Consider the following 57,671-nt stretch of genomic DNA (forward strand, 5'->3'; position numbering starts at 1 on the left):
TATACTATGTCCTCTCTGGTCTCGTGGTCTCGGATATGTGTATAAGAGACAGCTTCTCCACCGCCCCCGCTTCGGTCGTCGCGGCTGTCCCCACCGGACCGCCCGGACAGCGTCCGCTCCAGCTCGGACCATGCCAGCGGCGGATTCCACCAGCTCACGTCGTGTCGCTCCGCATCTCCACCGGCTCCCGGCGGCCTGCCACGCCCTGACCACGTCTCGGATGCGGCGGCTCTCTGGTGCCGCCGCGCCCCGGCATCAACAACCCTGGTCAACGGCCATCAGTCATAGGTGGCCTCCAACCACCAGCGCCCGATCTCCACGAAGAGCAGGGAGGCCGTTCCATCCGCCGCCACCATCTGGAAGCGCGCCCGCCGCCGGCCGGACGGGTCCCACCAGCGCTCGTCCACTGGCCACGGCCCCGCCCATCCCGTGATCCGGGTGGGCGCGGCCCCACCGACCGACAGCCAGGCCGGGACGGCGGTCACCGCACAGCGCCCGCTGACTCCCACCGGCTCCCCGCTCTCGTCGAGGACGAGTACGGGCAGCGGCTCGTCATGCATCGTGGCCGGCGCGGGCGCGGGAACCGCTCCCGGCCAGGGCAGCGCCTCCTCCGGGCCGGCCCCGCGGCGGCCCCGCGCGTCCGGGGCTCCCCCGGCCACCCGGGGCGAGGCCGGCCCGGTGACCTCGACCGGTTCCCGAGGCTCCCCCCAGGGCACCAGTCGCACCCGACGGCCCGGGTCGCGCCCGCCCTCGACCACAGGGGTGGTGACCGCGTCCGGACCGAGCAGCCCCTGGATGCGGGTCAGGGCACGATCCACCCGGCCGGACGCGGCCCCGGGCTCACCCCAGAGCTCGAGCTGACGGCCATCCCCGGGTAGGAGACCCTCCGGGGTGAGCCGCACGAGCACCAGCCCGGAGGTCGGCCGATCGCCCCGGGTGGTGGCCGTCGCGGGCGGGCCCGGATCCCGTGCGGTGCCGTTCAACCAGCCGTCGAGCTGCCAGCGAATCCTGTCGGTGATGCCGGTGACGGACAGGGGCCCGTCGTGCCGCCAGACCCGCCGCCGCCGCTCCCCGTGCTCCGTCTCCGCCTCGATCACGATCCGGGTGCAGGCAAGACCCCGCTCGCGCAGCTGCTCGTGGGTCTGCTCGGCCAATTGGCGGGCGGCGAAGGCTGCCTGCTCCACCTGCTCCGCCGGCGGATCAAACTCCAGGGCCGTGCTCAGGTCGACGGGGTCGGCCACCACGGCGAGCCGGCCCGGCACGACACCGGCCTCGACGGCGGCCAGCATCCCCAGCGACCGCACACCCACCAGACCGCACCAGGAACCCGCCTGGGACGGCGCGGCCAACAGCGTCAGCAGCAGCGAGGAGGAACCGCTGACGCCGACTGTCGTACCCCGGCGCAGACCGCCTGACGGCAGGACCCGCGCCAGCGCCGGCAGCGCGGGAAGAATCCGCTCACCGCCTCTTCCCGCCCGCTCCGCCGGAAGAGCCGCGATCTGCTGGAGGGCGCTCAGCGCCACGTCCACACCTCGGCAGGGGCGGCCTGGGACAGCGAGGGCTGGGAGGGGACGCCGAGCGCCGCCTCGACGATCCCGAGGAAGAGCTCCACCTCACGAACAAGATCATCGGCGTCTCTGGTCGTCACGACGGGAAGCCCTGCCTCGGCAGCCGCCCGCCGGCCGGCACCCGCGGCGAAGAAGGCCGCCCACTCCTGCAGCTCCGGAGCCACCACCGCAAGCAGCTGCCAGGCGCTCGCCGGGCGGCCCCGGTGGCCGGGGCGGGGCTGGGCACGGTCGGCGAGGACAGCGGCAGCGGCACGCAACGCGGCAAGGTGCGCCAGCGCGTAGCGCTCACCCGCCGGGCGGGTGAGCGCAGCTTCGGCCAGCCCTCGCCGGGCTGAGGACAACAGCTCGTCCCGCGAGCGCCGCGGCAGCCCGGCGGCGGGAAGCATGGTCCGGCCCGCGGGCCGGCCCGGCACCTGCCCACGAGTGGCGGGCGTGCTCGGCCGGGGAGCCTGCGCGGGGCCGGCCGGGGCCGGTCGACCGGCCCCGTCATGCCGACCCGCGACGGTGCCGTGGCCGGACATGCCCCGATCTTCGTGCTGGCCGCCGACCGCCGCGTTCCTCTCGACGACGTTCCCCCCGACCACGCTCTTCCGAACCGCGCCCACTGGGATCACCTCTCCGGTGCCGACCTGCCCCGGAACCGGATCACCCGGCTCCGCCCTTCAACGAACTCGCCCTTCAACGAGCTGGACCTTTATCGAACGCATGTTCGAAGATAATGGTGGGCCAACGGACCGTCAACCACCGGCTGCCGCACCATCGGGCCGCCGGCTCACCGCCGGAAGGCGGCAGGATCACGCCGAGCGGCAGGATCGCTGGTGCAGCGCCGAAGACCGGCGCCAGCCCGGGTGAGAGGGGTCGTCCATGTTCGTCACCTTCGACCTCTGGCATGTCCCGCGGCGGCGGGCCGCGCAGGCCGCGGCCCGCATGGCGCTCGACCGCCCTGCGCTGCGCCGGACGTCCGGGCTCGCCTTCAGCAGGCTGCTCGGGACGGGCAGCGGCCAGCGCTTCACTCCCCTCGACGCCGACCCGTCGCGGTGGGCGCTGCTGGCGGTCTGGGACACCCCCGCCGCGGCGCGGGAGTTCGAGCGTTCGTCGGCGATCCGTGCCTGGGCCCGCATCGCCGACGAACGCTGGCAGGTCGATCTCCGCCCGCTGACCTCGCGCGGGCTGTGGGCGGGCCGTGCACCGTTCGACGTGCCACCCGGAACGTCCGGCACCGGCACGTACCGCCAGCCGGCGAAGGAGCGCGCGGACCACGACGAGGCGGCAGTGGTGGTTGTCACCCGGGCGCGGCTGACAGCGCGGCGGGCCGTGGCCTTCTGGCGCGCGGTCCCGCCGGTGGCGGCGGAGCTGCACGGCGCCGGCGGGCTGCTGTTCGCCGCCGGCATCGGCGAGGCCCCGATCGGCTTCCAGGGCACCTTCAGCGTGTGGCGGGACGCCGCCGCCCTGCGTGCGTTCGCCTACCAGGGGCAGGCTCATGCGGCAGTGGTCCGGCGCACCCCCCGCGCGGGCTGGTACGCCGAGGAGCTGTTCGCCCGCTTCGCCGTGCTCGACTCACGGGGGACGGTCCGCGGCGCGGACCCCTGTGGGCCATGCCCGGCGGAGCGCCGGGGCCGGTACCGGTGACACCCGCCAGACCCGGGTACAGACCTCGTGGCCAGGCCGACAGCGGCGGTGCCAGGCCTGATGCCAGGCCGCAATAGCACTGTTCGCCAGACCGGTCCCAGCCAACAGGCAGCGGGCGTCCGCAGCGCGTTATCGTCGGATGGCCCGGGTGCGACAGGAGGCGAGAACTCGTGAACGACGTCCGGATCGTGCGGTGGTCGCCGGCCCGGATGCGGGCCCGGCTGGATGACGTCATCGCCGTCTACAAAGCCGCGTTCCTCGACCTGCACGAGGAGGACCCGGTGCGGGCGGCACGGGACCGCGCCCTCCACGCACAGCGCCACTTCGACCGCCGTGACCTGCACGCCGTGGTCGCGGTGACGGCGGAGGAGGAGGAGGAGGAGGAGGTCGTCGGCATGACCTACGGCCTGCCCGGCAAGGTGGGCCAGTGGTGGCACGACGTCGTCGCCGGCGCGCTGCCACCCCAGGACGCGGTCCACTGGCTCACCGACTGCATGGAAGTGGTCGAGCTGCACGTGCTGCCCGGATACCAGGGCCGTGGGATCGGCCGCGAGCTGCTGCGCGAGCTGCTGCGGGACGTCCCGCAGCGGACGGCGGCGCTGTCGGCGCTGGAGCTGCCCGGCAGTCGCGCCCGCCGGCTGTACACCAGCGAGGGCTTCGTGCCACTGCTGTCGCACTTCCGGTTCCCCGGGAGCTTCACCGAGTACGCGGTGCTCGCCAAGGAGCTGCCCGGACCTGCACCGTCCGACCCGTGCCGGAGCACGGAGACCGGGCAGCAGCCTGCCCAGGTTCCTTGACCTCCTCCCCCGCTCCCGGCTCCTCCGTTCCCGACTCCCCCGTTCCCGACCCGTCCCACGCGGCCTCGTCGGGCCCAGCCTCCTTCCGTCCCGGCCTCCTCCGCGTCGGGCGCGGGCCCTTTCCGTCGCGGATGCGGATCGGCGTCGTGCCGTGGGTCGCGGCCGCGGTGACCATCGGGCTCCAGATCGGCTACCCGCTGACGTCCGGAGACCAGCGGGCTGCCGTCACGGTGTTCTCGGTCGTGGCCTTCTTCACCGCGTCGGTCAGCGCGACGGCCCTCAGCCACGGCCCGGCCCGAGCCGCCGCCGCGGCGGCCGCGGCGGGCGGCATCGGGCTGCTCGCCGAATCGGTGGGAGTCCACAGCGGCTGGCCGTTCGGTGACTACTCGTACGGGACCGCGCTGGGCCCGAAGCTCGCCGGTGTGCCGGTGGTGGTCCCCCTCGCCTGGACGATGATGGGCCTGCCCGCGCTGATGCTCGGCCGCCGCTGCGCAGCCCGCCTCGACGGCACCGGGCGTCCGGCAGCAGCACGTCCGACAGCACGGCAGGCGACAACACGGCGGGCGGTGACGGCGCGGCAGGCGGCGGTGACGGCGCTGGCCGGCGGCGCCACGCTGACCGCCTGGGACCTCTTCCTCGACCCCCAGATGGTCGCGGAGGACTACTGGTCGTGGCAGTCGGGCGGCGGTCCCGCCCTCAACGGCATTCCGGTGAGCAACGCGGCGGGGTGGCTGCTCGTGGGCATCGTGGTCACCGGAGCCCTCGCCGCACTGCTACCGGAGAGGAACGCCACAGCGTCGTCGGCAGCGGAGGGGCCGGGCGGTCCGGCCGCCCGTGCGCGCGGGCGCGGGCGCACGGGCGGTGCCGGCGTTCCCGCGGACCCGGGCAGCCGGGTGCTGATGGTGCTGCTCGTCTGGACCTACCTGTCCTCGGTACTGGCCAATCTGGCCTTCTTCGGCCGCCCGGGTGTGGCCCTCGCCGGCGGGGTGGCGATGGGAATGCTGCTCGGTCTCGGCGTCCTGCCGGACCGCCGCGGCGCCGCCCGGCGAGGGAACCTGGCACGCTCTGGGACCTGACGCCCTCCCCCGGATGATCGCGGGAGAGGATTCGAGGTCCTACACCCGCAGGGGAGAGGGGTGCGGCTCGTTGAGGCCACGGACGGGGCAAGCGGCGGCAGGGAGCCCGGCCACGCGGGTCCCGGTGCGGGTCGCTGCGCAGGTGGCGGTGCGCTCGGGTGTCGCCGGCGCGGTGGCCGTCGCCGCGCACACCGCGGTGAACGCCCTGCTGCTGCGGACCCCGGGGCCCTCCGCCCCGGTCCGGGAACGGGTCAGTGTGATCCTGCCGGTGCGTGACGAGGCGGCGCGGGTCCGCACCTGCGTGACAGCCCTTCTCGGCTCCCGACACGTCCCGGATCTCGAGGTCCTCGTCTACGACGACCACTCGTCGGACGGGACGGGTGCGGTCCTGCGCGAGCTGGCCGCCCGGGACGGCCGCCTGCGGCTGCTGACCGGGCCTGAGCCAGGGCCTGGCTGGCTGGGCAAGCCGCACGCCTGCGCCCGGGCCGCCCGTCATGCCACCGGCTCGGTGCTGGTCTTCGTCGACGCCGATGTGACGGTCGCGCCGCACGGGCTCGCCCGCGCGGCGGGCCTCCTGCGGAGCACCGGTCTGGATCTCGTCTCGCCCTACCCGCGGCAGGTCGCCGTCACCGCGGCGGAGCGCCTCGTCCAGCCGCTGCTGCAGTGGTCGTGGCTGGCGCTGCTGCCGCTGCGGGCCGCGGAGCGTTCCGCCCGCCCGTCACTGACCGCGGCCAACGGCCAGTTCCTGTGCGTGGACGCGGCGGCCTACGCCCGGGCCGGCGGGCACGCAGCCGTCCGCGGCGCGGTGCTGGACGATCTCGCGCTGCTGCGCGCGGTGAAGCGCTCGGGCGGTCGAGGGGTGGTGACCGACGGCACCGAGCTGGCGGTCACCTGGATGTACGACGGCTGGCCGGCACTGCGGGACGGATACGCCAAGTCGCTGTGGGCCGCGGGCGGCAGCCCGGCGGCGAGCGCGGGGCAGCTGGCGCTGCTGGGATGGATCTTCGTGGGTCCTGCCGTCGCCGCCGTGCGGGGTTCCCGGGCCGGTCTGGTCGGCTGCCTGGCCGGTCTGGTGAGCCGGGCCATCGCCGCCCGCCGCACCGGCGGGCGCTGCTGGCCCGACGCGGCGGCCCATCCCCTGTCCGTCTGCCTGCTGGGCCACCTGACGGTGCTGTCATGGTGGCGACGCGGGCGGGGCACCGCGCAGTGGAAGGGACGTCCGCTGCGGCCCGAGCCGGCGCAACCGGAACCAGCAGGACAGCTGGAGCTGGCCGGACAGCCGGAACCGGGAGAGCCGCCGGAACAGCCGTACGTAGGGTCGGGAGCATGGCGGCGGTCGTGGTGGTCGGAGCGGGTGTCGGCGGGCTCGCAGCCGCGGCCCGGCTCGCCGCCGCCGGGCACCGGGTCACCGTCTGCGAGGCCACCGGCAGTGTCGGCGGGAAGCTCGGCTGGTACGAGCGTGACGGCTACGGGTTCGACACCGGGCCGTCCCTGCTGACCATGCCCGAGGTCTTCGAGGACCTGTTCACCGCGACCGGCGGTCCGCTCGCGGCCGCTGTCACGCTGCGCCGCCTGGACCCGATCGCCCGCTACCGCTTCGCGGACGGCACCACCCTGGATGCCCACTCCGACGAAGCCGCCTTCTTGGCGGAGCTGGACGCGCGGCTCGGGCCCGGCACCGGCGAGCAGTGGCGCCGCCTCGACGCCCGCGCGCGCCGCGCCTGGGCCGCGTCCGAACAGCCGTTCCTGCACAACCCGGTCTCGCTGCCGGCACTGGCTGGTCTGGCGGTGCGGCGCCCGGCGGCACTGGCGGCCGTCGCCCCCGGCGCCACCCTGCGCGGCCTCGGCCGCCGGCACCTCACCGACCCCCGGCTGCGGATGATGCTGGACCGGTACGCGACCTACACCGGCTCCGACCCGCGGCGGGCACCGGCGGTCCTGGTCACGGTGCCGCACGCCGAGCGCCGGTTCGGCGGCTGGTACATCCCGGGCGGGCTGCGCCTGCTGGGGCGGGCGATCGCCGGGCGGGCCGCCGAGCGCGGCGCGGTGATCCGCACCGGTACGCCGGTCGCCCAGATCACCCGGACGCCCGGCGGGCGGGTGGACGGTGTCCGCCTCGCCGACGGCATCCTGCTGCCCGCCGACATCGTCGTCTCCGGGGTCGACGCGGCGAGGCTCTACGCCGGGGCGCCGGCCGAGCGCCCCGGCCGGCGGGGCGCCCGCCCACTCGTCGATCATCCGGCCAGCCGGCGGCGTTTGCGGCGGCTCGCCCCCTCACTGTCCGGTTTCGTCCTGCTGCTGGCGCTCCGCGGCCGGACGCCCGGTCTGGCTCATCACACGGTGCTCTTCCCCGCTGACTACGACGCCGAGTTCGACGCGGTGTTCGGCGGCAGGCTGCCCCGGGACCCGACGGTCTACGTCGCGGCGCCGGACGACCCCGTGACCGCCCCACCGGGCGACGAGGCCTGGTTCGTGTTGGTGAACGCCAGCCCGCACGCCCGCCCGCGGAGCGGCGACAGCGACGGCGACGGTGGCAGCAGTGGCAGTGGCAGTGGCGACGGCCTGGACTGGGACCGTCCGGGGCTCGTCGACGCCTACGCACGCCGGATCCTCGACCTGCTGGCGGAGCGCGGGCTTGATGTCCGGGAGCGGCTGCGCTGGTACCAGGCGATCTCTCCCGCCGACCTGGCCCGCGCGACGGGCGCGCCGGGCGGGGCGATCTACGGTGTGTCGTCCAACGGACCACGCTCGGCGTTCCTGCGGCCCCGCAACCGTTCCCCGGTGCCCGGGCTGTTTCTGGTGGGTGGATCGGCCCATCCGGGTGGCGGGCTGCCGCTGGTCACCCTGTCAGCGAAGATCGTCGCGGAGATGATCGGGCCGGCCTGAGGCGGTCAGCGCCGCCCGCACCGACACCAGGTACTGGACGAGCCCGACAGCACACACCGCCGCGGTGGCGGCGGCGCCCGCCGTGGTCACGGTGGCCGCGTGGTCCGGCACGAGACCGGCCGCCGCCAGCGCCGTCGCCGCGAGGATGACACGGGTGGGGCGTTCCCCGACCGTCACGGTGCCGATCTCGCCGTGACCGGCCCCGGACGCCCGCGCCCGCACGTACTCCAGCATCATCAGCCCGGCGCCGGCCGCGGTAGCCAGCTCGCCCGGTGCGCCGACCAGCCACAGCGCGACCAGACAGGCGGCGTCGCACACCCGGTCGGTGGCCGAGTCGAGCACGTAGCCCCAGCTGGTCACCCTGCGGCGCAGGATGGCCACCGCGCCGTCCAGGTTGTCCAGCAGCCCGCTGAGGATCACGACCAGCGGGCAGACCAGCACCCAACGGCCCCCCGCCCATGCGGCGGGTATCACCGGCATCGCGGCGGCGGCCGCGGCCGCCGTCACCGCCCCCGGCGCCACGCCGGCCGCCGCGAGCGGCCTGGCCAGGCGATATGTGAGCGTCAACCAGATACGGATCATGGCCGGCCCGGTTCGCGGATCGTAACCACCGTGCAGAGCGGCCCATTCGACCAGGTAGGTCTCCCTATCGGGGACTGGGGTACGCACGCCGTCCATCGTGCCCGCGCCGTAAGGTTCCGTCGTGGTATCCGACCAGCCGACCGGTGTCGTCGAGTCCATTGAGGATCTGGACCCCGATCGTGTATTCAGCGCCCACCGCGACCAGGTGATCCTCGCCGTGCGTATCACCCCTGTCTTCAACGCTCTCGATCTCGGTCTGGTCACCGCCGTGGTCGACGCGGCGAACCACGCGGGATTTGCTCTCGTGCGGGAACAGACGTTCCGTGACGAATGGCTACTCTGTGTTTTCGACGCTTACGAGGAGCAGGACTGATCCGACCTGTACAGACACGGAAAGGAATCGATTCCTGACACCTGGTGGCCGCGCGGGACCGGACCGAACCGGTCCCGCGACGGGGCGCCAGGGCAGGCGGATCGCGGCGTTCTGTACCGCCGTGCCCGTTCCGCCCGGGGCCACGCGAACCGCGACCACCAGGCCGCGGGCACGGGAAAGGCAAGCCCGCGGGTGAAAGACGTACGCGCCGGAGGATGCCGGAGGAGGAACGTGCCGGAGGTCAGGGGCGGATCGCCTGGTAGATCTCGCGCGTCGCACTGGATCGGTTGAGCGTGATGAAGTGGAGCCCGGGCGCCCCGCCGGCGATCAGCCGCTCGGAAAGCTCGGTCGCGACCTCGATTCCCAGGGCACGCACCGCGGCGGGGTCGTCAGCGACCGCGTGCAGCCGCGCCGCCAGCGCCGCCGGGAAATCCGCGCCGGACAACTGCGCCATCCGCTTGATCTGCGCGACGTTGGTGACCGGCATGACACCCGGAATGATCGGCACCTCACACCCCAGCCGGCGAACCCGCTCCACCAGCCGGAAATAGTCGTCGGCGCCGAAGAAGAACTGGGTGATCGCGAAATCGGCCCCGGCGTCGAGCTTTTTCACCAGGTAACGCGCGTCGGTGTCCAGGTCTGGAGACCGGGGGTGTTTGTCGGGGAACGCCGCGACCCCGACGCAGAAGTCGCCCAGGGAACGGACCAGCCGGACCAGGTCCTCGGCGTAGGCGAGGCCCTCGGGGTGGCGCACCCAGTCCGCCTGCGGGTCGCCCGGGGGGTCGCCTCGCAGCGCCAGCACGTTGCGCACACCGGCGCCCGCGTAGCTCCCGATGACCCGGCGCAGTTCGGCCACCGAATGGTTCACGGCGGTGAGGTGCCCGATCGGAGTGAGGGTCGTCTCGGTGGCGATCCGCTCGGTGACCCGGATCGTCCCGTCCCTGGTCGATCCGCCGGCGCCGTAGGTGACGGAGACGAACGTGGGGTGCAGGGCCTCGATCTCACGCAGCGCCGTCCACAGCTGCCGCTCGCCCTCCGCCGTCTTCGGCGGGAAGAACTCGAAGGAGAAGGACGTACGACCCGACGCCAGGCACTCGGCCACCGTCCTGGTCGTCGCCCGCGCAATGTTCCCGACCGCCGTCATGAGAGGGAGCCCTTCATGCAGAAGAGAGTAATCCGGCGGCGCTGATGTCCGGACACGGCCCGCCGGCTCCGGGCGCGGTTCCCGCGGCGGAGCCACCGCGACATGCCGACACCCGAAACTCCCGTGAGGGCAGGCGGATCCAGACAGAGCCCGGCGCTGAACCGACGTGGAGCCCGGTGCTGAGAGCAGCGCTGAACCCGAGATGGAAGCGGGACACTGATCCGCCCGGCCCCGGCTCCGGCAACGAGGCGGGGGTCAGATCCGGACGGGGCCCTGGGGCGAGGCGGCCCTGATCCGGACCCTGCCGGCGAGGCTGCGCGCGAGCACCTGGCGGCCGGACCCGGGCACGCTCGGCAGCTCGACGCCTGCCAGCTGCGGGTTGCCGGTCTCGACCTCGATCCCGTACTCGGCCTCGGGCAGGACGAGGGTCACCATGCCGTCGTCACTCACCGCGGAGAGGTTGTCCGGTGGCCCGTCGAAGTGCAGGTTGATGTCGCCGGACCGGCTGCGGGCGCTGATCCGGGAGCCGGTGAGCTCACGCCCGGTGATACCGCCGCTCTCGGTGACCAGCAGCAGATCACCGTCGGCACCCCAGAGGGTGATCTCCCCCGTCCGGACCTCGGCCCGGACCTTCGTCCCCCGCGGCAGCTTCAGCTTGACCACCGCATCGCTGGCCTTGCCGTCCAGCCGCAGCACCTCACCCGAACGGGTCATGGTGGGCCGGGCCCGGCCGGGCCGTCGCTTCGCGGTGAGCTCGATCCGGACGTTCCGGCGGTCGTACTCGCCGATCTCGACCCGGCCTACGGCGAGCCGCACCTCGACGGCCCGCACCTCGTCCACCGTGGTCTCTAGCCGCTCGGGCGGCATGCGGAGCAGGGCGAAGGCGCTCGCGGCCACCACCAGCAGCACGATGCCGAGTACGACGACAACGAGATCGGACACGACACCTCCGGACGCCGGAACCCTCGGCGGGCCCGCCTGTTCGCCGACGGTCGAACGCTACTCTTTCCCCCGGCCGGCGGACCGTGCCGGCCGGCCCGCCGACGGGTGAGAGGTTCGGCTCCCCCGCCCGCTCCCATCTCCCGTCCGGGGAAGGCCAGCCCACGCGGCCGGCCCGCCCGCCGGAAGGGCGCGGCGGGTTCCCTCGCAGGTGGCAACCCGGCCGGGGCGACCCCCGCGCCCAGGTGGCCACGGAGGTGGCGGAGACTCCGTTGACCCGCGCAGGCGGGAGGCGCTCCGGTGCCCAGAACGGCGGGAAGGACGTCCATGCGAACGGTGGCCGGGCCGACGGACCATGTGGTGATCGTCGGGGCGGGGCTCGGTGGGCTGTCGGCCGCGCTGCGGCTGACCGGCGCGGGCCGCCGGGTGACCGTGCTCGAACGGGGCGACTCACCGGGTGGGCGGGCAGGTGAGCTCCGGCTGGGCGGCTACCGCTTCGACACCGGGCCCACCGTCCTCACCATGCCGGAGCTGATCGCGGACGCCTTCGACTGCGTGGGCGAGGATCTCGACCGGTGGCTGGACCTGCGCCGCCTCGACCCGATGTACCGGGCGCGGTTCGCCGACGGCTCGGTGCTGGACGTCCGCGCCGACCCGGCGGACACCGAGCAGGAGATCCGCGACCTGTGCGGGCCGGCGGAGGCCGCGGGCTTCCGCCGGTTCACCCACTTCGCGACCCGCATGTTCCGCGCCCAGCTGCGGGACTTCATCGACGCCCAGGTCGACTCGCCACTCGCGCTGCTGCGCCCCTCGCTCGCCCGGGTGGCGGCGCTCGGCGGGTTCCGGCGACTGGACACCGTGGTCGGGCGCCACCTGCGCGATCCGCGGACCCGCCGGCTGTTCTCCTTCCAGGCGATGTACGCGGGCCTGGACCCGCACGACGCCCTCGCTCTGTACGCCGTGATCGCCTACATGGACTCGGTCGCCGGCGTCTACCACGTCGACGGCGGGCCGCACGCGGTGGCGGTGGCCATGGCGGCCGCCGCGACCCGGCACGGGGCGACCTTCCGCTACGGCACCGAGGTCAGCCGGGTCGAGGTCCGCGGCGGGCGCGCGGTGGCCGTCCACACCGCCGACGGCGACCGCGTGGCGGCGGACGTCGTGGTCCTCAACCCGGACCTCCCGGTGGCCTATCGGGATCTGCTGCCCCCGTCAGCCGCGCCGGCGCGACTCGGGCGGCTGCGGTACTCGCCGTCCTGTTTCCTGCTGCTGGCCGGGGCACGGGTGGCCCATCCGGAGGCCACCCACCACACGATCCACTTCGGCAGCGCGTGGCGGCGCACCTTCGAGGAGATCATCCGGCGCGGCGAGCTGATGAGCGACCCGTCCTTCCTGGTGAGCACCCCCTCGGTGACGGAGCCGTCCGCCGCGCCGGCCGGGGCGCACAGCTACTACGTGCTGTTCCCCACTCCGAACCTCACGGCGCCGTTGGACTGGTCGGTCCTCGGCCCGCGCTACCGCGACGAGGTCGTCGCCACCCTGGAGCGGTCGGGCTATCCCGGCTTCGGCGCGGCGATCGAGGTGGAGCAGGTCACCAGCCCGGCGGACTGGCGCGAGCGCGGCATGGCCGCGGGCGCCCCGTTCGCGGCCGCCCACACGTTCACCCAGACCGGCCCGTTCCGGCCGGGCAACCTGGCGCCGGGCCTGGAGAACGTGGTCTTCACCGGGAGCGGCACCCGCCCCGGGGTGGGGGTGCCGATGGTGCTGATATCGGGCCGGCTGGCGGCGGAACGGGTGCTGGGCCGCGACCGCGGCTACCGGTCGCGGGCACTGATCGACCTCAGCTGATTCCGTCAGGTGTCCAGCGCGTTTCCCTCCGGTATTAAGTGAGAACTTCCTGAAGGGCACCTTAGAAGAGCCTTCCCACCACACTATCCCGAGTCCTTGGGCACTCAATTCCGTCTGCTGTCTGGGAAGATGGCGCCATGAACGAGTGGACGACCGATCCCGGCGTGGCGGCATCCGGCGTCGAGGTGCGGGCGCCCGCCGCGACGGGCTCGGCGGGCACCCGCCGGCCCGATCCGCCCGCGAACGCCGCAGCCGACGACGCCGCGCTGCTGGAACGGGCCCTCTTCGAGGTCAAGAAGGTCATCGTAGGCCAGGACCACATGGTCGAGCGCATGCTCGTCGCCCTGATCGCCCGCGGGCACTGCCTGTTGGAAGGCGTGCCCGGGGTGGCGAAGACCCTGGCCGTGCAGACGCTCGCGACGGTGGTCGGCGGCTCCTTCGTGCGGATCCAGTTCACCAGCGATCTGGTTCCCTCCGACATCATCGGAACGCGGATCTTCCGCAGCAGCCGAGAGATGTTCGACATTGAGCTCGGCCCCGTATTCGCCAACTTCGTTCTCGCGGACGAGATCAACCGGGCTCCCGCGAAGGTGCAGTCGGCACTCCTCGAGGTGATGTCGGAACGGCAGGTCTCGCTGGGCGGGGTAACCCATCCGCTACCGCTTCCCTTTCTCGTCCTGGCCACCCAGAACCCGATCGAGTCCGAAGGCGTGTACCCGCTGCCGGAGGCCCAGCGCGACCGATTCCTGATGAAGGTGACGGTTCCCTACCCGACGTCCGGCGAGGAGCTGGAGATCGTCCGACGGATGGGGGTGCGGCCGCCGACCGCCGAGCCCGTCCTCGACCCGGAGGCGCTCCTGCGGCTGCAGCACCGCGCCGACGACGTGTTCGTGCACCACGCGATCACCGAGTACGCCGTGCGCCTCGTACTCGCCACCCGCGCACCCGCCGAGGTGAACCTGCCCGACCTCGCCGGGCACCTGGCCTACGGCGCCTCGCCGCGTGCCTCGCTCGGCCTCATCGCCGCCGCCCGGGCACTCGCCCTGCTCCGCGGCCGGGACTACGTCGTCCCCGACGACGTGGCCGCGGTCTGCCTCGACGTCCTCCCGCACCGCCTGGTGCTCTCCTACGAGGCGCTGGCCGAGGGGCTGACCGCCGAGGAGATCGCCGGCCGCATCCTCGAGGCGCTGCCCCACCCGCAGATCGCCCCCCGCCAGCAGAGCGCCGCTGACCGCGGCAGGCACTTCCCCCCGCCGCCGATGACCCACTCCGGCCGCTGGCGCACCGACCCCAGGACGGGCTTCCCCGAGTACTTCGACAACGGGCCGGCCCAGTGACCACCCCCGGCAGGCGACGCCGCGGGACCCGGCAGGAGGCGCCGTCCCCGGACGATGCGCCGGCTCCTGACCATGCACCGGCTCCCGGCCCTGCGTCGGCTCCAGGCGGCCCTGCGTCGGCCCCCAGGAACGCGCCGCCCCCGTCCCGGCCGGGCGTGCTCGTCCAGCCGTCGGTCACCTCGCCGTCGGTGGAGCGCACGCTGCGCCGGCTCGAGATCGCCGTGACCCGCCGTCTCGACGGGATGCTGCTCGGTGAGCACCTGGGCCTGCTCCCCGGGCAGGGCACCGAGAAGGCCGAGAGCCGCGAGTACCACGTCGGCGACGACGTCCGCCGGATGGACTGGGCGGTCACCGCCCGGACGACCGTTCCGCACGTGCACGACCTCGTCGCCGACCGGGAACTGGAGACCTGGGCGCTGGTCGATCTGACGGCCAGTCAGGAGTTCGGCACCACCTCCCTGCGCAAGCGGGACCTGGCGATCGCCGCCACCGCCGCGGTCGGCTTCCTGACCGCCCGGACCGGCAACCGGATGGGCGCCGTCGTGCTCACCCCCACCGGCCCGCAGCTGATTCCCGCCCGGCCGGGCCGCCAGGGGCTGCGGAGCCTGCTGCGGACCCTGCTCTCCGTCCCGGAAGGCGCTCACGACCGGCCGGCCCGGCAGCCCGACGCCGGCGCGGCCACCGACCTCGCGGCGGCGATCGCCGAGCTGGACCGCCCGCGCCGCCGCCGTGGTCTCGCCGTGGTCGTGAGCGACTTCCTCTCCACCGACCTGAGCTGGGAGCGGCCGATGCGGGTGCTCTCCACCCGTCACCAGCTGCTGGCCGTGGAGGTCCTCGACCCGGCTGAGCTGATCCTGCCGTCGGTGGGCCTGCTGCCCGTCGTGGATGCCGAGACCGGCACACTGGTGGAGATCCCGACCGGATCCCGGCGGGTGCGCGACCGGTACCGCGAGGCGGCGGCCGAGCACCGCGCCCAGGTGGAGCTCGCACTGCGCCGGGTCGGCGCGGCGCACCTGGTCCTGCGGACCGACTCGGACTGGCTGGTCGACATCGTGCGCTTCGTCTCCACCAGCCGGACGACCCGCGGCGCCGCGCGCCGGGCGCCGGTCGACCGCGGGAACCTGGGAGGCACCGGGAGGGCACCGGCCCGCTCCGGTGCCGCCGGCCGCCCCCGCGGCCTCGCCGGGCGGGTGGCCCTTCCTTGAGCTTCCTGGCTGGCCACTGGCTGTGGCTGTTCGTGCTGGTGGCCGCGCTCACCGCGGCCTACATCGTCCTGTCCCGGCGCCGCCGGGTGTACGCGGCCCGGATGTCCTCGACCGCGCTGCTGTCAAGCGTGCTGCCGCGGCGGCCCCAGTGGTGGCGTCGGCATGTTCCGGCGGCGCTGCTGCTGCTCGCCCTGGCCGGCCTGGTCATCTCGCTGGCCCGCCCGGCGCGGGCCGAACGGGTCCCCCGCGAGCGCGCGACGATCATCCTGGCGATCGACGTGTCGAACTCGATGGCGGCCACCGACATTCAACCGACCCGGCTCGAGGCCGCCAAGCAGGGCGCCGAGGCCTTCGTCGACCAGCTGCCGCCGCGCATCAACCTCGGGCTCGTCTCCTTCGCCGGCTCGGCGGCCGTCCTCGTCCCCGCGTCGACCGACCGCGAGGCCGTCCGCTCCGGCATCCGCGGGCTGCAGCTCGGCCCGGCGACCGCCGTCGGCGAGGGCATCTTCGCCTCCCTGCAGGCGATCACCACCGCCGGGCAGCGGATGTCGGACGAGGGCCAGCCGCCGCCCCCCGCGGCCATCATCCTGCTCTCGGACGGCGAGACCACGCGCGGCCGGCCGAACACCCAGGCGGCGACAGCGGCGAGGGACGCCGAGATCCCCGTGGACACCATCGCCTACGGCACCTCCGACGGGAGCCTCGACGTCGGCGGGCAGGAGATCCCCGTACCGGTGAACGAGGACGCACTGCGCGAGCTCGCCGAGCAGACCGGCGGTTCCTACCACCGGGCGACGTCCGGTGACGAGCTGGAGTCGGTCTACCGGGGCCTGGGCAGCTCGATCGGCTACCGCACCGAGTACCGCGAGATCACCGGCTGGTTCGTGGGACTCTCGTTCCTTCTCGGGATGGGCGCGGCGGCCCTCTCCCTGGCGTTCGCCTCCCGCCTGCCCTGACGGACGGGACGGCCGGCTACTCTTGGCTGCTGTGGGCGGTCTGCGCGGCGAGCTGGACGCCGCCGGCATCTCCGGGGAGCACCTGCGGGCGTCGTACCGCTGCGCCCGCGAGCTGAACGCCGCCCACGGCCGCACCTACTATCTGGCCACCCTGCTGCTACCCAGGTGGAAGCGCCCCCACGTGCACGCGCTGTACGGCTTCGCCCGGTACGCGGACGAGATCGTGGACGATCTCGACGCGGGCCTCTCCGACGAGGCCAGGGCGCAGCGGCTGCGGCAGTGGGGCGACACCTTCCTCGCCGCGCTGCGCTCCGGCACCGACAACGCCGGCGGTATCAACGGCGCCGATGACGCCGATGACGCCGACGGCACAGCAGGTACCGGCGGCGGGGCGGGGGCTGGCGGGTTGCCGGGCACGGCGGAGCCGACCGTGCTGCCGGCCGTCCTGCACACCACCCGCCGGTTCGGCCTGCCGGCGGACTACTTCGAGGCCTTCCTGACGTCGATGGCCATGGACCTGACAGTGTCCAGCTACGCCACCTGGGACGACCTGATGGTCTACATCCACGGCTCGGCGGTCGTGATCGGGCTCCAGATGCTGCCGATCCTCGAACCCGTCCACGGCGCGGCGGAGCCGTACGCTCGTGACCTTGGCGTGGCGTTTCAGCTTGCGAACTTCCTTCGGGACGTCGGTGAGGACCTGCGGCGCGGCCGGGTCTACCTGCCGCAGGCGTCGCTGGACCTGTTCGGTGTCACCCGTGAGCGCCTGGCCACCGGCGTCGTCGACGGGCCGGTGCGGCGCCTGCTGGCCCATGAGATCGCCCATGCCCGGGAGCTGTTCCGCTCCGCCCGGCCCGGCATCCGGCTGCTGCACCCGACGTCCCGGGACTGTGTCTGGACGGCGTTTCGCCTGTACGGCGGCATCCTCGACGAGATCGAGCGGGCCGACTACCAGATCCTGGACCGACGGGTCACCGTCGGGGCGGGGCGGCGTCTGGCCGTCGCCGGCCCTGGGCTCGTCCGGGCCGCCCGCTCCCGCCGGACCGGGTCCGGCTGAACCGGGCTGGGTCCGGCTGTGGCTCCGCCGGCCCCCGGCCCGTGCACCCACCTCCGCACCGCGCGGATCAGAGCAGGTCGCGCCCGCCCAGATAGGGCCGCAGCACCTCCGGGACACGCAGCTGCTGGTCCGCGGTCTGGAAGTTCTCCAGAATCGCCGCCAGCAGCCGCGGGGTCGCCACCGCCGTGTTGTTCAGCGTGTGCGCGAAACGGATGTTCCCCTCGGCGTCGCGGTACCGCAGGTTCGCCCGCCGGGCTTGCCAGTCGTGCAGCGTCGAGCAGCTGTGCGTCTCGCGGAAACGGTCCAGCGTCGGGAACCAGGTGTTGATGTCGTTCATCCGGTACTTGCCGAGGCCCATGTCCCCGGTGGCGCATTCGACGACCTCGTAATGCAGGCCGAGATCGGTCAGAATCCGCTCCGCGGTGGCGAGCAGTTCCGCGTGCCAGCGGGCGGATTCGGCCGGGTCGTTCACGCACAGGACGAACTGCTCGACCTTTTCGAACTGGTGCACCCGCAGCAGCCCGCGGACATCCCGGCTGGCGCTGCCGATCTCGCGGCGGAAGCACGGTGAGATACCGGCGTACCTGATCGGCAGCTGGCTGACCTCGAGAATCTCCCCGGCATGCAGACCGACCAGGGCGACCTCGGCGGTACCGGCGAGAAAGGCGTTGTCGGCGGGAATCTCGTAGATCTCGTCGCGGCCCTTCGGCAGCATGCCGGTGCCGACCAGCGGCGCCTCCTTCACCAGCGCGGGCACCGACACCGGGGTGAAGTCCTGGCCGCGCAGCAGGTCCAGCGCGTAGGAGTGCACCGCCCGCTCCAGCATGACCAGATCGCCGACCAGGGCGTAGGCCCGCTCGCCGGAGATCCGGCGGGCACGGGCGAACTCGGCCCAGCCACGCCGCTCGGCCAGCTCGGTGTGGTCCAGCGGGGTGAAGTCGAACTCCGGCCTGGTGCCCACCGCGCGGATGACCACGTTCGCGGACTCGTCCGGCCCGACCGGCGCGCCCTCCCAGGGAATGCCCGGCACCAGCAGCATCAGCTCGGCGAGCTGGGCACTGGTGCGGGCCAGCTGCTCGCGCAGCTCGCGGAGCTGGCGGTCGAACTCGGTGTGCTCGGCGCGCAGCTCCGCCCGGCGGGCCTCGTCGGCCTTGGCGAACTGCTTGGCGAAGGACTTGCGGCGCGCCTGCGCCTCGTCGACCTCGAACTGCAGCTTGCGGTTCTCCTGGTCGAGCTGGAGGAGCTCGTCGACGTCGAGGTCGACGCCCTTCAGACGGACGGCGTCCTTCACAACGTCGGGATTTTCCCGGATGAAGCGCTTGTCGAGCATCAGTTCGTGTCAGCCTTCGCGTCGGGTCCTGGGGCGACGCTATCAGCCACGTCACGACCGTCGCCGTACCCTGTGTGACGGAAGTGGGCTACGGACGGACGCCCTGGACGGACGCCTCGCACGGCCGCCACCGACGGACGCCTCGGACGGACGCCTCACACGAACACGGAGCGGGAGGCCTGCGAGGGTGTCGAGCACGAGGGAACGGCGGGCGCGTGAGCTGGCCGCCGCGCGGATGGCACGACAGGCGGAGCGCCGGCAACGGGCTGTGGCGCGGCGGCGGCGCCGGCTGAGCGTGGTCGCCGCAGTGGTCCTGGTGGCCATCGTGGCGTCGGTCACGGCACTGCTCCTTGTCACCGCCGGATCGGACGACGACGAGGTCACAGCCACCCCCGAGTCCGCCCCGAACGCGTCCGCCGCCCCGGCCCTACCGGCCGGCGAGACGAGCAAGGTGGGTGACTGCGTCTACACCGCCTCCGGTGAGGCGCCTTCCCGCGAGGTCGGGCTGCCCGCGGCCGCACCGGCGGTGAACCGCAGCCCGGCCACGATGGTCATCACCACCGACCAGGGCACCATGACGGCCGCGCTGGACGCGGACAAGGCCCCCTGCACCGTCAACGCGCTGCGCACGCTCGCCGAGGCGGGCTTCTACACCGACACCCCCTGCCACCGCCAGACCGGTGGCGCCGACGCCGGCATCAACGTCCTGCAGTGCGGTGACCCGACCGGGACCGGCACAGGAGGGCCCGGCTTCGGCTACGCCAACGAGAACACCGAGGGCGTGAACTACAACCGGGGCGTGCTGGCCATGGCCCACAGCAGCCAGCCGGACAGCAACGGCAGCCAGTTCTTCATCAACTACGCCGACCCCTCACCGCAGGGGGCGTCCGCCCTGGCCGGCAGCTACACCGTCTTCGGCCACATCACCGAGGGCCTCGACGTGCTGGACAAGCTGACCACCCCGGGCGTCAGCGGCGGCGGGTCCGACGGCGCGCCGACGAGCGGGGCGAAGATCCAGTCGATCCAGATCACCCAGGAGCCCTAGGCCCTCCGGCGCCCGCCCGCCCTCGGCAGCACAGCGCTGGATGGTCCCAGGCCGGCAGGGTCCCCTGCCGGCCTGGGACGCCACCCGCCTGGGACGACCCGCCTGCCCGCGAGGCCGTCCACCGGGACACCGCCCGGCGGAGAAGGCCGTCCGCCGCTATCCCGCCCACCGGCGGACGGTGTCGATCCGGGCCTGCAGCTGAGCGGCGCTGGCCTGCGCACTCGGCGGGCCGCCACAGGACCGTCGCAGCTCCGCGTGGATCATGCCGTGCGGCTTGCCGGTGCGGTGGTAATGGGCGGCGACCAGCTTGTTCAGCTCCTTGCGCAGCTCACCGATCCGTTCGTGGACAGGCCGCTGCTCCGCGTCGTCGGCGGCCTCCCCGGCCCTGGCCGCCGGGATGCCCGGCCCGGGCGGAGCTGCCGGTGGGGCCGCCGACGACCGTGCGGCGGCTGCGCGCTGGGCGGCCTCCCGCTGCCGTAGCAGCGTCGCGACCTGGTCGGGCTCGAGCAGGCCGGGCAGGCCGAGGAAGTCCTCCTCCTCCAGCGACCCGGACTGGGCCGGTGTACCGAACTCACCACCATCGAAGATCACCCGGTCGAGCTCTGCCGACGAGTTCAGCGCGGTGAACAGCGTGTCCGGCTTGTCGGGGGTGTCGCGCCGCCGGTTCGCCTCGCGCAGCGCGTCGTCGTCGAAGGCGTCCGGCTCCCGCTGGGGCTTGTTCAGCGCGTGGTCACGCTGGGCCTCCATCTCACCAGCCAGGGCGAGCAGCGACGGCACGCTGGGCAGGAAGACGGACGCCGTCTCCGAGCGCCCGCGCCCGCGGACGAACCGGCCGACGGCCTGGGCGAAGTACAGCGGGGTCGAGGCCGACGTGGCGTAGACACCCACCGCCAGGCGGGGCACGTCCACACCCTCACTGACCATGCGGACGGCGACCATCCACCGGTCCGCGGACTCGCGGAACGAGGCGATCTTCGAGCTGGCGGTGGGGTCGTCGGAGAGGACCACGACCGGAGACGTTCCGGTGATGCGGCGCAACAGGCCGGCGTAGGCCCGGGCGTTGGTGTGGTCGGTCGCGATGACGAGCCCGCCGGCATCCGGCATGCCACCGCGGCGGACCTGGGAGAGCCGGGTGTCGGCAGCGGCCAGGACCGCGGGCATCCAGTCGCCCCGCGGGTCGAGGGCGGTGCGCCAGGCGGCCGCGGTCTGCTCGTTGTTCAGCGGCTCGCCGAGCCGCGCGCTCAGCTCCGCGCCGGCGCTGGTGCGCCAGGACATCTCCCCCGAGTACGCCAGGAAGAGCACCGGACGGACCACACCGTCGCGCAGCGCCTCGGCGTAGCCGTAGCTCGAGTCGGCGACGCTGCGGATCACCCCCTCCGCGTCGGGCAGGTAGGTCACGAACGGGATGGGGTTGACGTCCGACCGGAACGGCGTTCCGGTCAGCGCGAGCCGGCGGGCGGCCGGGCTGAAGGCCTCCCGGACCGCCTCGCCCCAGGACAGCGCGTCTCCCGCGTGGTGGATCTCGTCCAGGATCACCAGGGTGCGCCGCGCGGCGGTGCGCATGCGGTGCAGCGCAGGGTGCGCGGCGACCTGGGCGTAGGTGACCGCCACGCCGGTGTAGTCGGAGGCGGTCGCGCCCGCGGCGTTGCGGAAGGTCGGGTCCAGGTCGATCCCGACGGCCGCCGCGGCCACCGCCCACTGCCGCTTGAGGTGGTCGGTGGGCGCGACCACGGTCACCGCCCGGATCTCGCCGGCGGTCAGCAGCTCCGCGGCGATCTCCAGGGCGAACGTCGTCTTGCCTGCGCCCGGGGTCGCCACCGCGAGGAAGTCGCGGCCCCCGGATGCGCTGCGTGACCGGTAGATGTCGAGGGCGGCGCGCTGCCACGCCCGCAGCGGCCGGGCCCCCGTGCGCGCACGAGGACCTTGGGGCAGAGGACCAGCTCTCACGACATGAGACTCTATGGCCGCGCACCGACCGGCCGACGGCGCCGCGCGCCCGTCACCGCCCGCAGCAGTCCGGTCTGGTCCGTACGATGATTTGTCGGTTTCCTGTCATCGAAGGACCACACAGGGGGTATCACCGACTTTGCTAACGCAGGGTTAAGCTCCTGACGTCAACCGCTTGACTCGGAGGTATCGATGGAGCGCCCGGCAGGATCGTCGGCGGGTCATACCTCGCCGAGGACGACGCAGCCGAACGACCACAGACCGGCAACCGCCGGCGTGGCCCGTACCCCTAACGTCCGGCTCCGCACCTCCCGGGAGGAACGCGGCTGGTCCCAGGAACGTCTGGCGAGCGAGATCCGGCGCTTCTCGGTCATCCACGAGGGCCGCGAGGCCGGCGTAACCGGAAATATGATCTGCAAATGGGAAAAGGGCGACAAAAAGCCCAGCCTTCGGTACCAACGACTGTTGCGCGCCCTGTTCGAGCGATCCTCCGCCGAGCTCGGTTTCGTCGACGACGACCCCAGCACCGGTCTGGCCGGCCTGCGCGCCGCCCCCGCCGAGCGGGCCTCCCGGGAGATCGGCAGCCCGGCCGGCACGCTTCTCATCCAGACCGAGAACGGAGCCGATCCGGCCGGTGACATTCCCGTCGAGCGCCGCGGCTTCCTCCGCCTGTTCGCCGCCGCGGGCGGCGTCGCCGTCGTCCCGCTGAGCACGGCCGGCGCCGACAACGCGCCGTGGGAGCGGCTGTCCGCCGCCCTGCGCCGGCGCACCACCGTCACCCCGGAGCTGACCGAGGAGCTGAGCCGGTGCACCGCCGGGCTGTACAGCCTGGAGGAGCGCGTTCCGGCCCGGGCCCTGTTCCCTCGGGTCACCGGGCATCTCGGCACGCTCACCCAGCTCCTGGAGTCCAGCGGCCGCTCTCCGGCCCGCCGCGAGCTCGCCTCGACCGCGGGTGAGACCGCCGCGCTCGCCGGCTGGCTCGCGTTCGACATGAACGACATTCCCTCCGCGCTGGCGTACTACCGGGTCGCCATCGAGGCGGCCCGGGAAGCCGACGACAGCGCGCTGTGGGCCTGCGTGCTGGGCTACGAGAGCTACCACAGCGCCGGCATCGGCCGGCACGACCAGGCCTGCGCACTGCTCGCCGAGGCCCAGCGCCGCGCCGCGAGCGGCAGCACCGTCATGACGAAGGCCTGGCTCGCCGGGCGGGAGGCCGAGGAGCAGGCCGCCCGCGGCGAGGGCCGGGCCGCGCTCGCCGCTCTGGACCGCGCCCAGGACTCGTTCGACCGCGCGGACGACGGCGACCGGGTCTGGACGCAGTTCTTCGACCGCGGCCGGCTGGACGGCATCAAGGTCACGACCTACACCCGGCTGCGCCGCCCCGCGGCGGCCCACGCCGCCGCGACCGAGGCGCTACGGGCCACCTCCCCGCACAGCGGCACGAAGAAGCGATCCCTGCTGCTCGGTGACATCGCTGAGGTCCACATCCAACGGCGCGAGATCGAGGCGGCGACCCAGTACGCGGCCGAGTCGCTGGCCATCGTCGCGGCAACCGACTTCTCACTGGGGCTGACCCGGATCCGGCGCGTGCGGGAACACCTGCGCCCCTGGCAGAACACCCAGGCGGTGCGGGATCTGGACGAACAGCTGCGGGCCCTGGCCTGAGGCAGCCCCGCCGCGCCCGGAGGCGGCGCGGGATCAGCCCCCGCTCGACCTGGATCCGCGAGGATCAGCTCCGGATCGACGGAGCGGTCTCCGCGGTGATCCAGTCCAGGTAGTCGACGTGGCCGGACACGATCGGAGTCGCGATGATCTCCGGCGTCTCGTAGGGGTGCGCGGCGGCGAGCTCCGTGATCAGGTCGGCCACTCGCTCACTCGTTGTTTTGGCGAGACACAGCCATTCGTCGGACTGCTCGATCGCACCGTTCCACCGGTAAGTGCTCCGAATCGGCCCGACCACCTGGAAACAGGCAGCAAGGCGCTGCTCGACGAGAGCCCTGCCGATACGATCCGCGGCGTCTGGTGAGTCGATGCTCGTGATGACCTGAAGGTATCCCACGCGTACTCCCACCCATAACCGATGGCTACGCGGGATACTCTACATCGCACACCCAGCATGACCGTTGATTTTTTGCCGATGACGGCGGGTGGCACATTAGATACAAGCCCGACTAGTTCCGGAATGGCGGGTCGCTTGTTTCGGGTCAAATCGACACGGAGCGCGTAAATCATCCCCCAAGCGCCCGCCCGCCACGTCACCCCGTCGTCTGGCACGCCCGGTAACAGTCGTAGACCCCGCCGACGCTCCGTACCGCCGCCAGCACCCGGTCAAGCTGGTCGGGACCGGTGACCTCGATGGTGAAACGGGCGTGCGCCACCCTGTCCTCCGAGGTCGACGTCGATGCCGCCCGTACCGAGGCCGAGGTGTCGGACAGGACCTCGGTGATATCTGCCAGCAAGCCGTAACGATCGAAGGCCTCTACCGCGATTTCCGTGGGGAAGGTCTGACTCTCCGCAGCGGTCCATCCCTGTACGGTCACCTGTTCGCGTGACGCCGCCGACGCGGCGGCGTTCGCGCATTCCTGGCGGTGCAGGGAGACCGCGCTGCTGTTGCCGGCGAAGCCGACCACCGTGTCCCCGGGGAGCGGAAGGCAACATCGGGCCAGACGCACTGGCACGTCAGTGCCCCCGATCTCGGCGAAGCCCGCCCAGTTCTGCGTTCCGCGGCGGGTGGAAGCATGCGCCGCGGCAGCGTCGGCCGATTCACGGCCGCGCGTGCCGCCGGCCGCGCCCGGCCGTTCCTCGCGCCTTCCCGACCCGGCGCGCCGCGCCCGGCGCCCGGCGCGGGCCGGCCCCGTCTCCACGGCCTCATCGGTCTGGTCAGGTCCGCCCGTCCCCGCGCCCGGTGCGGAACCGGCCTCGGCCGGAGGGCCGTCGAGAACCGCCGGCCGGCCGGATGCCCCTCCCCCGGCGACGCCGACAGCCCCTGCGGGGGCAGCGGTGGTGGGTGCTACCGACGCGCCCGCGCCGGTGCGGATGCCCGCGGGCGCCCCCGGTCGGCCGACTGCGCCGTGCGGACCTGTCGCTCGGGCGGGTGGCACCTGGTCACCGCCCCGGGAGCCGGCGGCGATCGCAGGCCGCGCGACGGGCCCACCCGAAGCGCCCGAGACACCCGAGACGGCGGAGACGGCGGAGACGGCGGAGACGGCGGGAGCGCCGGTCTGGGTCGCGCGGGCCTGCGCGTCCCGGCGGGCGCGGGCCAACCGCTTCCGGATCCGGACCCGCGCGCGGGACGTTCGCACGAACTCCAGCCAGTCCTCACTCGGGCCCGCACCGGGCAGGTTCGAGGTGAGGATCTGCACGACGTCGCCGTTGCGCAGCCGGGTGTGCAGCGGCACCAGCCGGCCGTTGACCCGGGCTCCGATGGCCCGATGGCCGACGTCGGTGTGCACCGCGTAGGCGACGTCCACCGGTGAGGAACGCGCTGGCAACGCGATCATCTTGCCCTTCGGGGTGAAGGTCAGCACCTCGTCGGAGTTGAGGTCCGAGGAGAGGGATTCCAGGAACTCGCCCGGGTCGACGGTGTCGACCTGCCAGTCGAGCAGGCTGTGTAGCCAGGAGAGGCCTTCGAGGCGCGCACCGTCCGCGCCCGGGCCGACCGGCTTGGCCACGATGCCGGTCTCGGCCAGGCGGTGCATGGAGGGCGTGCGGATCTGGATGTCGACGGTGCGCCCGGCGTCGTCCGTCACGCTGGTGTGCAGGCTCTGGTACATGTTGAACTTGGGCGTGGCGACGAAGTCACGCAGCCGGCCCGGTACCGGCCGCCACATCCCGTGGATGACGCCGAGGGCCGCGTAGCAGTCGGTGATGTCGTCGACGAGGACGAGCACCCGGACGATGTCGTTGTAGTCGCGGGGCGGCCGGCCTCGCTCCTGGGCCCGTTTGTGGATCGAGAAGATGTGGCTGGTCCGGATGGACACGGAGCCGCCGACCCGGGCCTCGGCGAGCGCGCCGCGCAGCTGCGCGACCATCCCGCCCAGGACGCCGCTGGCCCGCTCCGCGGCGGTGAAGTCGTCGACCATCCCGGAGATCTGGCGGTGCTCCTCGGGGTTGAGCACCGCGAACGACCGGTCCTCCAGCTCCCGCTTGATCACGCTCACACCGAGACGGTGCGCGAGCGGCGCCAGTACCTCCAGGGTGACCCGCGAGATCTTCTGCTGCTTGGGCTCCGACATGAAGCCCAGCGTGCGCATGTTGTGCAGCCGGTCAGCGATCTTGATGACGAGCACCCGGTAGTCGCGGGCCAACGCGACGATCAGCTTGCGCAGGGTCTCCGCCTCGGCAGCCTCGCCGAACCGCATCTTGTCGAGCTTGGTCACCCCGTCGACGAGGTTCGCGACCTCGCCGTTGAACTCCTCGGCCACGGCGGCCAGCGAGTAGCCGGTGTCCTCGACCGTGTCGTGCAGCAGCGCGGCGATGAGCGTGGTGGTGTCGACGCCGAGCTCGGCGAGCACCTCGGCGACGGCGAGCGGATGGCTGATGTAGGGGTCGCCGCTGCGCCGGATCTGGCCGGCATGCAGGTCGTCCGCCACCGTGTAGGCACGGATCACCGCCGCGATGTCGGCCTTCGGATGGAAGTCCCGGTGCGCCTCGACCAGGTCCCGCAGCTCCGGGGGCACCTGCGGGGTGCGCGGCGCGGCCATCCGGCGGGCCAGATGCGCCAGGCGCATGCTCGCCTGCCGGGCGGCGGTCACCGTCCGGGAGTCGGCGTCGCCGTCCGCCCGTGCCAGCGCGGGCGAGAAGCCGCCCGCCGGAAGACCCGCTCCCGCGGCCTCAGCATTCACGGCGTGCCCCCTCGCCCTCGCGGTCAGCTCTGTATGTCCGAGGTGACCCGGAAACAGTCGTACACGCCGTCGGTGGATCTGACGGCGTCGAGAATGTGGCCGAGATGCTTGGCGTCACCCATCTCGAAGGTGAACCGGCTCACCGCGACCTGCTCCCGCGTCGTGGTGACCGACGCGGAGAGGATGTTGACGTGATGGTCCGACAGAATCCGGGTCACGTCCGAGAGCAGCCTGGTCCGGTCCAGCGCCTCGACCTGGATGACGACGAGGAACACGGAACCCGATGACGGCGCCCACTCGACGGCGACCGTCCGGTCGTGCGGGCCGCCGCGCAGGCCGTCGAGGTTGACGCAGTCGGAGCGGTGCACCGACACGCCCTTCCCCCGGGTGACGAAGCCCGCGATGTCATCGCCGGGCATCGGGGTGCAGCAGCGGGCGAGCTTCACCCAGACATCCGAGGCGCCCGTGACCAGCACACCCGGATCGCCGCCGGCACGGCGCAGGGCCCGGATCGGCAGCTCGGTCTCGGCCGCGTCCTCCTCGGCGCTCTCGGCGCCACCCAGGCTCTGCAGCAGTCGGTTCACCACCGCCTGCGCGCTGACGTTGTTCTCCCCGACCGCCGCGTAGAGGGCCGTGACGTCCGCGTAGCGCATGTCCTTCGCCAGGGTCAGCAGCGCGTCACCGGTCATCAGCCGGGCCAGCGGCAGGCCATGGCGCCGCATCGCGCGGCCGATCGCGTCCCGGCCGGCGACGATCGCGTCCTCGCGGCGCTCACGCGCATGCCACTGACGGATCTTGGTCCGGGCCCGCGAGGAGCGGACGAACATCAGCCAGTCCTCGCTGGGGCCGGCGGAATGCGCTCGGGAGGTGAACACCTCCACCACGTCGCCGTTCTCCAGCTCGGTGTCCAGCGCGGCGAGCCGGCCGTTGACCCGGGCACCGACGCACTGGTTGCCGATGTCGGTGTGCACCGCGTAGGCGAAGTCGACCGGGGTGGAACCCAGCGGCAGCGGGATCACGTCGCCCTTCGGCGTGAAGACGAAGACCTCGTCCGCGGCACCGTCGAAGCGCAGGCTGTCGAGGAACTCCCCCGGGTCCGCCGTCTCCCGCTGCCAGTCGAGGATCTGGCGCAGCCAGTTCCGCAGGTCGGGGGCGGTGCCACCGGCCGGGCCGCCGGACTTCGCGGCAGCGCGGCGCGAGGAGCTGGACGTCCGGGCGCCCGACCCGTCCTCCTTGTACTTCCAGTGCGCCGCGATGCCGTACTCGGCCCGGTTGTGCATCGAGTGCGTCCGGATCTGCAGCTCGACCGGCTTGCCCTCGGGCCCGATGACCGTCGTGTGCAGCGACTGGTACATGTTGTACTTGGGCATCGCGATGTAGTCCTTGAACCGGCCCGGAATCGGCTTCCAGTTCGCGTGGACGGTGCCCAGCGCCGCGTAGCAGTCCCGGACCGAGTCGACCAGGACGCGGATGCCCACCAGGTCGTAGATGTCCTCGAAGGACCGGCCGCGGACCACCATCTTCTGGTAGATCGAGTAGTAGTGCTTCGGCCGGCCCGTCACCACGGCCTTGATCCGCGCGTTGGCGAGCTGCGTCTGCACCTGCGCGGACGTCTCGGTCAGGTAGACGTCCCGGCTGGGCGCGCGGTCGGCGACGAGCCGGACGATCTCGTCGTAGCGCTTGGGGAACAGCGCGGCGAACGCGAGGTCCTCCAGCTCCCACTTCAGCGAGTTCATGCCGAGCCGATGCGCCAGCGGCGCGTAGATCTCCAGCGTCTCGCGCGCCTTGCGTTCCTGCTTGTGCTCGGGCAGGAACCGCAGCGTCCGCATGTTGTGCAGCCGGTCGGCGAGTTTCACCACCAGCGCGCGGGGGTCGCGGGCCATCGCGACGACCATCCGCCGGATGGTCTCCGTCTGCGCGGCCTCGCCGACCTTGACCCGGTTCAGCTTGCTGACCGCGTCGACAATCTGCAGCACCTGCGAACCGAACTCGGCCTCGATCGTCTCGGGCGGGAGGTCGGTCTCCTCCAGCGTGTCGTGCAGCAGGGCCGCGCACAGGGTCGGGATGTCCATGCCGAGGTCGGCGAGAATGCTCGCCACCGCGATCGGATGGGTGATGTAGGGGTGCCCCGAGAAGCGGACCTGGCCGGCATGCGCCGCGTCGGCCACCTCGAACGCCCGCTGGACCTGGCCGATCTCCGCCCGCGGGTGGTTCGCCAGCAGCCCGCGAAGGACCGGGTCCAGCGAGGACGGCGGCGTCGCCCGGTGCGTGCCGAGCCGGGCGAACCGCCCGCGCACCCGCCGTGGCAGGGGCGGGGACTCGTGCCCGAGCCGGGGCACCACCGGCGACCCGCTCGCGGGGTCGGCGTCGTCCGCCTCCGGCGGGACGGGCCCGCCGTCGCCCGCCGCAGAGCCGCCTGCCGGCCCACCAGCCGCGAGGTTGATGGCCGTGGCACCGGTGCCACCGCTGGCCACGACCGTTCCGGAAGCCGGCAGGCCGGCCGCCAGCTGATCGGAGACCTCTCCCGCGGCGGACCGCCCGCCGACCGCGCCACCCGCCCCGGCGGCGGGCGGCCTGCCCCCACCGGGGGCAGGCTGCACCGGCCGCGTCTCCCCGGCGGATGACGCGGCCGTCGGCACAGCTCCGGTGGTCACCGGCGGCGCCTCGGGCACGGGCCGCTCCTGCTCAGCACATGAGCCACGGCACGGATGTGCGAAGGGCTCCTGACGTCGAGGTTAACGCTGTTGCCGCCCGCTGCCTTCCGCAGCCCCGCCGAGTCCACCCCGCGGCCACCTGCCGGTCACCGGCGCGGGCCCGGAGCCCGACGCTGGACGCGACCTGGGACCACCGTGCGTGAGCGGCGTAAGCCACAACCCGGACGAAAGGTCAGAGCTTCATGATCGACGTGACGTCAAGAACACCCGTCCGGTCTCGCCCTGACAGGAAGGTCAGCTCCATCAGGACGGCGAGCCCGACCACATCCGCCCCGCAGCCACGCAGCAGGTTGTGGGCGGCGACCGCGGTACCGCCGGTGGCGAGCACGTCGTCGACGATCAGGACCCGCTCCCCGGCAGGCACCGCGTCCTCGTGAATCTCCAGGGTGGCCGTGCCGTACTCCAGCGCGTACGACTCGGTACGAGTCACCCCGGGCAGCTTGCCCTGCTTGCGCACCGGTACCAGGCTCGCCCCGATCCGGTCGGCCACCGGCGCGGCAAGCAGGAACCCGCGTGCCTCGATGCCCGCGATGGTGGTGGCACCCCGCTCCCGAGCCAGGTCCGCGAGGGCGCCGATGATCACCCCGAACGCCGCCGGGGTGGACAGCAGCGGGGTGATGTCCTTGAAGACGACTCCGGGCTTCGGGAAGTCCGGGACGTCACGGACGTGGGCGGCGAGCACATCCGCGGCCGTGCCAAGCTCCGGCCCGCTGTCGACGCTCGTCATCGTGGTGGCCTCTCCGATCCTCGTTGTCGCCGCCCGTCAGGGCGGCCCTGTCCGCGTCGCTGTGGTGCCGGCTTCGATCTGCTTTACGCCGCCGGGCCCCGCCCACCCACAGCGGAACCGGGCCGGATCCCCATCCCGGGGGCACCGCCACCGCGTTCTGGCGAGCCACGCGCGGGACCGGGCCGCGGGGTGGTGCTAGCGCGAGCGCTTCTTACCACCGGGGCGCCGCCCCGCGCCGGGTCTGGGCTTCGCGCCACGCTGCCGAGCCGACGAACCGCCGAGCGATCCCGCTCCCCGGCCCGCTCCACCCGCGCTTCCGGCACCGGCCGCCGCGGGGCGCAACCCGCCCCCGACCCCGACCGCGTCGCCGGAACCCCGCGCCTCCGGTTGGTCCGGATCGTCCGACTGCAGGGCGGCTGCCATGCCCTCGTCCGGCCGGGCCTGCACCGAGCGGCCGGTCCGGCCGGCTTCCGAGCGGGCCCTGCTCGCCCGTGCCCGGGCCACCCGGGCATCGAGCGCGCGCACGTCCGCCTCGTTCCGCTTGAGGTCGACGAGCAGCGGGGTGGCGAAGAACAGCGAGGAGTACGCACCGGACGCGATACCGACGAACTGGGCGAGCGCGAGGTCCTTCAGCGTGCCCGCACCCAGCAGGCCGGCGCCGACGAACAGCAGCGAGGCGACGGGGATCAGCGCGATCAGCGAGGTGTTCAGCGACCGGACCAGTGTTTCGTTCAGCGCGTCGTTCGTCGCCTCCGCGTAGGTCCGCCGGGTCGACGTCGCCATTCCGGCGGTGTTCTCCCGCACCCGGTCGAACACGACCACCGTGTCGTAGAGAGAGAAACCGAGAATGGTCAGGACCGCGATGATCGTGGATGGCGTGACCTCGAACCCGACGAGCGAGTAGATGCCCATGGTGACCACCAGGTCATGGACGAGGGCGGCCATCGCTGCCGCTGCCATCTTCCACTCGAACCGGATCGACAGATAGATCATCACGAGTACCAGGAAGACGATCAGACCCTTGATCGCCTTGTTCGTGATGGTCGACCCCCAGGACGACCCGACCGTCGACACGGCGATGTTCTCGTCCGGGTTCTCGACGTTGAAGGTCTCCGCCAGGGCGTTCTGCACCTGCTCGGTCTGCTGGTCGGACAGCGTCGGTGTCTGCACCCGGAACTGCCCGGACGTCTCCAGCTGCTGGACGACGCTGTCCGCGGGATCGACCCCGTTGTCAGCCAGGACCTGTTCGACCTGCTCGACGGAGCCGCCGTTGGTCGGAAGCTGGAACACCGCCCCACCGGAGAACTCGATACCGAGTGTGAAGCCCCGGACAATCATGCTCAGCACACAGATCGCGATCAGTACTCCGGACACGGTGTACCAGACGCGCCGGCGGCCGACGAAGTCGACGTGGAACTCGCTGCGGTAGAGACGACCCAGCATCGACATGTCAGTGCTCCCGCCTCTGCCCGGCAGTACGCCGGCCCGATCCCGGCCGCGCAGCCGGCTTCCTCAGCTGGGGCACCGAGCCCGGCGGGCCGGAATCCCCCTCGCCCGGAAGGTCGTCGCCCCCGCCGCCCGGCGCGGTGCCGGCCTCCCCCACGGCAGTCGCCGGCCCCCGCTTCACCAGGCGCGCGGAACGCTCCCCGGTAACGCCGGTCGAAGATCCAGACAGCCCGGAGAACCGACTGGTGCTGAACAGCGGTCGGCGCACCAGCACCGTGACAAGGGGGCGGGTGAAGATGAACATGATCAGGACGTCGACGAGAGTCGACAGGCCGAGCGTGAACGCGAAGCCCCGGACGGACCCCACCGACAGGATGTAGAGCACCGCGGCGGCGAGGAACGACACGGTGTCGGCGGACAGCATGGTGCGGCGGGACGCCGGCCACGCCCGGTCGACAGCGGTGCGGACGCTGCGGCCCGCCTGGACCTCGTCCTTGATCCGTTCGAAGTAGACGACGAACGAGTCCGCCGTGACACCGATCGAGACGATGAGGCCGGCGATACCGGCGAGGGTCAGCGTGAAGCCGATCGCGTCGCCGAGGAGCACGACCGCCGCGTAGTTCAGCGCGGCGCTGGCCGCCAGCGACGTGATCACGACGATGCCGAGTGCCCGGTAGTAGAGGAACGAGTAGATGACCACCAGGCCGAGGCCGATGGCACCGGCCAGCAGGCCGCCGTGCAGCGACTCCCGACCCAGCGTCGGGGAGATCGACTCCGCCTGGGAGCGCTCGAAGGCCAGCGGCAGCGCACCGAAGCGCAGCACGTCGGCGAGGTCCTCGGCCTCCGACTGGGTGAAGTCACCCGAGATCTCGGCCGAGCCGGCGATGCGCTCGTTCGTCTGGGGAGCGGACTGGACGACCCCGTCGAGCACGATCGCGACCTGGGTGCCGACGGTCTCTTCGGTGAGCCTGGTGAACTTGCCCTGACCGGCGCCGGTGAACTCGACGTTGACAGCCCACTCGTTGGTCGTGACGTTCGCCGTTCCGCCGCCGCCGCGCAGGCCGGCCGAGGCGGAGGAGACATCCGTCCCGACCAGGGCGGCGGGCTTCAGCAGGTACTTCGTCGTGCCGTCGCGGTCGCAGGCCGCGATCCAGTCCTCCGGGCGGTCCAGGCTGGCGGTGGAGCTGCGCACCCCGGTAGCCGAGCACGTCAGGTTCGCGAACCGCTCGGCGACGTCGGCGGGCGGGCTGTCCGCGCCCCCCGCGCCCGCGGACGGCGCGGGGGGCGCCGCTGGTGCCGCTGGTGCCGGCGACGCCGGCGCCGCGGGAGCCGTCGCGGCGGCGCTCGGTGCCGCGGTGCCGGACGAGCCGGTTGCCGCCGCGAGCTGGATTCGCGGTCCGCCGTCCGACCCGGACGCGCCGGCCGACCCGGACGCGCCGTCCGGCCCGGGTGTGAAGGATGCGGGCTGGGCCGCGAAGCCGGAACCGCTGCCGGGCACGCCGAGTGCGGCCGGCTGCTGGCTGGCGGGTGCCCCGCTCGCCGCCGGAGTCGGTGCCCCGGTCGCCGCCGGGGTCGGAGCCTCGCCGGTCGGCGCGGTGCCACCCGGAGCGGTCGTCGCCCCCGGGGCCGGGGCCCCGGACGGGGCGGGGGCGGCGCCCGGCGCCGGTGTCGCCGGCGCGGCGGACTGTGCGATGTCCGACCCGGCCACCTCGCGGAAGCGCAGCTCGGCGGTCTGGCCGACGAGCGACACGACATCGTTGCGCCCGCGGCCCGGGACGGCGATCTCGATGGTGTCGCCCGCGCGGCGTACCTCGGCCTCGGCCACACCGAGGCCGTCGACCCGTTCGCGGATGACGTCCACGGCCTTGTTGAGAGCGGAGTCGTCGACCGAGCCGCCGGTCACCGACCGGGGCGTCAGAATGACGCTCGTTCCGCCCTGGAGATCGAGGCCGAGTTTCGGCGTCCAGGTGCTGGTGAGGGCCATGAGGCCGTAGAGGACGGCGAGCAGAGCACCAAGTGCCCCGAGCCGAGCGCCGACGGAGATACCTCCGGAGGCTCGTGCCGAGCGACGTGCCAACGCCAAGTCCTTCCTCACACACCGTCACCGATTCCGGCGGCGCCTACCGATTCCGAACGAGTGTCACCGAGGGTACGTTCCAACAGGCCCGCCGTGACACCACCAGCCGTCGACGGGCGCGTGACGGTCGACGATGGCGGGCACCACGCCCGCACCACAGCCTCCATCGAGTTCCCGAATGCCGTCACACCGACCGGTGTTCGCCCTGCCCGGGGCCCGACCGCCGGCGTCCCCGGGCGGGCGGAGAAGCGGTCCGACGCCCGCCGGATGCTCGGCACCGGACCTCGATCCGGGCCACAGAGAGTTACGAGCACGGCGAGCGCCCAGCACCCGGACCGCGGTCTAGAGCTCCTTGCGCGGCGGGCTCGGATTCCCGCCCGTGCCTTCGGTGCTGCCATCGGGGCGCGAACCGTCACCGGCGGATCCGGCAGGACCGGTGTCACTCGCCGGACCTGTCGAGCCTGCTGTGCCCGTTACCCCGGTCCCGTCAGTCGCGTCAGACCCGTCCGCCGCCCTGCTCGCGTCGCCGTGGGTCGTTCCGGGCGGCGCGGCGTGGTCGCCGTCCGCGGTGTCGCTCTCACTCTCGGAATCCGGAGTGCTGATCACCCGGGCGATGGCGTTGCGGCCGAACCGGCAGACCACATCCGGCGCGATCTCCAGAAGGACATCGGAGCCGTCCTGCTCGACCACGGTCGCGTAGAGACCGGCAGTGGTCACGACGAGCGTGCCGGGCACGATCTGGGAGAGCTGCTGCTGCTGCGCCTTCGCGCGGCGACGCTGCGTCGAGAAGAAGTAAACGATCAACAGCACAATGAGGAGCGGAAAAATCAGTCCACTGATGGAGCTGCCGCCGTCGTTGTCCGCCGCGCTCGTCAAGATCGCGAGTTCCTGCACGTCCTGCCCTCCTGGGTGTCGCGGCTGATCGTACGTATCCGCGCCACAGCCACCGCGGGCAGCCTGCCGGTGTGTTCCCGTGCTGGAGGGGTTCGGGTCGCGTCGAGCCCGTACGCCGGCCCGTGCGCCAGCGCGTCGATTGGCCGGCTCACACCGGGGGCGGCTCCTCGGCGAACAGCGCGACCTGAGCCTGTGACCTGCCGAGTGCGTCCGACACCGGCTCCATTCCCAGATGGGTGAAGGCCGCCGGGGTGGCCACGCGCCCACGGGCGGTGCGCACCAGCAGGCCCGCACGCAGCAGGAACGGCTCGGACACGTCCTCGACCGTCTCCACCTCCTCCCCGACCGCCACGGCCAGGGTGCCGAGACCGACCGGACCACCGCCGAACCGTCGCACGAGCGCGTCGAGCACCGCGCGGTCGAGCCGGTCCAGGCCGAGCGCATCGACGTCGTAGACACGCAGCGCGGCCTGGGCGACGTCCCGCGACACGACGCCGTCGGCCCGCACCTCGGCGTAGTCGCGGACCCGGCGCAGGAGCCGGTTGGCGATCCGGGGCGTCCCACGCGAACGGCCCGCCACCTCGACGGCGCCGTCGTCGGTGAGCCGCACGCCGAGCAGCCGCGCCGAGCGCGCCAGCACCAGGGCCAGCTCGTCGGCGTCGTAGAAGTCCATGTGCCCGGTGAAACCAAAACGGTCCCGCAGCGGGCCGGTGAGAAGGCCTGACCGGGTGGTGGCACCGACCAGCGTGAACGGGGCCAGGTCCAGCGGGATCGCCGTCGCGCCCGGGCCCTTGCCGAGGACGACGTCCACCCGGAAGTCCTCCATCGCCGCGTAGAGGAGCTCCTCCGCCGGCCGCGCGATGCGGTGGATCTCGTCGAGGAACAGCACCTCCCCGGGCGTCAGCGCGGTCAGGATCGCGACCAGGTCACCCGCCCGCTCGATCGCCGGGCCGCTGGTCATCCGCAGGGGGACGCCGAGCTCCTCCGACACGATCATGGCCAGGCTCGTCTTACCGAGCCCCGGCGGACCGGACAGCAGGACGTGGTCCGGCGGCCGGCCTCGGCCCTGCGCACCCTCCAGCATGATCGAGAGCTGTTCACGCACCTTGCGCTGGCCGACGAACTCGTCCAGCGTCCGCGGGCGCAGGCCCGCCTCGAAGGCCCGCTCCTCCGGCGCGGCCGTGGCTGAGATCAGGCCGTCCTCGCTCACGCCACCTCCCGCGACACCGCGCTCGTTCTCCTGCCATCGCTCTCGTTCCCGGCCGCCGCGCTCACAGCGCCAGCAGCGCTCATCGCGCTCATCGCGGCCGCAGGATCGCCAGGCTCGCGCGCAGCAGCGCGGCCGGGTCGTCAACCGCCGCCCCCGCACCGGTCGCGGTTCCGGCGGCTCCGGCGGCTCCGGCGGAACCAATCGCCTCATCGGCAGCCGCCCGCCCGCCCGCGGAGTCGTCGTCGGACTCGGCGGCCACGGCGAGGCCAGCCCGGGCGGCGATGACCGCCTCCTGCGCCTCACGGGCGGTGTAACCGAGGCCGACCAGCGCGTCACGCACCTGCTCGCCGCCCGAACCCCCGAGTCGGGCGTCGGGCGCCGGCGCCTGGCCGCCGCCGGGCGGCACCGTGCCACGTGCCGACGGAACCGGAGACGCCGGTGGGCCGAGCCGGTCCCGCAGGTCGAGCACGATGCGCTGGGCGCCCTTGCGGCCGATCCCGGGGACCTTGGTCAGCGTGGCCAGGTCCTCCTCGGCGACGGCCCGGCGCACCGTGTCCGGGCTGTGCACACCCAGGACGGCCTGCGCGAGCCGCGGCCCGACGCCCGCCGCGCCCTGCAGGATCTCGAAGACGTCCCGCTCGTCCGCGTCGGCGAAACCGTAGAGCGTCAGCTCCGTCTCGCGCACGACGAGGGTCGTCGCCAGCCGCGCCCGCTCCCCGACCCGCAGCCGACCCAGCGTCGACGGCGTGCACCAGACCAGCACACCGATCCCGCCGACCTCGACGACGGCGGACGCGGGCGACAGCGCCTGCACCGTCCCGCTGACCGAGGCGATCATGTCTCTGTCATGCCCGGACGCTCCGCCGAGTCATGCCCGGCGGAGTCATGCCCGTGCCCGCCGTGGGTCCGCGGAGCGCAGCCGGGCGAGCGCCGGCCCGCGCCACAGGTGGCACAGGGCGAGCGCGAGCGCATCCGCGGCGTCGGCCGGGCGCGGCGCCTCCGGAAGATCAAGAAGCCTTGTCACCATGAACCCCACCTGTGCCTTGTCCGCCCGCCCGCTGCCGGTGACCGCGGCCTTCACCTCGCTGGGCGTGTAAAGGCCGATCGGCAGCCCGCGGCGGGCCGCCGCCACGATGGCCACGGCACCGACCTGGGCCGTACCCATCACCGTGCGGACGTTCGCCTGGCTGAACACCTTCTCCACCGCCACGGCATCCGGGCGCAGCCGGTCCAGCCACTCCTCCACGCCCTCGGAGACGGCACGCAGCCGCTGCGCCACCTCGTCGGATGCCGGAGTGCGCACAACACCGACATCGACCAGATCAGCCCGACGACCCGGGCCACCGTCGACCACGCCGATACCACAGCGGGTCAGGCCCGGGTCCACCCCGAGAACACGCAACGATGCCTCCCGGCCACGGCCACGAACATTCGTTCGATCCTAGTGGCCGGGGCAACACCGACATCCACGACACGCCGACCGGACGCCCGCGGCGGCGGACCGGACGCCCCAAGCACCCCTCCGGGGCGGCACCCGAACCGAAGCGCCCTGCCCGGAGGCGGTGCGGCGCCGCGGGCTCAGCTCGAGACGAGCTCCATGACGTCGTCGGAGATGTCGGCGTTGAACCAGACGTTCTGGACGTCGTCCAGATCCTCCAGCGCCTCGACGAGCTTGAGCACCTTGCGGGCCGGCTCCGCGTCGAGCGGGACGCTCACCGAGGGCAGCCACGACAGGTCGGCGGAGGCGACGGCAAGCCCGGCGTCACCGGCGGCCACCCGGACCGCATGCAGGTCCGTGGCCTCGGAGACCACCTCGAAGGCCTCGCCGACGTCGTTCACCTCCTCGGCACCGGCGTCGAGGACGGCCAGCAGCACGTCGTCCTCACCCAGCTCGGGTGTCTTGTCGATCAGGATGACGCCCTTGCGGTTGAACAGGTACGACACCGAGCCCGGGTCGGCCGGGGTGCCGCCGTTGCGGGTGATCGCCACCCGGACGTCGGACGCGGCCCGGTTGCGGTTGTCGGTGAGGCACTCGACGAGGACGGCGACACCGTTCGGCCCGTACGCCTCGTAGGTGACCTCCTCGTAGTTCACGCCACCGGCGAGCTCACCGGAGCCCCGCTTGATCGCCCGGTCGATGTTGTCGTTCGGCACCGACTGGGACTTGGCCTTGGCGATGGCGTCGGCCAGGGTCGGGTTGCCGGCCGGGTCGCCGCCGCCGGTCTTCGCCGCCACCTCGACGGTCTTGACCAGCTTGGCGAACAGCTTGCCGCGGCGGGCGTCAACGACCGCCTTCTTGTGCTTGGTGGTCGCCCACTTGGAGTGACCGCTCATGACCTGCCCCTCTTGAGCCCGAGCTCGGATCGCACGATCTGGACGAACAGCCGGTGCACCCGGATGTCTCCCGTCAGTTCAGGGTGGAACGACGTGGCGAGCAGCGGGCCCTGCCGGATCGCGACCGGACGGTCGCCGACCCGTGCCAGTACATCCACTCCGTCCCCCGCCTTTTCTACCCAGGGCGCCCGGATGAAGACAGCGTGCACCGCCGGCCCCTCGACGCCCGCCACCGTCAGGTCCGTTTCGAAGGACTCGACCTGGCGGCCGAACGCGTTGCGGCGAACGACCACGTCGAGCCCACCGATCAGCGGCTGGTCGGGACGACCGTCTATCACGTCCCGCGCGAGCAGGATCATGCCGGCGCAGGAACCGAACACCGGCAGACCACCCGCGACCGCCGCCCGCAGCGGGTCCAGCAGGTCGAACACACGCAGCAGGCGACCGATCGTAGTGGACTCGCCCCCGGGCAGAACCAGGCCGTCCAATGATCCCAGCTCCGCCGCCCGGCGGACCTCGCATGCCTCGGCGCCGGACCCGGTGAGCGCGCGCACGTGCTCACGCACATCGCCCTGCAGCGCCAGGACGCCGATCCGAGGAGAGCTCACCAGCCGCGGTCGGCGAAGCGCGCCTGCGGCGAGAGCTCACCGACGTTGATGCCGACCATCGCCTCCCCCAGGCCACGGGAAACCTTGGCCAGTACCGCCGGGTCGTTGTACATCGTCGTGGCCTCGACGATGGCCCGGGCCCGCCGCGCCGGGTCGCCGGACTTGAAGATGCCCGAGCCGACGAAGACGCCGTCCGCGCCGAGCTGCATCATCAGTGCCGCGTCCGCCGGGGTGGCGATGCCGCCGGCGGTGAACAGCACGACCGGCAGCCGGCCGAGCCGGGCGACCTCGGTGACCAGCTCCACCGGCGCCCGCAGCTCCTTCGCGGCGGCGTACAGCTCCTCGGACGGCAGCGCCGACAGCCGGCCGATCTCCGCCCGGATGGTACGCATGTGCACAACGGCGTTGGAGACCTCGCCGGTGCCCGCCTCCCCCTTCGAACGGATCATCGCCGCGCCCTCGGAGATGCGCCGCAGCGCCTCGCCGAGGTTGGTGGCACCACAGACGAAGGGAACCGTGAAGGCCCACTTGTCGATGTGGTGGTGCGGATCCGCCGGGGTGAGCACCTCGGACTCGTCGATGTAGTCGACGCCGAGCTCCTGGATGATCTGCGCCTCGACGAAATGCCCGATCCTGGCCTTGGCCATGACCGGGATCGAGACCGCCTCGATGATCCCGGCGATCATCTCGGGATCGCTCATCCGCGACACGCCGCCCTGCGCGCGGATGTCGGCGGGCACCCGCTCCAGCGCCATGACCGCCACTGCGCCCGCGTCCTCGGCGATGCGCGCCTGCTCGGCGGTGACGACGTCCATGATCACGCCGCCCTTGAGCATCTCCGCCATGCCGCGCTTCACCCTGCCGGTGCCGGCCTGCCGTTCCGCCCCGCCGCCCGGCGCGACGGGGCCGGATGGCGAAGCGCCCGTGGCAGGGGCGGGAGCGGTCGGGCCGTCGGACATCATGTGGTGTCTCTTTCGGGTAGTACGGACAGGTTCTCCGGACAAGGTCCGCGATGGTGCCGGCCAGCGTTCCGACGGACCACCGACGACGTCGGCCCGTGCCCGGAACCGGGCCCGCGCACGGTGGCGGCGGGACCCTGTGGCCGGGGATCGACCGGGTGGCCGGGGATCGACCGGTCTGGCGCCGGGCCGCGCGGGGAGCAGGCTCTCCGGCGGTCGTTCCGGGCCGGACGGACCCGGACGGACATGGATGCCGGTCCATGGTACGGCCGGAACGGGCCTGTCCTACCCCATCATCAGCATCACTGCGATCGCTGCCGACAGTGGCAATCCGCACACTCGCAGGGCAGAGCGGGAATACCGGGCATCCGTGTGCGTCCTGGAGACCAGGTAGCCGGCGGCCGGCGCAGTATCCTGCCGTGCCGCAACCCGGAGCACTCCAGGAGAATGATGACAAGCCCCTACGGCCCACCGCCGCCCGGAGCCCAGCCCGGTCCAGGTCACGCGCCATGGGGCGGCGGTACACCAGGTCCCACCGAGGCAGGTGCGGGCGGGGCGTCGCGCGGGGCCGGCGGCCCGGGTCACTTCGGACCCCCGCCCGCCGGAAGCGGCGGGCCCGGCTGGCCCGCACCCCCGCCGGGCGCCAGGCAGCCGGCAGGGCCGTCCCCCGGCCCGATGCCGGGCTGGCCGCCGCCACCGCCCCCACCACAGCCACCGCAGCCCGGCGGCCCCGGTGGGTGGCCGGGGAACGGCGGCTGGCCCGGGCACGTCGGCAGTCCCGGCGCTCCTGGCTGGCCCGCCCCCTCCGCCGGATCGCCGCACCCCGGCAGCTGGACAGGCGCGGGCGGTGGGCCGGCCCCGGGCAGGTGGGCACCCCCGTGCCGCATCTGTGGCGCCGGCCCGGCGACTCAGGTCACGATCCGCGGTCACCAGTCCTTCGTCGTCTTCATGCGGTTCCTGGCGGAGCGCGGCCCGTTCTGCCGCACCTGCGGCACGGCACTGCTGCGTGCCATGACCGCGCGGACGCTCTGGCAGGGCTGGTGGGGCATCGGCTCCCTGCTCATCACGCCGGTGGTCCTCTGTCTGAACCTCACCTCGCGGTCGAAGATCGCCAAGCTGCCGCCACCCGGCCCGCCCTGGGCCCCGCGGCCGCCGGAGCAGCGCCCGCTGACGCGTCGGCCGGAAGTGCTCGGCCTGCTCGTCCCGCTGGCGGTCGTGGGGGTTCTCATCGCGGCGGTCGCGATGAGCCAGCCGGGCGCCGGCCAGGCCAGGTCCGGAGACTGCGTCCGGCGGGACGGGGATGACATCGCGGTCGTCGAATGTGCGTCACCGGACGCCCAGTACGTCGTCCTGACCCGGATTGACGGCAGGTCCGACGCTCTGTGTGATCTCTGGGCGCGGACCACCGCCAGTTACACGCAGACCGGGCCCGGAACGGACTTCGTCCTGTGTCTCGGCCCGGTGCCAGGCACCCGTGGGGAGGTGCCCGCGGGCCCCGGCCAGGACGGACCGCCCGGCGACGACGGAGGCCAGCCCGTTGGCGGCGTCACCCGCAACGCCAGCGTCACCGCTGGGAGCTGACCGGGAGCGCGCGTACGGCGGTCAGGGGCCGGAGACCTCTGCCGAGCTCTCGGGCCGGGGCGGGCCGTCCTCGCGCACCGGCGGCGCGTCGTCGATCTCGAAGTAGGCGGGCAGCGGACGTCGCCCCGACAGGTGCATCAGCCGCACCAGGCGCCGCCCGGCCAGCGAGCGGACGTCACCCACGGCATCGTTGTGGAACTGGCGGGCCAGCGCCACCCTGGCCGCCGCCGCGTCCATGGCGTGGACGTCACCCGGGGCCGCCCGTCCCACCGCCAGGGCGACAGCCGGCGAGCGCAGCGCTCGGCTCAGCGCGTTCTCGGCATCCTCGGCGGTGGCGTCCAGCGCCGCCTCGGCAAGCAGTGTGGCGTGACCGGCTCTGGCCCGCTCCGCGGCGATGGCGAGATCATCCAGCCCGCAGCTGCGGGCGAAGGTCCGCGCGGCGTCGGCCCGGGCCGTGAGCTGCGCGACCAGCCCGGCCCGCGTCGCGTCGACCCGGTTTGCCAACCGGTCCAGCCGGCTGGCGAGCCAGGTCAGATAGGTCGCTATCGCCACAACAAGGACGACCACGGCCACGACGACTGTCATCTCGCGCAGCGTAGTCAACTCCGGGGGACGGATCGTCTTTGGGACCTACCACGCGAAGGACACGGTGCAGCGGTCAGGTGTCGTCCGCGGCGACCGACACCGGGGAGTCACCGGAGACCATCTCGTACACGCCCACGATGCGCTGCGCGACGACCCGCCAGTCGTACCGCGCCACCACCGCGCGGCCGCGCTCGACCAGCCGTGCCCGCTCCGCCGGGTCGCGGAGCAGCTCGGCCAGCCTCGCCGCCAGCTCCGCCGGCTCACCGACCCCGAACAGCCGCCCGGCGCGGCCGTCGTCCAGCACCCGCCGGAAGGCGTCGATGTCGCTGGCGACCACGGGGGTGCCGGCGGCCATCGCCTCCAGCAGCACGATGCCGAAGCTCTCCTGGCCCGTGTTCGGCGCGCAGTACACGCTGCCGGAGGCGAACACCGCCGCCTTGTCCGCCTCGGGGACAAGGCCGATCAGATCGACCCGCCCGAGCAGGGACGGGTCGATCCTCGACCGCACCGCCTCGGTGTCCCCGGGGCCCGCGACCAGCAGTCGCGCGTCCGGCACCTGCTCGACCAGCAGCGGGAAGGCCGCCATCAGCACGTCTAGACCCTTGCGGGGTTCGTCGATCCGGCCGAGGAACACAACCACCGGCCCGTCTTCTCGCGGGGAGCCGCCGCCCTCGGCGCCGCGGCCCTCGGCGCCGCCGCCGCCGTCATCGTCACCGACGCCGGCCACGGGCCGGTAGCGGGGCAGCGGGCGGGCGCCTTCGAACGCGCGTACCGCCACCCCGTTCGGGATCAGGATCGCGCCGGCGCCCAGATGTTCCACCAGTGTGCGGCGGGCGGCCTCGGACACCGCGATCCGCGCGCGCAGCTTCTCCAGCGAGGGCTGCAGCGCGCTCTGGGCGGCGGTGAGGAACCGGGAGCGGGGGTTGGCGGTGTGGAAGGTGGCGACCAGCGGGCCGTCAGCGAGCATGCAGGCCAGCAGGCTGACGCTGGGAGCTGTCGGCTCGTGGGCGTGGAGCACGTCGAAGTCGTGCTCGCGCAGCCAGCGCCGGACCCGCGCGGCCGACACCGGGCCCATGAGCAGGCGCGCGACCGAACCGTTGTACGGCACCGGCACTGCGCGCCCGGCGTCCACCGCGTAGGGCGGCAGGGTGGACTCGTCGTCCACCGGCGTGATCACCGAGACGTCGTGCCCGGCGTCGAGCAACGTCTCCGCGAGGTCGCGCACGTGCGCCTGGACCCCGCCGGGGACGTCCCAGGTGTAGGGGCAGGCGAGTCCGATCTTCACAGCCGGCTCTCCCCCACTGTCCCGGAGTCGCGCCAGATGCGCTGGAGCATGTGCCAGTCGGCCGGATGCGCCGCGATACCCGCGGCGAACTCGTCGGCGAGTACCTGGGTCATCGTCCGGATGTCGGTGTGCGGCACCTCGGGGTGGATCCGCGCGCTCCATCCGTCGTCGTCGAACCACAGTGTCACCGGCAGCAGGGTCGCGCCGGTGCGCAGCGCGAGGGCCGCCGGGCCCGGCGGCATGGTCGCCGGTGCGCCGAAGAACGAGACGGTGACGCCGTCGGCGGACAGGTCACGGTCGGCCAACAGGCAGAGCGCCCCACCGGCGCGCAGCCGCTCGGCCAGCAGGCCGGACGGAGGCCGTTCTCCACCGGTCAGGGGGATGACCTCCATGCCGAGCGCGGTGCGGAACCGGACGAACCGCTCGAACAGCTGCTCTGGCCGCAGCCGCTCGGCGACGGTGGTGAACGGAATGCCCGTCGCCACCAGCCAGGCACCGGCATGCTCCCAGTTCCCCATGTGGGGCAGTGCGAGGACGGTGCCACGGCCGGTCGCGTGCGCAGCTCGCAGCCGGGCCTCGTCCAGGACGCGCATGCGGCCGACGATGCGGGTGGCCGGCAGGTCCTGGAGGCGGAACACCTCCAGCCAGTACCGGGCGTAGGAACGCAGCGCGGAGCGGGTCAGCGCGTCGAGGTCGGTGCCGGGGGGGACGACCCGGGCCAGGTTGGCACGCAGCCGGACCGCCCCACGGCCCTGGCGGCGCCAGGCGAGGTCCGCGGCGCGCCGGAAGCACCAGGCCGCCAGCCGCTCCGGCAGCAGCCGGACCAGCCGCCACCCCAGGATGTACGCGACCAGCGTCACCCGACCCGCGAGCGCCATCGGCGGCCGGTTCCCTCGCTCGCTCAGCGGCCGGGCGCGACCCGCGGCACCAGCGGCGACGCGGCCGGCGTGGGTGCCACGGGCGGCGGGTCGAGGGGGGCGCTGTCGACACCGGCCGACGCCATGACGGACGAGGCTCCGGACGGGTCGGCGCCGGGCGGCGCGGTACTGGCCGGCCCCGCGTCGGCCTCGGTGCTCGGCGCGCCAGCCGGTGGCGCGAAGGTCGGCCGGCCCGACCGGACGAACTGGCGGTGCACGTGCACGACCCGCTGGGCCACTGTGAGCACCGTGGCACCGACCAGGAACCACAGTGCCACCGGCAGGAGATAGGGCACTCCGAGGCCGTAGAGGCCGGCCGCCACAAGCAGGATCAGCAGCCGCTCCCCGCGCTCGGCGAAGCCGACGTTGCAGCTGAAGCCCAGCCCCTCCGCGCGGGCCTTGACGTACGAGGTCACCGAGCCGGCGACGAGGCACAGCAGCGCGGCGCCGGCCAGCGGCAGCGAGTCGCCGTCGCCCGCGTACCAGATCACCAGCGACCCGAAGATCGCGCCGTCGCCGACCCGGTCGGAGGTCGAGTCCAGGAACGCGCCCCACTTGGACGAGATCCCGCGAGCCCGGGCGATCACGCCGTCCATCAGGTCGGAGAAGACGAACAGGGTGATGACCACGGTGCCGAGGAAGAAGACGCCGCGGGTGAAGAACCCGAGCGCGGCGCCGGCGACGCCGATCGTGCCGATCACCGTGACCAGGTCGGGCGACACCGACGATCGCGCGGCCCACTGGCTCAACGGATCGAGCACCTTCTGGAGCTGGGGTCGCGCCTTGCTTGCGAGCATGTCCGTCCCGTCGTCTGTCGCGTACCGCCCGGGTTGGGCGGTCTCACAGTACCGCCGTCACGATCCGCTCATTTTTCGTCACGATCGAGGCAGGAGTTGTGCCCCCTGTCACATCGGGGGACTCTTCCTGGTACGTGCCAGCGCCTCGGCCGGCACCCGCGTCCCCATGGGTCACGGGTGCCGGCCGGCGACGGTGCTGGCCGCCAGGCGGACCCGCGCCGGCCGGAACGGAGCCGGAATGCACACGGGTGCCGCCGAGCCCCTGCCTGGGAGGCGGTATGTCAGCAACGTCACGCGATGTGCGCAACGTGGTCCTCGTCGGTCACACCGGTGCCGGCAAGACGACTCTGATGCAGCACCTGCTCCGGACAGCGGACAGTCTCGACCCGTTGCCCACCCCGGAACCCCCTTCGGCGGACCACGCGAAGGGCACCAGCCACCCGAAGGGCACCAACCACCCGAAGGGCACCAACCACGCGAAGGGCGGCAGCGGCCGGCCGCACGCGGACACCTCGTCCACCGCCGGGGCCTGGCCCGGGGTCGGTGCCGCCGGAGGCGGCGCGGGCAGCGCCTCCGGCGGAGAAACCGTCGAGCGAAGCGTCTCCCTGATCCTCGCGTCGCTACAGCACCGTGGCGTGACCGTGAACCTGCTGGACACGCCGGGCTATCCCGACTTCGTCGGCGAACTACGCGCAGGCCTGCGGGCGGCCGACGCCGCGCTGTTCGTCATCAGCGCGCTGGAAGGGATCGACGGCTCGACCCGGATGCTGTGGGACGAGTGCGCCTCGGTGGGCATGCCTCGGGCCATTGCCGTCACCCGGCTGGACCATCCCCGCACCGACTTCGACGCGACGGTGCTGGCGTGCCAGGAGGCGTTCGGGTCCGGCGTCCTGCCCGTCTACCTTCTTGCCGCGGGCGAGGCACCCGGCGCGAGCCACCGGCTCGTCGGCCTGGTGACCGGCCGTCTGATCGACTACTCGGCCGACGGCCGCCACGAACACGACCGCCCGGTCGAGCTCACCGGATCGGCGGCGGCGGCCCGTGACGCGCTGCTGGAGACGGTGATCGCCGAAAGTGAGGACGAGGACCTGCTGGAACGCTACGTCGACGGCGCGGAGCTCGACCCCAAGGTCCTTCTGGACGACCTGGAGACGGCCGTCGCGGGCGGATCGTTCTTCCCGGTGCTCCCCCTCATCACACCGCCGGGGCCCGAGCGGGGTACCCGCCCCACGGCCCCCGGACTGGGCACCGCGGAGTTGCTCGACCTGTTCGTCCACGGATTCCCGTCGCCGAGAGAGCACCCGCTGCCCCGCCTCACCCGCCCGGACGGATCTCCCTGCCCACCCGCGGTCGGTGACCCGTCCGGCCCGCTCGTCGCCGAGATCGTGCGCACCACCACCGACCCGTACATCGGCCGGATGTCCCTGGTCCGTGTCTTCTCCGGAACCCTGCGCCCCGACGCGGCCGTCCATGTCAGCGGGCACGGACGGAGCGCCGCGGGGCATCCCGATCATGATGACGACGAGCGGGTCGGCGCCCTCTCCCAGGCGGTCGGGATCTCGCTGCACTCGGTCGACGAGTGCCCGGCAGGCGGCATCTGTGTGATCACACGGCTGTCGACCGCCGAGACCGGCGACACGCTCTCCGACCCGGCCGACCCGCGGTACCTGCCCGCCTGGACGATGCCCGAGCCGCTGCTCCCGATCGCCGTGCACACGCAGGCCAGGTCCGACGAGAGCAAGCTCTCCGCCGCGCTCGGGCGCCTCGCCGCGGAGGACCCGACGCTGACCGTCGTCCAGGACCCCGACACCGGCCAGGTCGTCCTGTGGTGCATGGGCGAGGCCCACGGCGATGTCGTCCTCGAGCGCCTGCGCGACCGGTTCGGTGTCACCCTGGAGAAGATTCCGCTGCGGCTGCCGATGCGCGAGACACTGCGCGGCCCGGCCGAGGGCCTGGGGCGGCTGGTGAAACAGTCCGGTGGACACGGGCAGTACGCGGTCTGCCGGATCGTGGTGGAACCACTGCCCGCCGGGAGCGGCATCGAGTTCGTCGACGAGGTGGTCGGCGGTGCGGTTCCCCGTGCGTTCATCCCCTCGGTGGAGAAAGGCGTGCGAGCTCAGCTCGAGCGGGGGCTGACCGCCGGATTCCCGGCCACCGATCTGCGCGTGCGGCTGGTCGACGGAAAGTCCCACAGCGTCGATTCCTCGGACATGGCCTTCCAGACGGCCGGCGGGCTCGCGGTACGGGACGCCGCGCGCGCCGCCGGGGTGGTCCTGCTCGAACCGGTCCTGGCGATCGACATCAGCGTTCCGGACGAGTTCGTCGGAGCCGTGATGAACGACATCTCCACCCGCCGCGGCCGAGTGGTGGGAATGGCCCCCGCGGGCGGAGAGGGCGGCGGCGGACGGACGGACGGCGCGGCCGGTGAGGCGCCGCCGCCCGGGTCAGGGCCGGGGCGCACCGCGATCCACGCCGAGGTACCCGCCGCGGAGATGACCCGTTACGCGGTGGAGTTGCGTTCCGTCAGCCGCGGTACCGGGATCTTCACCCGGCGGCACCACCGCTACGAACCGCTGCCCGACCACCTCGTGGCCCGGGTCACCGAAGAGCCGGTGTGACGCCCGCCGTGCCGGGACCGACCGCCGGACCGCCGGACCGCCGGAGCGTGCGGCGGCCGGCTGTCAGTCGGTTCCGGTACGGCGCCAGGCCTGGGCAAGCAGGTCCCTGGTGGGGCCGAGCAGCGCCGGCAGAACCCGCGTGGCCCCGATGACGGGCATGAAGTTGGTGTCACCGCCCCACCGGGGCACCACGTGCTGGTGCACGTGGGCGGCGATACCCGCGCCGGCCACCGTGCCCAGATTCATTCCGGTGTTGAATCCGTGCGCACCGCTGGCAAGCCGCAGCGCGCGCAACGCATGCTGCACGAAGAGTGCCATCTCAACGGCCTCGTCGTAGGTCATCTCGGCATAGTCGGCAACGTGCCGGTAAGGCACGACCATCAGGTGGCCGGCATTGTAGGGATAGAGATTCAACACCGCGTAGACGGCATTCCCGCGGGCGACGATGAGGCCTTCCTCGTCGGTCAGCGCGACAATGGCACAGAATGGGCACTCGTCGCCCGGCGAGCGCCCCTCACCCTTGATATAGGCCATGCGGTGCGGGGTGTAGAGCCGTTGGAACGCATCCGGGTGACCCACACCCGCCTGCTCGTCGAGGGGTGTTCCGTCCGGCGCGGCGGTGGCACTCACCGGGCCGGGTCCACTGGACGTGCCCGGCCCTGCTGCCGGCGGGCTGATCCGACGTGCGCCACCCTCACCACGCTGTCGCCTCCCGCGCCCGCGAGCCCGTCGTCCTCGGCCGCCGGTTCACCGCCCGACCAGCCGTTCCCCATCCCGGCACCACGGTACCCACCAGCACACCACACCAGGGTGGCCCACCGCGGCCGACGGCCTCGGACGGCGCGGGCCCGACGCACAGTCGGCAGTCCCGGAGCGCGGCCGACGGTCTTCGATGCGGCCGGGATCACAGCCCGGCCGCATCACGAACGGCCCTCAACCCCCACCAAAGTGCTATCGAGCCCCAGATTGGGCTGCGACCGATCCGGCCGTGGGCGCCGTAGCCACACCAGGAACAGATCCGGACAAAAGGACAAGGTGATCACACCGAAGCCCCGCCCGGGAACAATCGCGACATTCGTCGCCAGGTGTGAGAAAAGAGCGCACGATCGGGTCGTGGACCCGACAGGGAGAGAGTGCAGTCGCGAGTGTGGGCGTACGTGGTTTCGAACCACGGACCTCTGCCGTGTGAAGGCAGCGCTCTACCCCTGAGCTATACGCCCGCGCGATCCATCAGGCCCGTGACCTGCGGACCCGGTATCGGAAGCCTACCGACACCAGACCCCGGAGCCACCCGAAGCCTCTCAGACCAGCCTCAGCGACCGGACGTGTTGCACCCTCGCTGAGGTTGGTCTCAGCTTACACGGACGCGACCGGGCAACGGACAGGGGGTGGCCGCCGGACGGATGCGGGCATGTCTGGCCTCCGACCGAACCTCGGGGACACCGGCGGGTTGGCCGGGACTCGCCGCGGTTGAGACGGGTCCGGACAGGGAAGGCTATGGGTGGCACGGCCTCGGCAGAACGGCCATTGTGCTCGGGGGAACCCTCAGTCGAGCGCGGACGGCGATCATTCGACCACCTTCGGTCGACGGTCGGCGGTCCACAGCGACCGGGACTTCTCGGGGACTTCGGCCGGGCTTCCTGGGTAGGGCAACTCGCCCGAATCGCCGTAACGGATGTTGTCTTGACATAACCTTGTTTCAAACGGGACTCAGAGAGGGAACTATCTCGTTACACGGGTGCTCGCCCGCACCACGCACCATGAGAGGCCGCCCGATGACAATTCGTCACGATTCGATCACCGCAGAACTCGCCCTCCGGCTCGTCGTTCCCGGTGGCGCTCCGGTTCCGGTCGCCGCCACGGTCCGTTACGAACCTGCTGACCCCTATGCGGTCAGCATCGGCTTCCGTACCGGAGCCGACGAGGTCGTCGAATGGACGTTCGCCCGGCAGTTGCTGAGCGACGGCGTGCGACGGCCAGCCGGCGACGGCGATGTGCAGGTCTGGCCCGCTGCGCAGTCAGGGGGGCGGATCGTCTGCCTGTCCTTGTCCAGTCCTTCCGGCCATGCGTTGTTCGAAATGCCCCGGGCTGAGGTACTGGCTTTCCTTCGCCGGACCTACACAGCTGTACCCCTCGGCGGGGAGAGCGACGTCATCGACCTGGATGCCGAACTCGCCCTGTTGATCTGGGGCGGCCCCGAGCGGTGACACCCCCGGGGTCGGCACCGCTCCGACCCCGGCAGGCCGGTGCGGGCACTTCCGGCACGTGACAGTTCCTGTTCACCCAAAGCGCCTGGTGGGGGAGTCCCCCCACCAGGCGCTTTGCTGTCAGCGGCGCGGGGCTGTCAGCGGACTGCCGCGACGTGGTCGCCCCTCGCCGCGTGCGGGGCCGTGGGTGGTCGGCGCCGCGGTCGGCGCGATTCGGCCGTCCCGGGTGGACGAGGCCAGCGACAGCAGCCGGCTGGCCTTCAGCTCCGTCTCCTGCCACTCCGCCTGCGGGTCGCTCCCCCAGGTGATTCCGGCGCCGGTCCCGAACCAGATCCGTTCGTCGGCCAGCCAGAACGTCCGGATGCCCACCGACAGCCAGCCCCGGCCGGTGTCTGCGTCCACCCAGCCGATGCCGCCGCAGTAGGGACCACGGGGTACCGGCTCCAGCCGCCTGATGATCCGCAGCGCGCTCGACTTCGGGGCGCCCGACACGGAACCCGGCGGGGACGTCGCCGCGATCAGCTCCGGCCAGCCGACGTCCGGCGCGAGCCGGGCCTGCACCGTCGAGACCAGGTGCACCAGACCGGGATGCCGCTCGACCGCGCACAGCGCCGGAACCGTGACGCTCCCGGGCCGGGCCACCCGGCCCAGGTCGTTGCGGACGAGGTCGACGATCATCACGTTCTCTGCGACGTCCTTGTCCCGCAGGTCGGCCACCGTCCGGCCGGTGCCCTTGATCGGGCCCGAGCGGACGAGGTCACCGTCACGGGAGAGGAACAGCTCCGGCGAGGCTCCAGCGATGCGCAGGCCGGCCTCCGGGGCGTCGAACACCACCGAGTAGGGAGCGGGGTTGCCCGCGGCCAGGACGGCGGCCAGGCCTGCGAGGTCCGTTCCGCCGGTTCCCGTGGCCATCGGCGCCGAGAGCAGCCGACACAGGTTCACCTGGTAGACCTCGCCTGCGGCAATCTCCGCGCGCACAGCCTGCACGCCGTCGATGTAGGAGGCGGCGTCCAGGCTCGTCACCCAGGTGTCGCGCGGCGGGCCCTGCCAGGGAGCCGCCGCCAGGCTGGCGATGTCGGGCGCGCGGCGCACGTCCCGGAAGCGGACACAGCGGGCCGCGCCCTCGAAGTCGAGGACAACACCCCAGAAGCCACCGCGGTCAAGCACCCGGAGGTCGTCCGACACCTCCACGACGCCGGTGGCCAGCAGACCACCTGCCAGGAGGTAGGACTCCCGGCCCCGGAACCTTCGAGGGGCGGTCACCGCGACCGCCCGCGGCTGTGACGACACATGCGCGCCGCTCCTGACAGTCCTGCCCCCGCTCGTGGTTCCCCCGCTCGTGATGCCCCTGCTCGCGCCCATCATTCCGATCACCGTACCGCCGTCGTCGACCGCGCCTGAGGCCCGAGGTCGCCGCACTGCGCACCCGGAGCGGAGCGGGACTCCCCCGCGCCGCCGTCTACGTGACTACGCCGCCCGCACGGGTACCCCCTGCCGCCCGCGGGCGTGACCCCCGTCCCTCTCCGGCAGCCGGACAGCGCCCCGGTTCCACCCCCCGCCCCGGCGCACCAGGCCCAAACACATGCCTGACACCGTGTGCGACCGGCAGATCAACGTGACAGCGACACACGGTCGACATCCGGGCGACATCCCGGCACGTCGGCGCGCAGATTCGACGACCGCCCCGATCGTCCGCTAGAGTGCTACCTGCACCGCCAAGCGGAACGCCGATCTGATCGGCGGCCCGAGCACACCTTTCGGGAGCGCGGCAGCGGAGCGTGCGGACGTGGCTCAGTGGTAGAGCATCACCTTGCCAAGGTGAGGGTCGCGGGTTCGAATCCCGTCGTCCGCTCGGAAGCGGTGTGGTCAGAGATGAAGCCATCACGGCCTTTCACGGCGGAGTGGCCGAGTGGTTTAGGCAAGGGCCTGCAAAGCCCTGTACGCGGGTTCGATTCCCGCCTCCGCCTCTGATCCAGTTACGGGCGATTAGCTCAGTGGGAGAGCGCTACCTTGACACGGTAGAGGTCACTGGTTCAATCCCAGTATCGCCCACCCGTAGAAAGCGCTGCGGCGCAACGGAAACGGCCACCCCGTGCGGGGTGGCCGTTCTCATTTCCGATCTTCCCACGGGTCCGTGCGAACAGATCTGCGAACGCGGCCTACGCGCAGACCGCCGGCGGTTCGTCCTCTCCGGTCTCATCGCTCGCGTCGGGGGGTTCCTGCTCTGCCTGCACCCCGGGCGGTTCCGGCGTCCCAAGGATCACGTTCGCGATCTCGTCGGCGGCGTCCTTGTCCATGCCGGGGATCACGTGGCTGTAGAACGAGAGGGTGAACGCCACGCTCGCGTGACCGAGACGCTCGCTGACCACCTTGGGATGCACGCCGGACCTCAACGCGGCGGTTGCGTAGCTGTGCCGAACATCGTGCAGACGGATCACGGGCAGCCCCACGGCGCGCGCGTGGTCCTGGAACCAGTCCGTGATCGTGTCCGGGTGGATCGCGGCCCCGTCCGGCCAGCAGAACAGCCGGTCGCTCGTGTACCCAAAGACCTTCCGGTTCTCCTCCCAGATCGCGATATAGGCCCGTAGCGCTGCCAGCGTCAGCGGATCGAGGGACAGCGGGCGGTAGGCGTTCAGCGTCTTCTGCTCACCGTCATCAGCCTTGCCGTCGATGACGACCCGCGGCACGCTCGGCGAGACAGTTGCCCCCGTCAGGTCGACATCCGCGCGGCGCAGACCGGCCAACGCGCCCCGCCGGACACCGGTCGTGATCAGCAGGAGGTACATCGCGAACAGCCGGTCACTGCGGATGTGGTCGACGAAAACCCTCACCTGCTCCGGGGTCCACACCGTGGGGGCCCGCCGCCCGACCCGCGGCCGGTGCGCATCCTCCGCCGGGTTGTGGCGGAGGTAGCCCCACTTCACCGCGTCGCCCAGCGCGCGGCTCAACGTCTGATGAACCACCGCGACCGTGGCAGGGGCCAGACCCGCCCCCTGACCGCCGCGGCGGCGGAGCCGGCCCCCGTCCAACAGGTGGCCGTAGAGCAGGTCTAGACGCCGCGCGGTCAGGTCCTGAAGCGGCGTCGGACCGATCACCGGAACGACGTACAGCGTGAGGTAGTTGCGGTACTTCGCCCACGTCCCCTTCGCCACCGCCGGACGAACCGCGGCGATCCACTCGGTCGCGAACTCCTCCACTGTGCGCCGGGAGGGCGCCACGTGCTTGCCCTCCTCGAACTGGGCGATGGACTCCCGCATGGCCCGGTTCGCTTCCGCCTTGGTTTTGAATCCGCCGCGGGACGTGGTCCGGCGCTTGCCGGTGAGGGGGTCGGGGTCGATGTCGTGGCGGAACTCCCACCCGTTCTTGCGCTTGTAGACGCTGCCCTTCACGCGGCACCACCGAAGGCGGCGCGGAGACGGGCGGTGATGACGTAGACCCGTCCACTCATGCGCTGTGTGGGCAGTTCGCCGGTGTCCGCTAGGCGGTAGGCGGTCGCCCGGGACAGTCCCAGGATCTGCGCGGCCTTCACAACGGAGATCAGCGCGGGCAGCCCCTCGAACGGGTCGGGCCGGTCGGTCGCTGGGGGTGCGGGCGGCGGCGCGGCCTGCGGGGGGTTGGCCAGGTAGGAGTCGAGGCGGTCGAACACGGCCTGAAGTTCCGCGCGGAGCACCGTGAGCACGTCAGGAGTGGCACGGTCGGTCAGAGGCTGAAGGGGCTTCCTGATCACGCGGTGACGGGACTGCGGGACCACACGTTCAGTGGTCACTGGCACGGCGGCGCGGCTCATGATGTATCTGCCTCTTTCTGGATTCCAGACGGGGTGCGGTCCCGGCGGGTTGCTTGGTGGCTGGTCGCCGGGACCGCTTCGGTGATGCGGGGCTGCTTCGGTGGCGGGAAGGCCAACCACCCCGGCGTTGGCTGCTACGGGCTGTGACTGCTGGCGGGTGCCAGCGGGGTCCGGTTTTCTTCTTTTCTTGGGGCGCGTGTTCCGGGCAGGGCTTGGGCACCCCCGCACCCCCCGCAGGGGGTCGGAAGGTGCTGTGTGGCCTGGGGTTTTGGGTGCGGGGGTGCACCCCCGCAAGGGCTGTGGTGCACCCCCGCACCCCCCGCAATTCGGCGAGGCTGCGGGGGTGGCACCCCCGCAGTTGCGGGGGTCCGCGGGGGTGCACCCCCGCAACGAAAGTGCCTGCAGGGCAGGGAGTTTTGAGCGTTTGCGGGGGGTGCGGGGGTGGTTGGCGTCCTGTTCTGAACGGCGGGTGAGAAATTCGAAGAACCGGGTGGGTCATGGGGTGGGTTCGCGGGTTTCGACGCGCCAGAGCCGGACCTTGCTGTGACTTTCCGTGTCGGCGCGTAGGACGTAGGGGCCGTACCAGCGGCCGACATGGCCGCGGAGACGCTTGCCGAGTTCGACGGCGGAGGGGAAGTGCCGGCCGTCGGTGAGGTCGTCGGGGATGGTGCCGTCCCAGCGGTCGGAGCCGTCGGGCTCGCGGTCGAAGGTGGCCCGCAGGTCGGCGGAGGTGATGCCCTGGGCGTTGAGTCCCATGTGCGTCTTCCAGCGGGCGAGGAACGCTTCCCACAGGGCGGCCTGGTCGTCCATGTCGGCGACGTCGGCGGTGTTGTCGAGGAAGCCGGTCAGGCCGTGGTGGGTGACGAATCCGCCGGCGGCTTGGGCCCAGGGGCTGAACTGGCGCATGAGGTGGCCGGTGCGGGGAGCACCGGCCGCGACCCAGTCGGCGACCAGCACGAGGAGGTTCCACTGCAGGGCCTGGCGGTTGGGGGCGTCGGTGAGCCAGGCCTGCAGGTTGGGGATCTGGAACGCGCTGTCGGGCCGGGCTTCGGGGTTGGGCATGTTCGGGTCGAGGCGAACCACGATGGCGCGGCTGGCCATGTCTCCGCCCAACCGCAGGTTGTTGCCGGTGACGGCCCACAGCCGGTCGTTGGCGTGCTTCTCCGACTTCGACGACCCCAGGACACGGTCGGACCACTCCGGGGCGGTAATCAGCCCGGCGAGCACCGCGGACTTGATCTGGGTGCCTTCGGCGATGTTGTCCCAGCAGATCAGCGGTTCGGGGCGGCGCAGCGCCGCCAGGACGGCCTTGCGGAGCTCTTCGTCTCCGCCGGGCCAGGGGTTCTGCTGCTTGCCGTAGATCGACCCGACCATGTCGACCAGCAAGCTCTTGCCGGAGCTGGCGGTGGTGGCGGTGGCGACCCAGAACGGGGTGAGGGTCGCCAGGTAGGGCCGCAGGATCGGGGAGACCAGGATCGCCAGGTAGTTCGCCTTGTCCGCCGGGGCGACCCACGGGAAGTCGTGCAGGACCATCTCCAGGAACCGTTTCGCCGCGGTCACCTGCTCGCTGGACGGCCGGTCGGGAACGGGGGGTAGGGGAACCTTCGGGGCGAAGTACAGGCCGGTGTCCGGGTCGTAGCCGGGGGTTTGCAACAGGGATCCGTCGGGGCGCAGGACGGGTGAGCCGACGATGCCGCGCAGGGGGCGGACACCGGGCCAGTGCCGGCGGGACAGCACGGCGGTGAGGATGCGGTCGGCGGGTGCGTGTTCCTCCTCGGTGATGTCACCGGCCGGGTCGGTGACGCGCCGGTAGGCGTAGGTCTCGTGCGCGAGGATCTGCGCGAACGCGGGGGCGGTCAGCGGCGCGGAGACCAGCGGAAGCGGGTCATCGGCGGCGGTGCTGATGTCACCGGAGACCCGGGCGACCTGGACGACCTGACCGCCGGTGACGTACAGGTCGGCGAACACCCCGGCGTCCAGGGCGGTGGTGAGGTTGCGGATCGCGGTCGGGGCGCCGGTGACGTCGATGTCGGGCCGGCCGTCGGGCCTGTCGTGGACGGGGCGGGGCTGGCGGGTGGTGGTGGTCTTGGCGGCCTGACGGGCGTCGGTCACACCGGCTTTGTGGGCCCGGTCGAACGCACCTTTGAGGATCAGCCGTTCCTTCGCCAGTGCTTCGCGGTGGTCGTCGACAACCAGGGCCTCCACCCCGTGCCATCCCAGGGCGTAGACGTGCTCGCGGACGGTCCGCGCGCGGGCCAGCTCGTCCGCCACGGCGTCCGCGCGGGCCACGACAGTGGCCACGTCCAGCTCTACCCCCGGTCCGGGGGCTTCGGGGAGCGCGCTCACCGGTCTTCCACCCCGGTGCGGGGTCGGCGCATCCCGGCGGTCAGTCCGGAGTCGAGGGTGCGTGCGGTGGAGCCGCGTTTCCCGCCGCGGGCGGGGTCGTCCAGTCCTGCGAACAGCGCGGCGTCGGTGAGGGCCTGGCGCACGTCGCGCTCGTCGAGCAGACCCCCGGCGACCAGCCGTCCGAGTTTGTAGGCGGCGCCGTTGAGGGCCTGGTTCCGCCCGGTCTGTGCCATGGCGGCGATGTCGGTGGCTTCTCCGGCGAGCACGGCCGCAGCCCACCGGTGCTCCCGGGTCTGAGCGAGGTCGGGCCGGGCCTGACGGGCGGTGAGCCGGCGACGCGCGGCGTCCACCTCCGCGGCCGACGACGCGGGGGTGGTTGGCCTGGTGGTGGCCGCGCGGTGCAGCCACCCGGGTAGGTCAGCCAGGGGAAGCCGGTCGGCCCACTGGTAGCGCCGGCCGGTGCGGTGCCGTGACGGTGGGGCGACTGCCATCCCTCCGTGGCTGTCTCCAGCGCCGCGGATGTCGATGCCGGGGGCGATCCCGTCGGTCTCAGTTCCGGTGCTGTTCGCAGGCGGGTTCGCCTCGGGGGCCCGGTACCAGTAGTGGATCCCGCCGTCGATCCGGCCGGTGCTCACAGATGCGGTCGGGGTGTGCCCATGGCGGGCGGTCAGCGCCGCCCAGGACGCCCGTCCGGTAGGTCCGTCGACGTCGACCACCGTCAACTGGGAGGGCTTGCAGGCGACCCCGATGGATGCGTGGGGCCAGCGGGTCCACCAGCCGGTGATGACCTGCGGGTCGCGGGTGGCCTCTCGGCTCCACCGGACCATCGGCATCTTGCTCCCGGCCCGGACCGGGAAGATGACCATCCCCCGGTCGGCCAGGGCCAGCGCCGCCGGAAGCAGGCTGGTGGACCGCATCGGCATCAGGAGCTCCTTTCACAGAAGGGGCGAGATCCAGGGGCTGCAGGTGGGGCACAGCGGCCGGCCGCCGGGCCCGTAGCGGTGGTGGGGGGTGGTGCAGCGGGCGCACGGTCCGATGTCGGCGGGGCGCACGCCGTAGACCGCGGCGACGGAACGCAGAGCGGTGTGAGCGGCCTGTCCTGCGGCCGGGCGGGCGGGGTCGTCTCGGGACATGGCCTGCCAGCGGTCCCGTTCGCGCCGGGCCCATCGGCAGACCGCGTCGCGGTGCCACAGCCCGACCGGATCCCGGTCGGCCTCGGGGGTCGGACCGGCGTCGATCGTTGCCGTGGCCGGTGGGCCGGCGGCGGGCCGGGGCGGCGGCCGGCCGCGGCGGCGGGCGGCGGGTCGGGCCCGAGGCGGGGCGGTCACGTCAGCACCCGACAGTCGGCAGTCGCGGAGTGGTCTTCTTCGAACCGAACAGGCCCATGTCAGTTCTCCTTGCTGGTCGTGGCGCGGTCGGGGGCGCGGGTGCGGCGGGTGGCTTTGTCGCGGGCGCGGCGGGTTTCGGCGGGGGTGCGGAAGTAGCGGGTGCCGTGTTCGCGCTGGTGGGTCCGGCACAGGGCTTCGGTGTCGTAGATGTGGGTGGCCAGCTGGTCGCAGTAGTCGCAGTGCTCCGGGCCGGGGGTGGCAGTCACGGGTTGTCCGGGCGCAGGTCGGCCTTCGCGCGGCGTAGGGCGGCGAGTTCGTCGCGGATGATCCGGCGGGTGTGCGGGCAGGTCTCGCGGGCGAGCCAAGCCCGGTGCTCCTCGGTCTTGCGCTCAAGGGCGGCGAGTTCGGTGGCCGCGGCGTCCGACGCGGGAGTGGCGGTCACGCGGCGACCTGGCGGACGAAGTCGGCCAGGCCGGCGGCGATCGTCTCGCCGTGGCTGGCGATGCTGGCCACGACCACGGCGGCGTCGGTGGGGTTGGTCGCGGCGAACAACACGAACAGCACGACCGCGACGGTCAGCAGGACCGAACCGCGGGAGCGGCCGGCACGGAAGTGGGGCATGTTCTTCACAGGACGGCTCCGGTGATGGTGGCCAGGACCGGCGGGGTCCCGGTGGGGTCGAGGTAGC

The 57,671-nt window shown here is 72.7% G+C and carries 49 protein-coding genes, 4 tRNA genes and 1 pseudogene; 19 read left to right on the forward strand and 35 right to left on the reverse strand.

The window, feature by feature from the left end; genetic code table 11:
• Positions 1-278: 278 nt before the first annotated feature.
• Positions 279-1,523, reverse strand: a complete 1,245-nt coding sequence (locus AB1460_RS17280) for a DNA polymerase Y family protein (RefSeq protein WP_368962496.1) — start codon at positions 1,521-1,523, stop codon at positions 279-281.
• A complete protein-coding gene (locus AB1460_RS17285; protein ID WP_420497299.1) occupies positions 1,514-2,173 on the reverse strand; it encodes an SAV_6107 family HEPN domain-containing protein in 660 nt (219 codons plus the stop codon). The genes AB1460_RS17280 and AB1460_RS17285 overlap by 10 nt, the downstream gene beginning before the upstream one ends.
• Positions 2,174-2,432: 259 nt before the next feature.
• Here AB1460_RS17285 and AB1460_RS17290 point away from each other — a divergent pair, with 259 nt between their 5' ends.
• The 5 genes and pseudogenes from AB1460_RS17290 to AB1460_RS17310 all read left to right on the forward strand — a co-directional run bounded on the left by AB1460_RS17290 (position 2,433) and on the right by AB1460_RS17310 (position 7,956).
• Entirely contained in the window at positions 2,433-3,197 is a 765-nt protein-coding gene (locus tag AB1460_RS17290) for a spheroidene monooxygenase (RefSeq protein ID WP_368962498.1), read from the forward strand.
• A 170-nt stretch (positions 3,198-3,367) separates the two neighbouring features.
• Positions 3,368-3,994 (forward strand): GNAT family N-acetyltransferase, encoded by a 627-nt coding sequence (locus AB1460_RS17295; protein WP_368962500.1) that lies wholly within the window; start codon positions 3,368-3,370, stop codon positions 3,992-3,994.
• Positions 3,995-4,140: 146 nt separating this feature from the next.
• A complete protein-coding gene (locus AB1460_RS17300) occupies positions 4,141-5,070 on the forward strand; it encodes a carotenoid biosynthesis protein (protein ID WP_368962501.1) in 930 nt (309 codons plus the stop codon).
• Positions 5,071-5,083: 13 nt separating this feature from the next.
• Positions 5,084-5,923, forward strand: a pseudogene (locus tag AB1460_RS17305) (glycosyltransferase family 2 protein); the annotation flags it as partial.
• A gap of 473 nt (positions 5,924-6,396) precedes the next feature.
• On the forward strand, positions 6,397-7,956 hold the full coding sequence (locus tag AB1460_RS17310) for a phytoene desaturase family protein (protein ID WP_368962503.1): 1,560 nt from the start codon (positions 6,397-6,399) through the stop codon (positions 7,954-7,956).
• Here AB1460_RS17310 and AB1460_RS17315 read toward each other — a convergent pair.
• Positions 7,918-8,634, reverse strand: coding sequence for a CDP-alcohol phosphatidyltransferase family protein (locus tag AB1460_RS17315; protein ID WP_368962505.1), 717 nt, complete (start codon positions 8,632-8,634; stop codon positions 7,918-7,920). The genes AB1460_RS17310 and AB1460_RS17315 overlap by 39 nt on opposite strands.
• Before the next feature lie 25 nt (positions 8,635-8,659).
• Here AB1460_RS17315 and AB1460_RS17320 point away from each other — a divergent pair, with 25 nt between their 5' ends.
• Complete coding sequence (locus tag AB1460_RS17320; RefSeq protein WP_368962506.1) at positions 8,660-8,911, forward strand: hypothetical protein; 252 nt, start codon at positions 8,660-8,662, stop codon at positions 8,909-8,911.
• Between the two features lie 241 nt (positions 8,912-9,152).
• On the opposite strand, the gene metF is transcribed toward AB1460_RS17320, so the two are convergent.
• Positions 9,153-10,055 (reverse strand): methylenetetrahydrofolate reductase [NAD(P)H], encoded by a 903-nt coding sequence (metF, locus tag AB1460_RS17325; RefSeq protein WP_368962508.1) that lies wholly within the window; start codon positions 10,053-10,055, stop codon positions 9,153-9,155.
• A 255-nt stretch (positions 10,056-10,310) separates the two neighbouring features.
• Positions 10,311-10,997, reverse strand: a complete 687-nt coding sequence (locus AB1460_RS17330) for a DUF4097 family beta strand repeat-containing protein (RefSeq protein ID WP_368962510.1) — start codon at positions 10,995-10,997, stop codon at positions 10,311-10,313.
• Between the two features lie 324 nt (positions 10,998-11,321).
• On the opposite strand from AB1460_RS17330, the gene crtI reads away from it, so the two are divergent.
• The 5 genes from crtI (at position 11,322) to AB1460_RS17355 (ending at position 17,397) form a co-directional block, all read left to right on the forward strand.
• Positions 11,322-12,842, forward strand: coding sequence for a phytoene desaturase family protein (gene crtI, locus AB1460_RS17335; protein ID WP_368962512.1), 1,521 nt, complete (start codon positions 11,322-11,324; stop codon positions 12,840-12,842).
• 137 nt (positions 12,843-12,979) lie between these two features.
• Entirely contained in the window at positions 12,980-14,179 is a 1,200-nt protein-coding gene (locus tag AB1460_RS17340; protein WP_368962513.1) for an AAA family ATPase, read from the forward strand.
• Positions 14,180-14,334: 155 nt separating this feature from the next.
• Positions 14,335-15,384: a DUF58 domain-containing protein gene (locus tag AB1460_RS17345; protein ID WP_368962514.1), complete on the forward strand. Its 1,050-nt coding sequence runs from the start codon at positions 14,335-14,337 to the stop codon at positions 15,382-15,384.
• Entirely contained in the window at positions 15,381-16,340 is a 960-nt protein-coding gene (locus AB1460_RS17350; RefSeq protein ID WP_368962515.1) for a VWA domain-containing protein, read from the forward strand. The genes AB1460_RS17345 and AB1460_RS17350 overlap by 4 nt, the downstream gene beginning before the upstream one ends.
• Positions 16,341-16,371: 31 nt before the next feature.
• Positions 16,372-17,397: a phytoene/squalene synthase family protein gene (locus tag AB1460_RS17355; protein WP_368962571.1), complete on the forward strand. Its 1,026-nt coding sequence runs from the start codon at positions 16,372-16,374 to the stop codon at positions 17,395-17,397.
• 67 nt (positions 17,398-17,464) lie between these two features.
• On the opposite strand, the gene serS is transcribed toward AB1460_RS17355, so the two are convergent.
• Positions 17,465-18,727 (reverse strand): serine--tRNA ligase, encoded by a 1,263-nt coding sequence (serS, locus tag AB1460_RS17360; protein ID WP_368962516.1) that lies wholly within the window; start codon positions 18,725-18,727, stop codon positions 17,465-17,467.
• Positions 18,728-18,914: 187 nt separating this feature from the next.
• On the opposite strand from serS, the gene AB1460_RS17365 reads away from it, so the two are divergent.
• Positions 18,915-19,772, forward strand: coding sequence for a peptidylprolyl isomerase (locus tag AB1460_RS17365; RefSeq protein ID WP_368962517.1), 858 nt, complete (start codon positions 18,915-18,917; stop codon positions 19,770-19,772).
• Positions 19,773-19,928: 156 nt separating this feature from the next.
• On the opposite strand, the gene AB1460_RS17370 is transcribed toward AB1460_RS17365, so the two are convergent.
• Positions 19,929-21,719, reverse strand: coding sequence for a DEAD/DEAH box helicase (locus AB1460_RS17370; RefSeq protein ID WP_368962519.1), 1,791 nt, complete (start codon positions 21,717-21,719; stop codon positions 19,929-19,931).
• Between the two features lie 192 nt (positions 21,720-21,911).
• Between AB1460_RS17370 and AB1460_RS17375 the strand changes: the two genes are divergently transcribed.
• The gene (locus AB1460_RS17375) at positions 21,912-23,384 is read left to right on the forward strand and encodes a helix-turn-helix domain-containing protein (RefSeq protein WP_368962521.1); all 1,473 of its coding nucleotides are present in this window, start codon (positions 21,912-21,914) and stop codon (positions 23,382-23,384) included.
• Positions 23,385-23,448: 64 nt separating this feature from the next.
• On the opposite strand, the gene cutA is transcribed toward AB1460_RS17375, so the two are convergent.
• From cutA to pdxS, 13 genes are all read right to left on the reverse strand, one after another.
• Positions 23,449-23,778 carry a divalent-cation tolerance protein CutA gene (gene cutA / locus AB1460_RS17380; protein ID WP_368962522.1) on the reverse strand — a complete coding sequence of 110 codons (330 nt, stop codon included), beginning with the start codon at positions 23,776-23,778 and terminating at the stop codon, positions 23,449-23,451.
• 196 nt (positions 23,779-23,974) lie between these two features.
• On the reverse strand, positions 23,975-26,563 hold the full coding sequence (locus AB1460_RS17385) for a RelA/SpoT family protein (protein ID WP_368962523.1): 2,589 nt from the start codon (positions 26,561-26,563) through the stop codon (positions 23,975-23,977).
• A 23-nt stretch (positions 26,564-26,586) separates the two neighbouring features.
• Positions 26,587-29,235, reverse strand: coding sequence for a RelA/SpoT family protein (locus AB1460_RS17390; RefSeq protein WP_368962525.1), 2,649 nt, complete (start codon positions 29,233-29,235; stop codon positions 26,587-26,589).
• Positions 29,236-29,449: 214 nt separating this feature from the next.
• The gene (locus tag AB1460_RS17395; protein ID WP_368962526.1) at positions 29,450-30,004 is read right to left on the reverse strand and encodes an adenine phosphoribosyltransferase; all 555 of its coding nucleotides are present in this window, start codon (positions 30,002-30,004) and stop codon (positions 29,450-29,452) included.
• 195 nt (positions 30,005-30,199) lie between these two features.
• Entirely contained in the window at positions 30,200-31,453 is a 1,254-nt protein-coding gene (gene secF / locus AB1460_RS17400) for a protein translocase subunit SecF (protein WP_368962527.1), read from the reverse strand.
• Position 31,454: 1 nt separating this feature from the next.
• Positions 31,455-33,527, reverse strand: a complete 2,073-nt coding sequence (secD, locus tag AB1460_RS17405) for a protein translocase subunit SecD (RefSeq protein ID WP_368962529.1) — start codon at positions 33,525-33,527, stop codon at positions 31,455-31,457.
• A gap of 342 nt (positions 33,528-33,869) precedes the next feature.
• Positions 33,870-34,421, reverse strand: a complete 552-nt coding sequence (gene yajC, locus AB1460_RS17410) for a preprotein translocase subunit YajC (RefSeq protein WP_368962530.1) — start codon at positions 34,419-34,421, stop codon at positions 33,870-33,872.
• Between the two features lie 148 nt (positions 34,422-34,569).
• Entirely contained in the window at positions 34,570-35,631 is a 1,062-nt protein-coding gene (gene ruvB, locus AB1460_RS17415) for a Holliday junction branch migration DNA helicase RuvB (RefSeq protein WP_368962532.1), read from the reverse strand.
• Between the two features lie 88 nt (positions 35,632-35,719).
• Positions 35,720-36,469 (reverse strand): Holliday junction branch migration protein RuvA, encoded by a 750-nt coding sequence (gene ruvA / locus AB1460_RS17420; RefSeq protein ID WP_368962533.1) that lies wholly within the window; start codon positions 36,467-36,469, stop codon positions 35,720-35,722.
• 45 nt (positions 36,470-36,514) lie between these two features.
• Entirely contained in the window at positions 36,515-37,033 is a 519-nt protein-coding gene (gene ruvC / locus AB1460_RS17425) for a crossover junction endodeoxyribonuclease RuvC (protein WP_368962534.1), read from the reverse strand.
• Between the two features lie 176 nt (positions 37,034-37,209).
• Positions 37,210-37,965 (reverse strand): YebC/PmpR family DNA-binding transcriptional regulator, encoded by a 756-nt coding sequence (locus AB1460_RS17430; RefSeq protein ID WP_368962536.1) that lies wholly within the window; start codon positions 37,963-37,965, stop codon positions 37,210-37,212.
• Positions 37,962-38,573, reverse strand: coding sequence for a pyridoxal 5'-phosphate synthase glutaminase subunit PdxT (pdxT, locus tag AB1460_RS17435; RefSeq protein WP_368962537.1), 612 nt, complete (start codon positions 38,571-38,573; stop codon positions 37,962-37,964). The genes AB1460_RS17430 and pdxT overlap by 4 nt, the downstream gene beginning before the upstream one ends.
• Positions 38,570-39,532, reverse strand: a complete 963-nt coding sequence (gene pdxS, locus AB1460_RS17440) for a pyridoxal 5'-phosphate synthase lyase subunit PdxS (RefSeq protein WP_420497300.1) — start codon at positions 39,530-39,532, stop codon at positions 38,570-38,572. The genes pdxT and pdxS overlap by 4 nt, the downstream gene beginning before the upstream one ends.
• 948 nt (positions 39,533-40,480) lie before the next feature.
• Here pdxS and AB1460_RS17445 point away from each other — a divergent pair.
• The gene (locus AB1460_RS17445; RefSeq protein WP_368962541.1) at positions 40,481-41,113 is read left to right on the forward strand and encodes an LppU/SCO3897 family protein; all 633 of its coding nucleotides are present in this window, start codon (positions 40,481-40,483) and stop codon (positions 41,111-41,113) included.
• Positions 41,114-41,134: 21 nt separating this feature from the next.
• Here AB1460_RS17445 and AB1460_RS17450 read toward each other — a convergent pair whose 3' ends face one another.
• From AB1460_RS17450 to pgsA, 4 genes are all read right to left on the reverse strand, one after another.
• On the reverse strand, positions 41,135-41,698 hold the full coding sequence (locus AB1460_RS17450; protein WP_368962542.1) for a hypothetical protein: 564 nt from the start codon (positions 41,696-41,698) through the stop codon (positions 41,135-41,137).
• A gap of 73 nt (positions 41,699-41,771) precedes the next feature.
• On the reverse strand, positions 41,772-42,983 hold the full coding sequence (locus AB1460_RS17455) for a glycosyltransferase family 4 protein (protein WP_368962543.1): 1,212 nt from the start codon (positions 42,981-42,983) through the stop codon (positions 41,772-41,774).
• Positions 42,980-43,861 (reverse strand): phosphatidylinositol mannoside acyltransferase, encoded by an 882-nt coding sequence (locus AB1460_RS17460; protein ID WP_368962545.1) that lies wholly within the window; start codon positions 43,859-43,861, stop codon positions 42,980-42,982. Before AB1460_RS17460 ends, AB1460_RS17455 begins: the two co-directional genes overlap by 4 nt.
• 23 nt (positions 43,862-43,884) lie before the next feature.
• Positions 43,885-44,697 carry a phosphatidylinositol phosphate synthase gene (gene pgsA / locus AB1460_RS17465; RefSeq protein ID WP_368962547.1) on the reverse strand — a complete coding sequence of 271 codons (813 nt, stop codon included), beginning with the start codon at positions 44,695-44,697 and terminating at the stop codon, positions 43,885-43,887.
• A gap of 278 nt (positions 44,698-44,975) precedes the next feature.
• On the opposite strand from pgsA, the gene AB1460_RS17470 reads away from it, so the two are divergent.
• On the forward strand, positions 44,976-47,315 hold the full coding sequence (locus AB1460_RS17470) for an elongation factor G-like protein EF-G2 (protein ID WP_368962548.1): 2,340 nt from the start codon (positions 44,976-44,978) through the stop codon (positions 47,313-47,315).
• Between the two features lie 63 nt (positions 47,316-47,378).
• Here the strand turns inward: AB1460_RS17470 and AB1460_RS17475 are convergent, their stop codons facing one another.
• Together AB1460_RS17475 and AB1460_RS17480 are read right to left on the reverse strand one after the other, a co-directional pair.
• Positions 47,379-47,945 carry an HIT family protein gene (locus tag AB1460_RS17475; RefSeq protein ID WP_368962549.1) on the reverse strand — a complete coding sequence of 189 codons (567 nt, stop codon included), beginning with the start codon at positions 47,943-47,945 and terminating at the stop codon, positions 47,379-47,381.
• Between the two features lie 518 nt (positions 47,946-48,463).
• Positions 48,464-48,535, reverse strand: a tRNA-Val gene (locus AB1460_RS17480).
• Positions 48,536-49,090: 555 nt separating this feature from the next.
• Between AB1460_RS17480 and AB1460_RS17485 the strand changes: the two genes are divergently transcribed.
• A complete protein-coding gene (locus AB1460_RS17485) occupies positions 49,091-49,522 on the forward strand; it encodes an SsgA family sporulation/cell division regulator (RefSeq protein WP_018634956.1) in 432 nt (143 codons plus the stop codon).
• Positions 49,523-49,642: 120 nt separating this feature from the next.
• On the opposite strand, the gene AB1460_RS17490 is transcribed toward AB1460_RS17485, so the two are convergent.
• Positions 49,643-50,812 carry a chorismate-binding protein gene (locus AB1460_RS17490; protein ID WP_368962551.1) on the reverse strand — a complete coding sequence of 390 codons (1,170 nt, stop codon included), beginning with the start codon at positions 50,810-50,812 and terminating at the stop codon, positions 49,643-49,645.
• Between the two features lie 490 nt (positions 50,813-51,302).
• Between AB1460_RS17490 and AB1460_RS17495 the strand changes: the two genes are divergently transcribed.
• From AB1460_RS17495 to AB1460_RS17505, 3 genes are all read left to right on the forward strand, one after another.
• Positions 51,303-51,374 (forward strand) — tRNA-Gly (locus AB1460_RS17495).
• Positions 51,375-51,417: 43 nt separating this feature from the next.
• Positions 51,418-51,489: transfer RNA gene (locus tag AB1460_RS17500), tRNA-Cys, on the forward strand.
• Positions 51,490-51,502: 13 nt separating this feature from the next.
• A tRNA-Val gene (locus AB1460_RS17505) sits at positions 51,503-51,574 on the forward strand.
• Between the two features lie 107 nt (positions 51,575-51,681).
• On the opposite strand, the gene AB1460_RS17510 is transcribed toward AB1460_RS17505, so the two are convergent.
• The 8 genes from AB1460_RS17510 to AB1460_RS17545 all read right to left on the reverse strand — a co-directional run bounded on the left by AB1460_RS17510 (position 51,682) and on the right by AB1460_RS17545 (position 57,613).
• Positions 51,682-52,911 carry a tyrosine-type recombinase/integrase gene (locus AB1460_RS17510; RefSeq protein WP_368962553.1) on the reverse strand — a complete coding sequence of 410 codons (1,230 nt, stop codon included), beginning with the start codon at positions 52,909-52,911 and terminating at the stop codon, positions 51,682-51,684.
• On the reverse strand, positions 52,908-53,192 hold the full coding sequence (locus tag AB1460_RS17515; RefSeq protein ID WP_368962554.1) for a helix-turn-helix domain-containing protein: 285 nt from the start codon (positions 53,190-53,192) through the stop codon (positions 52,908-52,910). Before AB1460_RS17515 ends, AB1460_RS17510 begins: the two co-directional genes overlap by 4 nt.
• 612 nt (positions 53,193-53,804) lie before the next feature.
• Positions 53,805-55,655, reverse strand: a complete 1,851-nt coding sequence (locus AB1460_RS17520) for a hypothetical protein (protein ID WP_368962555.1) — start codon at positions 55,653-55,655, stop codon at positions 53,805-53,807.
• A complete protein-coding gene (locus tag AB1460_RS17525; protein WP_368962556.1) occupies positions 55,652-56,578 on the reverse strand; it encodes a bifunctional DNA primase/polymerase in 927 nt (308 codons plus the stop codon). Before AB1460_RS17525 ends, AB1460_RS17520 begins: the two co-directional genes overlap by 4 nt.
• 12 nt (positions 56,579-56,590) lie before the next feature.
• Positions 56,591-56,983: a hypothetical protein gene (locus AB1460_RS17530; RefSeq protein ID WP_368962557.1), complete on the reverse strand. Its 393-nt coding sequence runs from the start codon at positions 56,981-56,983 to the stop codon at positions 56,591-56,593.
• Between the two features lie 59 nt (positions 56,984-57,042).
• A complete protein-coding gene (locus tag AB1460_RS17535; RefSeq protein ID WP_368962559.1) occupies positions 57,043-57,249 on the reverse strand; it encodes a hypothetical protein in 207 nt (68 codons plus the stop codon).
• Positions 57,246-57,425, reverse strand: coding sequence for a hypothetical protein (locus AB1460_RS17540; RefSeq protein ID WP_368962561.1), 180 nt, complete (start codon positions 57,423-57,425; stop codon positions 57,246-57,248). Before AB1460_RS17540 ends, AB1460_RS17535 begins: the two co-directional genes overlap by 4 nt.
• The gene (locus tag AB1460_RS17545) at positions 57,422-57,613 is read right to left on the reverse strand and encodes a hypothetical protein (RefSeq protein WP_368962563.1); all 192 of its coding nucleotides are present in this window, start codon (positions 57,611-57,613) and stop codon (positions 57,422-57,424) included. The genes AB1460_RS17540 and AB1460_RS17545 overlap by 4 nt, the downstream gene beginning before the upstream one ends.
• Positions 57,614-57,671 lie beyond the last annotated feature (58 nt).

The sequence above is a fragment of the Parafrankia sp. FMc2 genome (assembly GCF_041008525.1).
Classification (GTDB): domain Bacteria; phylum Actinomycetota; class Actinomycetes; order Frankiales; family Frankiaceae; genus Parafrankia.

Coding starts and splice junctions, on each gene's coding strand:
- AB1460_RS17290 (WP_368962498.1), top strand. CDS start 2,433: ATGTTCGTCACCTTCGACCTCTGGCATGTCCCGCGGCGGCGGGCCGCG.
- AB1460_RS17310 (WP_368962503.1), top strand. CDS start 6,397: ATGGCGGCGGTCGTGGTGGTCGGAGCGGGTGTCGGCGGGCTCGCAGCC.
- AB1460_RS17315 (WP_368962505.1), bottom strand. CDS start 8,634: ATGGACGGCGTGCGTACCCCAGTCCCCGATAGGGAGACCTACCTGGTC.
- metF (WP_368962508.1), bottom strand. CDS start 10,055: ATGACGGCGGTCGGGAACATTGCGCGGGCGACGACCAGGACGGTGGCC.
- crtI (WP_368962512.1), top strand. CDS start 11,322: ATGCGAACGGTGGCCGGGCCGACGGACCATGTGGTGATCGTCGGGGCG.
- AB1460_RS17340 (WP_368962513.1), top strand. CDS start 12,980: ATGAACGAGTGGACGACCGATCCCGGCGTGGCGGCATCCGGCGTCGAG.
- serS (WP_368962516.1), bottom strand. CDS start 18,727: ATGCTCGACAAGCGCTTCATCCGGGAAAATCCCGACGTTGTGAAGGAC.
- AB1460_RS17375 (WP_368962521.1), top strand. CDS start 21,912: ATGGAGCGCCCGGCAGGATCGTCGGCGGGTCATACCTCGCCGAGGACG.
- AB1460_RS17395 (WP_368962526.1), bottom strand. CDS start 30,004: ATGACGAGCGTCGACAGCGGGCCGGAGCTTGGCACGGCCGCGGATGTG.
- secF (WP_368962527.1), bottom strand. CDS start 31,453: ATGTCGATGCTGGGTCGTCTCTACCGCAGCGAGTTCCACGTCGACTTC.
- ruvA (WP_368962533.1), bottom strand. CDS start 36,469: ATGATCGCCTCGGTCAGCGGGACGGTGCAGGCGCTGTCGCCCGCGTCC.
- AB1460_RS17430 (WP_368962536.1), bottom strand. CDS start 37,965: ATGAGCGGTCACTCCAAGTGGGCGACCACCAAGCACAAGAAGGCGGTC.
- pdxS (WP_420497300.1), bottom strand. CDS start 39,532: ATGTCCGACGGCCCGACCGCTCCCGCCCCTGCCACGGGCGCTTCGCCA.
- AB1460_RS17445 (WP_368962541.1), top strand. CDS start 40,481: ATGCGGTTCCTGGCGGAGCGCGGCCCGTTCTGCCGCACCTGCGGCACG.
- AB1460_RS17450 (WP_368962542.1), bottom strand. CDS start 41,698: ATGACAGTCGTCGTGGCCGTGGTCGTCCTTGTTGTGGCGATAGCGACC.
- AB1460_RS17460 (WP_368962545.1), bottom strand. CDS start 43,861: ATGGCGCTCGCGGGTCGGGTGACGCTGGTCGCGTACATCCTGGGGTGG.
- pgsA (WP_368962547.1), bottom strand. CDS start 44,697: ATGCTCGCAAGCAAGGCGCGACCCCAGCTCCAGAAGGTGCTCGATCCG.
- AB1460_RS17470 (WP_368962548.1), top strand. CDS start 44,976: ATGTCAGCAACGTCACGCGATGTGCGCAACGTGGTCCTCGTCGGTCAC.
- AB1460_RS17485 (WP_018634956.1), top strand. CDS start 49,091: ATGACAATTCGTCACGATTCGATCACCGCAGAACTCGCCCTCCGGCTC.
- AB1460_RS17525 (WP_368962556.1), bottom strand. CDS start 56,578: ATGCCGATGCGGTCCACCAGCCTGCTTCCGGCGGCGCTGGCCCTGGCC.